This is a genomic window from Mycobacterium sp. DBP42, assembly GCF_005924235.1.
GTDB classification, from domain to species: Bacteria; Actinomycetota; Actinomycetes; order Mycobacteriales; family Mycobacteriaceae; genus Mycobacterium; species Mycobacterium syngnathidarum.
Map to the genome: position 1 here is coordinate 1 of NZ_VCMY01000047.1, position 42,389 is coordinate 42,389.

Here is a 42,389-nt window from a genome sequence, read left to right on the forward strand (position 1 = left end):
GCACCGCGGCGGCCTTCTCCTCCGGGCTGTAACGACGCGCCGTGGGCTTCCCGGCACACTGTTCCTTCGGCATACCTGCATCCTCGTTTCCAAGGTCAGGAGCCTCCGGGATTTCCAGGGCGATTCATACCTGGCGCGCCGCAACCGTTAGGCGGCATGCGCCTGATGAAATGAGCCCCCGACTGTTCCCGGGGGAGAGTACGCCGTGGCATCAATGGGCTTCACGCCGCTCAGCGACGCTGAGGTACGCTGACTACCAGCGTTTTGGCCGGTTGGGGGATTGGCATGGCAAACGAACTACATGTGGATGCGGCCGGCCTTCGGTCAGCCTCGGCCTGCAGCGATAACGTCGCGGCGAGCCTGACTAGCTTCTCCTTAGCGGACGCCGTGTCCTCACAGCCCAGTGGTGCCGGCGTCGCCACGGTCAACGCTGCGCTCACCTCTGTGAAGAATCGCCAGTCGGAGCGCCTGACCGGCCAGGCCGATGCACTCTCGGCGAGCAGCGCCCGCTACGACACCACAGACACCGACGGTCACGACGCCATCACCACGGTGTCCGTGTGACTCCCGCAGCCGCGTGCGCTCCTCTCCCCACACGATCCGAGATCGAGGAATGGAGCACCTCGCACCTCTCCGACGCCGCCAGCGGTTGGCGGAGCGAGGCCACCGCGAGCGAGGACGCCTTCGACCAACACCGGCAGAACGTCTCCGCACCGGGCGGGACCACCTGGGAGGGCGGCGCCAAAGACGCCGCACTTGACCGGGTAACCGCAGACACCGCGGTGGTCGGTCGTCAGAGCAGCGTCCTACGTCAGGCTGCGGACCTGGCCGAGAACGGTAGCCACGACGTCGCGGCCGCCAAGGGCGCAGCCGTGGAGGCGATCAGCGCAGCCGAGAACGACGGCTTCCGCGTCTGTGAGGACCTCACGGTGACCGATGCGCGCAAGTACGACATCACCACGATCGTTGCGCGGAATAAGGCATTGAAGGAGCACGCCGAAGATATCCGCTGGGCCGCTGAGCAGCTTGTGCAGGCCGACAAGCTCGTCGGTGATCGCTTGCAGGCGAAGGCAACTGAGCTGGGTTCGATCCGGTTCGACGGCGAGGGCGAGCGTATGTCGGTCCAGGCGGCGAGTTTCGGCTCGGTGCCGGAGTCTCCCCGGTTCCCGCTGCCGGAGAAGCCCTGGGAGTACAACTTGGACCTGACCACCGATCTCAAAGTGTCCGGCGGCAAGAGCGCGGGCGAGGGGATTACGGTTGATGATGTGTGGAATGAGCTGCACCGGTGCTTTAACTGCAACTTCCCAATGGGAGGAGCACCCAAGGAGTTCCCGAAGGTGGGCGACAAACTTCCGCTTGAGATCAAGATGGCCGGTGTGAAGATGGCGAACTTCCCTGTGGAGGTCACCCAGGCAGAGAAATCCGGGTCCGAGATCAACATCGAGTTCGTTACGCTTCCCGGCCACGTGGACGGTCCAGGCAGCACGATCCATTTCCGCTTTTTCGAACAAGGCGGAGAAATACACCTTGGTGTCAACGCGCACATCACCGACCCTGGCCCCGGTACTCAGCCTCCGCCTGTGGGTCCAGTACTGAGGGGTATGTATACGGGCGTAGCGCATCTGAACTGGCAGCCTTACATTGATCGACTGGCAGACAACATCCAGCAGTCGCACGGGGTCGTACCGAACACGGGGCCACCTGTAGCCCCGCCAGGGCTGCCACCAATCGCCGTGCCGAATACGGGGCAAAGATGAAGCGAGCGTTGACGATTGCAGGTTGGCTAGTCCTCGGCGTTCTGGCCGGCCTCGCTCTATACGCAGTATTCGCCGTCATCCTTGGTGCCGCCCTCTACTCGTTAGGTGTGAGCACAGCGTTTGTCGTCGCTTTCATTTTTGCCGCAGGCGGCGCGGTCGTAGCGTTGCGCCGTCGGCGAAGTCCCAGCCTCTATGCGTTTTGGGCCGGCGTGCTTCTGTTTCTTGGGATTTCATCTGTGCAGATATTGGTGCTCAGCCCTCGGACAGTCTGGCCGCTCAATCTTTGGGCCTAACCACCTTGCCCCGGTGCACAACGTGGGAGAGCTGGGGGCACCGACCTCGACCAACACCTAGACTCCGGAAATGCGCGTCCCTCGACAAGTCGCACGCTTCAACAAGCGAGTCACGAATCCGACGGCTCGCGCGATCACACCGTGGCTTCCGAACCTCGGAACGCTCGAGCATGTCGGGCGGAAGTCGGGCAAGGGGTATCGAACGCCCCTTTTGGTGTTCAAGACCCACGACGGCTACGCCATCCTCGTCGGCTACGGCGAGCAGACGGATTGGTTGAAGAATGTGCTGGCCGGGGGGCCGACGGTACTGCACAAGCAGGGACGGGCCATACCGCTCACCAACCCAACGGTCGTGAGCAAGGCCGAGGCCGCGACCCTTGTCACGCCGTGTTCCCGCTTGTTCTACCGAGCGTTTCCGTACAACGAGGCAGCTCTGCTGCTGACGCATGCGCGCTGAGCCCCTGGCTTCGCGATGAATTTTGGACCTCGGTGAGGTCAACTCTGCATGGGCAAGCTCATCTATGGCTTCAACGTGTCGGTGGACGGGTACATCGCCGACGCACAAGGCAACATCGACTGGTCTGAGCCGAGCGAAGAACTGCACCAGTACTGGAACGACTTCGAGCGGGAGACGGCCCTTTCGTTCTATGGGCGGCGGCTCTACGAACTGATGTCCGCGTACTGGCCGACCGCCGACCAGGCCCCGGACGCCACCCCGATGATCGTCGACTACGCCCGGATCTGGCGCAAGATGCCCAAGGTCGTGTTCTCGCGCACGTGCAAGTCCGTCGACTGGAACTCCCGCCTGGAACGCGGTGACCCGGTCGAGGTGGTGACGAAGATGAAAGCCGAAACCGCCGGCAACCTGGAGGTGGCCGGTGCGACGCTGGCCGCACCGATCGTGCAGGCCGGTCTGGTGGATGAGTTCCGGCTCGTGGTCGCGCCCACCGCGGTGGGCGGCGGCACCCCGTTCTTCCCGACGCTGCCGTCGTGGATATCGCTGCGACTGTTGGAGAACCGCACCTTTCCGGGCGGCACGGTCCTGCTGCGCTACGAGGCGAAACACGACTGATGGGCACGCAGCCGGCGGATTCCGGCTGCAGGTTCGCTGTGCGCTGGTGAGAGTGCGCCTGAATTCCGTCGACCGCGGGTATGCCACCTCAATGATCCGGTTCGGGGCCGTGGTGGCATTGACGGTGTTGGCGATGATCCTGGTTGTGGCGGCAGTCATCGGGTCGTGGGGTTGGTGGGTTGTGGCCGCGGTGACGATGCTGCTCGCGGCGGTGGGTTGGTATGACCTGATCCAGCGGCGGCACTCCGTGCTGCGCAACTATCCAGTCGTGGGGCATATGCGCTACCTGCTGGAGGCGCTGCGGCCCGAGCTGCAGCAGTACTTCATCGAGCGTAACTTCGACGGGCGCCCGTTCGATCGCGACGTGCGGTCGCTGATATACGAGCGGGCCAAGGGCACTGCCGCGGAGCTGTCCTACGGCACTGAACGTGACATCAACATCGAGGGCTACGAGTATCTCGTGCACTCGACGGCGCCGCTCGACGAGCCACTGGAACCGTTCCGGGCCCGCATTGGCGGTCCGGACTGCCGGCACCCTTACGACATGGCGTTGATGAACATCTCGTCGATGAGCTTCGGTGCCCTGTCGGGTCACGCATTACGCGCATTGAACAACGGCGCCAAGCTCGGCGGTTTCGCTCACGACACCGGTGAAGGCGGGCTGACGCCGTATCACCTGGGCGGCGCCGACGTGGTGTGGGAGATCGGTTCTGGCTACTTCGGCACTCGCACGCGGGACGGCGCGTTCGATCCGGATCAGTTCGCGGACAAGGCCGCCCACGACGCGGTCAAGTGCATCTCGATCAAGTTGAGTCAGGGCGCCAAACCGGGCGTGGGCGGAGTATTGCCGGCTGCCAAGGTCAGCGAGGAGATCGCCCGCTACCGCGGCGTGCCAGCGGGGCAGAAGTGCGTCAGTCCGGCAGCGCATTCGACATTTCACACCCCAAGGGAACTGATCGGGTTCATCGCCCGCCTGCGTGAACTGACAGACGGAAAACCTGTGGGGTTCAAGCTGTGCGTCGGCTCGCGAGTCGACATCCTGGCGATCTGTAAGGCGATGCTCGCCGAGGGCATCACCCCGGACTTCATCATCGTCGACGGCGCCGAGGGTGGGACGGCGGCCGCGCCCCTGGAATACGAAGACCATGTTGGCCTGCCGCTCACGGACGGCCTGATGACGGTGCACAACGCTCTCGTCGGCACCGGGCTGCGGGACGTCATCCGGGTGGGCGCCAGCGGCAAGGTGGCCACCGGCACCGACATCGTCAAGCGTTTGATCCAAGGGGCCGACTACACCAATGCCGCCCGGCCGATGATGATGGCCACCGGCTGTATCCAGTCCCAGCGCTGCCACACCAACCACTGCCCGGTCGGGGTGGCCACCCAGGATCCGCGGCGGGCACGTGCTCTCGACGTCGCCGACAAGAGCCAACGGGTCTACCGGTATCAGCGTGCGACGGTGGCGCAGGCGATGCGCTTGATGGCGTCGATGGGCATCACCGACCCGGCGCAGCTTTCGCCGCACCTGCTGCGGAAACGGCTGTCCGTCACCGAACAGCGGTCCTACGCCGAGCTGTTCGAATGGCTGCCGGTCAACGCGCTCCTGAGCGAACCGCCGGAGAGCTGGCAGGCGGACTGGGAATCCGCAACGCCGGACTCGTTCAGCCCTATTTGAACACGACGCATTTGACACCTTGGGAAAGACTTCCATGCCTGACTGGGGGCCGGCGGAGCTGGGCGTAGTCGAGGCGAAACCCTTGTCTGCTGGTCAGGCCATGAATCGCCGGACTCGTGCGTCCACCGATCGGCGTACGGCCCTACGATCGGGCGGTATGACCCGCAAGCCTGTATTGATCTTGGCGTTCGCGGCATTCGCCGCTGCCACTCCGGTCATCACGCCCGCACCGGCCCAAGCCGCACCGTGTCCCGATGTCGAGGTGGTCTTCGCCCGCGGCACCAATGAGCCGCCGGGCCTGGGCAGTGTCGGCGGTCCGTTCGTCGACGATCTGCGGTCCCGGGTGGCGCCCCGCACGGTCGACGCGGCGGCCGTCGACTACCCGGCCACCAATGACTTCAACACCAGCACTCCGGCCGGGACCGCCGCGGCGCGGTCCCTCATCGAGTCCGTCGCGGCCAGCTGTCCGAACACCAAGATGGTGCTCGGTGGCTATTCGCAGGGCGCGGCGGTCATCGAACAGGCCACCAATCAGGCGGCTCCGCAGGTCGCTGATCATGTGGCGGCCAGTGCGCTGTTCGGTACGCCGCGCACCAGTTTCTCCGGTCTGCTTGCCGCCGGCCAACCTTTGCCGACGCTGGCTCCGCGGTACGCCGCCGACTCCATCGATCAATGCAACGAGGGCGATCCGATCTGTTGGGAAGGCGGCTGGGACATGGGCGCTCATGTGTCCTATGTGCAGTCCGGAAAGGTCGCGCAGGCAGCTGATTTCGCTGCCGGCAAGCTGTAGGAGGTTCCCCGCAACCGGGTCGCTATCGGCCGCTGAAGAATTCCCGCGCCTACTCTCGTTGCCCGGCCATGCTCCAGTTGTCATGGTCCTCGCCGTAGCCGGTGATGCCGTTCCATGACCATTCGGTGAGACAGTTCCAGGTCCAAAGATTCGGGTTGATTGCGAACCCCAGTCGGTTGAGGGTGGCGCCGACCGCTTCGATGGTGCGTCCGTGCTCATCGGTCGCCGTGATCTGCACGCGCGTCGGTGCGCCGGTTCCCTGATCGCGTTCCAGGACGTCCGCGGCGCTCCTGAGTCAACTTGCCCCACTTTCCCTCGGCGATGACGTAGCCGTGGATGGCGTGCGCGGTGCCGTCTCCGAAGTCCATGGTGATCGCGTGGAACCCGTCGCCGTCACCAGCGGTCGCGTAGCTGTAGCCGCCACGCTCGCTCGGTGTGGCGTGGATGCCCTGGCGGTGCTGAGTTCGGCGCCCCCAGGACCGATCCCGGAACCCGAAGGCGTCGACCGGGATCCGCTCCCCACGAAGAACGATCTCGCCGCGATATCGACCCGGCTGGTCGAGGTGGCTGTCGCCGAGCAGATGAGGTTCGGCGACGGCGGTGAAGGTCAGGTCGACGTGGATCTCGTCGCCGTCGTCGGGAATCGGCAGGCAGATCGGCCTGCAGGCGGCCGCGTCCGGCGCGGCATCGATGACGTGGGCGCGCGAAAGTCGGCTTGTGCGCCGGGTTTTGCGCTATTTTCGGGACCCTGGCCAACAGTGCGGCGCGGACCCGTTCCTGGCCGCGATCGGCCGGCTCGGCGAATTCTGCCCGCGCCACCGGGCTGCCCGCTAACGTGACACAGGTCGAGTTCGATGTAACGGGGGGCGAATAATGACGCGTGTCGCGGCGTGGGTTGGTGCTGGACTGTTCACGGCGGGTATGTCGGCAGCGGTGCTGGCCGGGGCTGGAACCGCCAACGCCGACGAGGGCGGCCCGTCAAAGCACGACACGAAGTCGTCGGCCACCCGCAACGACACCGCGCAGAAACCCCAGCACCGCAAGAAGGCGCGGTCGGTGAAACCGCAGCCGAAATCCGAGGCCTCGGAAGCCACCTCGGCCGCCGCGAAAGTCGAGACCAAGCAGCGTCACACGCAGATCGAAAAGTCCGAGCGCCCCGCCCGGCACTTCGCCGATGCAGTTCGGACCAAGGCGCGCAGCACATTCCGTGACGCCGTGCGCGACGTCGACACCGCAGTGCGCGACGTCGACACCGCAGTGCGCGACATCGACACCGCAGTGCGCGACGTCGACACCGCAATGCGCGACACCACCCACGATGTCGTGGAGGGCGCAGCCGGCAGCCTCACCGAGGAGGCGCCGCCCACCGCCGAGATCCGGGTTCGGCCGCCGATAAAAATTCGGCCGGCCATCGCCGCGCCCAAGCCCGACAACGCTGTGGAGCCTGTCGCCCGCCCCCAGGCAGCCGCGGTCCCGAACGACCCGCTCGAGGCGATCCACGACGTGATCCGCAGCCTCGGCGAGCTGGCACTCAACCCGGAACCGCAGAACTATCCCAAGCCGGTGTCGGTGATCACCGGCGTCGTGTTCGACACCCTGGCGACCCTGGAGCGCGTTGTCGGTGGCGATCCGGTGGTGCCGCCGGAACTGCGCGATTCGGTCGAGGTCAGCACCTCTACGCTGGTGATCTCCGAAGGCCATGAGGTCGAATCGAACTGGTACTTCCCGACATCCGAGAACGGCGAGCCACCCACCCGGATGATTTACCTGCAGCATGGCTTCCTGGCCAACGGTCCGCTCTACAGCTATACCGCATCCTATCTGGCGCATTCGACCAACAGCATCGTGGTCACTACCACGTTCTCGTCGAACCCGTTCGAAGAGGACGGCATGTGGCTGGGTGGTGACAACCTGCACGAGGCGGTCGCGCAGTTGTTCCTCGACCCTGACCGTACGGCGCTCAACGCCAGTATGGACACCGCGGAGCTCAAGGCGGGGCATGCCGAGAACCTCGACGTGCCTATGCAATTCGTCCTCGTCGGGCATTCGCTGGGCGGTGGATTCGCCCCCGGGGTCGCCGGGTACTACGCCGAGGGGCTGACCCGCCGTCGTGAGCAGGGCCTCGATGCCCCGAATGAGCTTGCCGGCGTGGTGATTTACGACGCGGTGCCGATGGGTTCGATCGTTCCCGATGCGATGGAACGGCTCAACGAACTCGAGACGAACGGGACTCCGGACCTCAGCGACGACGACCCGAACGATTACATCCCGATCTACGAGATCGGCGCGCCGCTGAATTTCCTCAACGTGTTCAGCGACGTCAACGACCAACTTTCGCAGGCACGGCCGGGGCAGTTCACCGGCGTCGTACTCGAAGACGGCGTGCACATGGATCCCATGCAGGGCGGCAATCCGTTGATCCAGGCCGCGGCGTACCTCATCGCCGGATTCCCGCAGCCGCAGAATCCGCTGGCTGTTCGCGAGCTGTCCGCCGGGTGGATCAACGACATGTTCGACGAGAAGATCGACCCCGCGACCGGGGCCTGCCAAACCGACTGCGCAGGGCAGTACGGCGATGGCGACGAGTCGTTCACGATCACCACCGACAAGGGCGAAGCCGTGGCGGTGCTGATCGGCACCCAGCAGGCAACGGACCTCACGTCGTTGCACGCCATCAGCGCCACCGACTTCGTCACCGCTATCCCGGGCGGCGTCCTCAACGGCCTGCGCACCACGTGCGATCTGTTTACCGGGGGCAAATGCTCGGTGTAGTGCCGTGCCCCGGACGTAGTGTTCAACCATGACCGAGGAACTACCCGAGACCGCGTTGGAATTGCGGTCGTTGGTGACGCCGGAGGGCACGCTTGAGCTGTCGCTGCATGAAGTCGCCGTGCCCAAACCGGGCGCCGACGACGTCGTCGTCCGGGTCGAGGCATCGCCGATCAACCCGTCCGATCTGGGCCTGTTGATCCCGGCCGCCGCTGACATGACGGCCGCGACGGTGACGGGCACCCCGGAGCGTCCCGTTGTCACCGCACCGCTGCGCGACGGCGCCCTGGCTGGGCTGGCGGCGCGCGTCGGCGACTCGCTTCCGGTGGGCAACGAAGGAGCGGGCACGGTGGTGGCCGCGGGAGCCTCGCCGGACGCACAAGCCCTGCTGGGCAAGACCGTGGGCCTCGCCGGCGGTGCGATGTACGCGCAGTACCGGGTGGTCAACGCCGCGGCGTGCCTGGTGCTGCCCGACGGCGCGTCGGCCAAGGACGGCGCCTCGTCTTTCGTCAACCCCCTCACCGCACTGGGAATGCTGGAAACCATGCGCCGGGAAGGACATTCGGCCCTGGTGCACACGGCCGCGGCGTCGAATCTCGGCCAGATGCTGGTCAAGGCGTGCCTGGCCGACGGGGTGCCGCTGGTCAACATCGTCCGCAAGGCCGAGCAGGAGGAGCTGCTGCGTGGTCTGGGTGCGGCCTACGTCTGCAATTCGGCGTCCTCGTCGTTCGAGGCGGATCTCTTCGAGGCACTCAAGGCGACGTCGGCGACGCTGGCGTTCGACGCCACCGGTGGTGGCACGCTGGCCAGCCAGATCCTCAACGGCATGGAGCGGGCCGCCAACGCGACCGCCGCGCAGTACTCCCGTTACGGGTCGGCCGTCCACAAGCAGGTGTACATCTACGGCAGCCTGGACACCGGCCCCACGGTGCTCACCAGAAACTTCGGAATGGCCTGGGGTGTGGGCGGCTGGCTGCTCACCCCCTTTCTGGCCAGTACCGGGCCGGAGACCATCGCCAGGTTGCGCGCCCGCGTCGCTTCGGAGCTCACCACGACGTTCGCGAGCGCCTACACCCAGGAGGTCTCATTGGCGGGCATGCTCACACCCGAGGCGTTCAACGGCTACCTGCAGAAGGCCACCGGCGAGAAGTATCTGGTGACCCCTCAAGCCTGAATGCCGAGCTGTTCGTCGAGCCAGTCGAACATGACCTGGTTTGCGCGGGACGCGGCACCCATATGGCAGTGCTCGCCCGCGCCGTCGGCTTCATAGAGCGTCACCAGAGTGGTCTTCGCATTGACCATCGCCTGGGCCGCCCGCGCGGGCTCGCCTTTGAAGAACTGGTCGTTCTCGGCGTCGAGCACCAGCACCGGGGAGGTGATCCGGTCGGCCACGTCGGCGATCGTGTAGGCCTTGAACGCGCGGGCCAGCGCCGCGGCTGAGTCGATTCCCAAGGCCCACAGTCCGTTGCGCACCGCCCAGCGGGTTTGGGTGTTCACCGCCATCAGCAGTCCGAGTACCGCATTGGCGGCATCGTCGTTGCCATCTTCGATCCAGGCCGCGAGGAATGGCGGCATCATGGTGGCCAACGCCGCGTGAAAGTCGTGGACGCCGTCGTTGAGAATCACTGCGGCGACGCGTTTCTCGAACGCGGCGGCGCGGGCCACGAGATATCCGCCCAGGCTGTAGCCGAAAATGGCGATGGCGTGGGGTGAGACCTCGGGGCGGGTGAGGGCGAAGTCGATCACCGCAGTCAGCACCGCCTCCCAGTCGGACCGGAAGGTCAGCCCCTGCTCGCGTAGGGCAGCACCCTGGCCGGGTCCGTCGAACGCCAGCACGTTGTACCCGCGCGCCAGCGCCCCGGCCGCAAGGGCGACGTAGGACTCTTCGAGCGTGGAGTCGTATCCACCGTTGAAGGTGACGGTGGGGCGGGGGATTCCGGAATCATCCACCAGATAGAGATAGCCGGGCAGCGTGGTGTCCTGGTAGGGGATGGCGATGCGGTCAAAACCGAAGTCGAACAACGCCATTGATTCCAGAAACGTCTCGCGCGAGCGGTTGAACAGTTCTTTGGCTTCGGGGTCGCCGGCCGGATCCTCTCGAAGGTAGAACTCGGCCGTGCGGTAGTAGTTCGACGCCCGCAGCAATGCCTCGCGTGCGCTGACGGGGTGAGCGGCCGCCAACGATTGACGGCCGAGGGCTTCGACCCGCTGCGCGGTTGCCTTCCATTCGCGATGCCAGGCGACCTCGTCGCCCTCGGGGATGGCCCGCGCGGTCACCAGGATCTCGCCCAGATCGGCGCCGCCGGCGTTGGCGTACCCGGCCGCGCGGAGCGTTTCGAACGAGAACGACTCGTCGTCGAACAGGAACTTCATGGATCCCTCCTTAACGAAACGGAACTGCATCGTCTCGATTAGGGTAGGCCGTGCGTGAACGGAACGCAACCGTTCCGTCTCGTAGAATCGTGCCGTGGCCACAGCAGCGCGCCGAACATCGGGCGGCCCCGTCCTCCTCGACGACGTGACCGTCGCGATCGAATCCGCGTTCTTCGAGGAGCTGGCCGCCGTCGGCTACGGCAGGCTGTCCGTCGACGCCGTCGCCAGGCGAGCCGGGGTCGGCAAGGCCGCCATCTACCGCCGCTGGAAATCGAAGCAGGACTTGGCCGTGGACCTGGTGACCAAGGTGGCCGTCGCGGCGATCGACGTTCCCGACACCGGCACCCTTCGCGGAGACGTCCGGGCATACCTGCAGAACGGACGCGAGGCGCTCACCCACCGGCTGGCCCGCACCATCATCCCCGACCTGCTCGCCGAGGCCGCCCGCGATCCCGACTACGCAGCCGTGATCGCCGGCCAGATCCGAGAACCGCGGCGGCTCAAGGCGGCTCAGCTGTTCGAACGCGCCCGGCAGCGCGGTGAGATCACCGATGATGCCGACATCGATGTCGCGCTCGACATGATCGGGGGAGCGCTGTACTGGCGCCAATCGGTCATGCAGCTCGATGCCGACGACAAATATCTCGATCGGCTGACCGACGCCATCCTCACCCTCGTCGCCGCCGACTCACGGCCTGCGCAGTGCTGAGCCAGGGTGCTCTCACCGGTCGGTGATGTCGGCATACTCCGGATGTTTGTCGATGTACTCGGCCACCATCCAGCACGTCGGCACGATGCGCAGGCCCGCGGCGCGCGTCGAACGCAAGGCTTCGGCGATGAGGATCGTCGCCAGCCCCCGGCCGCGGTATTGCGGCTGAACCTCGGTGTGCGGAAAGATCCGGCGACCGTCACGGTCGTGGTAGTCGGCGAGCCCGACGGTCCTGCCCTCGACGTCGATCGTGAACCGGTCGGGGTGTTCGGTAACGCTGGTAGCAGCACCGGTGCGGTCGAGTTGAGTCCCGGAACTCATGCGTCCTCCATTCGCCGTTACTTCACGATAGCCGCGGTCGGGGTTTGCTCCGGGATCCCGATATTTGCTGACGAGGCCTTCTCGGCCTTGTTACGTTCGGAAAATGGATCAAAAGCTGATGAAACGCGCAGGCGCGCTGGCTGCAGCTTTCGCCATCACGGGGGCGGCGGCCGTTGCATGTTCGGAGGAATCAAAAGACCAGACCAGGGACGCTTTGTCCAGCGCGACGAGTGCCGCGTCGTCGGCCGTCGATGCCGGCACGAGCAAGGCCAAGGAGGGGGCCAGCTCCGCTTCGAGCGCGGTCTCGTCCGTCGTCGAAGGCGCACCCAGCACGGTGAACGCGCCAGGCGTCGGCGAGGTGGTGCTCGAACCTCAGATTGCCGAGGAGTACTCCGACGCCGGCGGTGAAGCCAAACTGGGCGCTCCGACCGCGCAGCCGGAGAAGGTCGGGGATGGCACGGTGCAGGCGTTCGCCAACGGCACCATCTACTCTTCGCCGTCGGCCGGCGCGCACGTCGTGCAGGGCGAGATCCTGCGGGTCTACACCGCCAACGGCGGTCCTGCGGGCACCCTGGGCTTCCCCACCGAAGATGAGGATGAGACGGGCGGCGGTCCCGATGTCGCCAATGGTGGGTGGATCTCCGAATTCGAGCACGGCACCATCACCTGGCTGAACAAGGGTGACGGCACGTTCGCGGAGACCGTCACGCCGAAGTAGCCCGTACGCGTTGCCGCAGCCGACTACCAGACGCGCACGTAGTCGACGAGCATGTCGGCCGGGTAGGTACCCCCGCTCGGGTCCTCACCGCCCGAGCCCGCGACCGCGAGGTTCAACACCACGAACATCGTGTAGCCCGGCTGGTTGAACGGCCAGTCGGGCAACTGGCTCGCCGAAACCTCGAAGTAGGGTTTCGCGCCTTCGGTGTAGTCCTGCCAGAACCGGGCACCGTTGGCGTCCCACTGGGTGCGCCAGGTGTGCCACGCGGTATCGACGGCGATGTTGTGGGTCTCCCATTCTCCGCCGTTGGACTTGGCGTGCACCGTGGTGGCCGACGGCCACTTGCCGTTGCCGTACCACTCGACGATGTCGAGTTCGCCTTCGCCCAGGGTGCCGAGCCAGAAGGCCGGCCAGGCGCCCGCCGTCAGGCAGTTGAACTTGATCCGTGCCTCCCAGGTGTGCCCGGCGCCGCCCTCCCACACGCTGGCCAGCTTGGCCCCGTAGTAGGTGTCACCTTCCTTGGTGGCCCGGATGACGAGATTCCCCTTGCCGTCGAGGAAGGCGTTCTTGCGGTCGTCACGGTACTGGCCGATACGGCCGGGCTGCTCCCAGTAGGTGGGGTCCTCGAAAGTCTCGCGGGCCTTGGCGATGGTCCACTTCGACGTATTCGGTGACGAGCCCGCGGGCCCGTCGAATTCGTCGGCGAACACGTAGCTCGTAGCGGCTTGTGGCGCTGCCGGGGCCGGAACCCGCGGTGCCTGGGGCTTGGCTGGGAGAGCACTGGCGAGCGGGGCAGGCATCGCTGCCGCCATCACGCCCAGACCTGACAGCATCATCATTTTTCGGCGGTCCAAGTTGGCCATGGTGGATCACCTTAGCCGTGCAGCGTGCGCGCGTAGGGATTGAACGGGTTTGCCGGCCGGGCCCGGCTGGTTCAGAACATTTCCATAGGAAACGCTTCATACCTGCTCAGCCAGCGCGGGCACAGTGGGTTACATGAGCACGCCGATCGAATATTTGCGCCGCGCCATCCGGCGGCCCTCAGCGCTGACCGCCGCGTTGGTGGTCGTCGGGACGGTCGTCGCCATCCTGCTCGGCGTCGCCGCCGACGGCCCGTGGGCCACCGTGCTGGCCTCGCTGGCCGGCTTCGCGACCGCCATCACGGTGATCGCTGCCGTGGCGACCAGTTGGGAACACGTCGTCGTCGACGCCCGCAGCGCCGGGTTGGTCGAGTCCGAGGTCGAATGAGTCACCGACCACTGCGCGAGTGGTCGCCGTCAGGTCATTGGCGAACTTCTCGGCCTGCTCTGCAAGTGACTCCGTCACTTGTTGGAGGCGGCCCGCTCAAGCAGGAACTCGAGACCTCGGATATCTGCGAGAACACCGCGTGCGGGTGCATCCAGCTCCCAAGCGTCGCCACGGCGTTCGAGTTCGTCGCGAGTAATTCCGATGCGGGCATGCATTCGGTCAATTTTCAGTCGCGCCTCATCGGGGGTCACCATATGGACGTGCGCATTGCGTTGGCCAGTTGATGCAGTCATTCGTGACCTCCTCCGGATGGCTCTATGTACGGATGGCACGCCACGCCGTCAACTTTGTGTGTACGCCGAGGGTGCGACGCTCAGAGCGTCGTGACCTGCGACAAACTGGCCGCTGATGCTTCGCGCCTGCAGCAGTCGTGCGGAAAGCCTTGCTGTGACGCCCCTGACCTACGATGCGGAAGTGGGAGCAGGATCTTGGCCGGCGCACATTCCGGTGGCAACTGTCGGGCGATCGGTCACCGCACCGGCCGGCGTTCCCCGCCTGGGAATCACCCGTGTGCTGCAGGACCGCAGCGGCCTGGTGGTGGTAGCCGCGCCCGCAGGCTATGGCAAGACCACCGCGGTGGCGCAGTGGGACGACGCCGACGACCGTCCGTTTGCCTGGGCCCGGCTCGACAACCTCGACAACGACCCCGCGCACCTTCTGCTACACCTCGCCACCGCGCTGAACCAGACCCGGCGCATCGACCCAGCGGTGCTGGGGTACCTGCAGGGCGCGGGCCGAGCCCAAAGCCAATTGGTGTCGGCGTTCATCCAGGTGCTCGAAAGCTGCGGGCCCGTGGTGCTAGTGCTCGACGATGTTCATGCACTGTCGGCGAGCGCAGCGATCGACGCCCTGCGGGCGGTGGTGGACCTGGCCCCGAATTCGACGACGCTGGTGCTGGTCAGCCGGCAGATCCCGGCACTCGATCTGGCCCGTCGCCGATTGCGGGGCGGTGTTGTCGAGATCGGAATCGCGGAGCTGAAGCTGTCAGGGTCCGAGGGAACGGCCGCCTTCGCAGCGCTCGGTGCGGAGACGGATCGGGCCACGATCGCACGGGTTCTCGAGAAATGCGAAGGCTGGGCCGCGGGTGTGGTGATGGCGGCCTTGGCGCTGCGCGACGGCACACCCGCCGAGGTGGTGACCGGGCGGCACCGGCTGGTGGCCGACTATCTGGTGGAGGAAGTGCTCAGTCAACTCGAACCCGACACCGCCCTGTTTCTGACGGAATCGGCCATCCTGGACCGCTTTTGCGCTGACGAGCTCGACGCGCTGCTGGGGCGCAGCGATTCCGCGGCGATGCTCGACGCAATCACCCGATCGGGCAACATGTTTTTGGTTTCCCTTGATGCCCAAGGTATCTGGTTCCGGTATCACCAGCTGTTCGGGGATCTGTTGCGTGCGCGCCTACGCGACCGGGACCCGGACCGGTTCCGGGAGTTGGCGGCACGGGCGGCCGATCGGCTGGCGAATGCCGGTGACATCGACGGTGCGCTGGCCCAAGCGCTCGCTGCCGACGACCGTGCCAAGGCCGCCGCCCTGGTGGGCATCGACGCCGTGCGGTTGGGTTTCGACGGCCGGGCCGGCGTCCTGGCCCGGCGGCTCAGCTTGATCGATGAGCAGACGTTCACCGACTATCCCGACGCCGCGATCGCGCGAGCCTGGCTGGGTGTGATGACCGGTGACGCCGAGTTGATCCAGCGTTCGCTGTTGACCGCGAGCGCAGCCGACTCCGGCCAGCCGCTGGCCGACGGCACACCATCGGTCGAGGTGGCTGCGGCACTGATCGGCTCACTGCTCGGCGTCGGGGGAGTGGGCGAGGTGATCCGCCATGCCGAAACAGTCCGTGGCGCAGGCGATCACCTGGTCAACCCGTGGTGGGGTGCGGCCACCACGATGAAGGGCGCCGCGTTGTCCATGCTTGGTGAACCGGAACGGGCACGAGTCACGCTCGAGTCGGCGCTGCCGGTGCTCGATGACCTTCCCGGATTCCAGGCGGCCGTGCTGGCGCACCTTGCCGCATTGGACCTCGGCGACGGCGACCTGCCTGCCGCCGTCACACACACCAACGCCGCACGCGCGATCGTCGACTCGCGCGACTTGTCCGACATGGTGCCGATCGTGGTGGTCTACGCGGTCGACGCGTTGGTGCGGGCCCGACGCGGGGACGTGGCCGGCGCGCGTTCGGCGGTCCGCGCCACCGAGCGGCTCCTCGAGCGGCTGGGCAATCTGTCCGCTCGGACCGCCTTGACGGCCCATGTGCTGGTCGCGGCCGCCGCCGTCGAGATCGACGACACGAAACTGTGCGACCGGCACCTGGGTGAGGCGCAACGCGCGTATCGGCGTGAACCCGAGGCGGTCGGCATCGGTCAGTGGCTGGACCGGATCCGGGATTTGTCTTCCGCCCGCGCCGCCCGGGGCACTCGGCCGTCGCTGACGACGGCCGAGCTCAGGCTCCTCCGTCATCTGGCCACGCATCTGTCCCTGCAGCGCATCGCCGATGAACTCATCCTCGGCCGCGAAACCGTGAAGAGCCAGGCTAAGTCGATCTACCGCAAGCTGGGAGTCTCCTCCCGCGCCGCCGCGGTGGCCGAGGCCGACAACCTCGGGCTGCTCAGCGAGAGCGGGCGAGCCGCCGTGCGAACGGCAACAGCATCAGAAACTCGACGATCAACACAACGGTGATCATCACCACCACCTTCGGATCGTCGAAGTTCTGGCCGGCGACCACGAACGCCGCCGCGGCGTTGCGCTGGGCGGTTCCCAGTGCCAGCACCTTTCGGGTCCTGGAACCGCCCATGAGCCAACCGATCCCGGCGCATATCGCGGTGTACACGACGGCGGCCAGGATGGCGAACGTGCCGAACACCGACCGGACGCTGTTGAAATGGGCGGCGATGGTGAACACGATCACCAGAATCATGCTGACGGTGGACACCTTCGCGACCGCGGGCCGCAGGCGGGCGGCCAGCCCGGGACCGCGGGCCCGCAGCAGCAGGCCCGCGGCCAGCGGGATGAGCATCAGCACCACGAGAGACACCGCGATTTGGACGGGGTTGACCGCGGTGCCTGCCACGAAGATCGGCAGCACCAGCGGCACATAGCCCACCGTGACCACCATCAACAACACCATCAGGCCTACCGCGAAGGCCATGTCGGCCTTGGCGAACTCAGCGAGCTTGATCAAGAACGGTGCGCCGGCGGCCAGTCCGCACAACAGCAGCCCGATCCCCAGCGGCTCGTCGAGATCGAACACCCGCCACAGCCCGAACGCGGCCAGTGGTGCCAGCACGAAGTTGGCCGCGAGGGCGAGTGCGACGACACGTATGTTCTTGAGCGGGGCCAGAATCTGGCCGACGGTCAAGCTCAGGCCGACGGCCAGAGTGCTCGAGACGACGAAGAAGACAACGGCGACATTCGAACCCTTCAAGAGGAGATCGTTCATGCCGGCCCTGTCAACCCATCGTCACAAGGTTGCGCCAGAAGGACTTCAGGCTGTCACTGGCGCCGAACAGCGTCGTGAAGTGAGTGGAATCGACCAGCACGATGTCGCCGGCGCGGTCACCGGACGGCGGCATGTGGACCATGGCGTTGAACTCGGTGTTACCCGCCAGGGTGAACGGGTGCGGCCGGGTCATGTCGATCGGCTGCCGGCCCAGCACCCGCAGGTCCGGGCCCTCGGGTGCGGTCAGCTCATAGTGCGGCAGGTGCGGATGCAAGGCGAGCGTGCTGACGTCCCGCAGCAGTCCCGCCGAATCCAGATCGCGAAAAGCGGTCAGCGGCACAATCTGTTTGGTGTCCTCGACCGTGGCAGGCCGCAGACCCCAGGTGTTGCGCACCGGGATCTTCAGTCCGTTCAGCAGCGACCGGGCGTAGCCGCTGAAGCGCTGGATCCGCGGTGTCAGTGGATCCCCGTGGTGCAGGTACTCCATCTGCTGCTGCTCTTTGTCGTCGGTGAACCCGACGTCGTGGTGCGGCGCCAGCATCAGGCAGGTGCCCTCGCGGCGCAGCCACTGTTGGATCGCGGCGACTTCTTCTTCGGTCGCGGCCTCGTCGCCGAGCAGGTGGTCCAGGCCGAAGATCATCAGGGTGTCGGTGTCGTTGAGGATCCGTTCATCGATCGGCAGCCGGTACCCGGCCTGATCGACCCGCTGGAACACCGCCACCGGATGTCCGGTTGCTTCGCCGGCGACGTCCTGGAACAACAATGAGGAGCGGTGGAACAGTTCCAGCGTTCCGTCGACGCCCTGCAGGAAGTTTCGCGGGCTGTACTCGGGTCCTTCGTATGCCGGCCACGTGGCTGCGCGAACCTCGGTCATGGTGGAGAACCGGTTGTACAGCAGCGCCGGGTCGCGCTGGGCCTCCCACGGGTAGCTCCACGACCAGTAGATGCTGACGCGGCGTTTGCCGTTGCGCGGGCGGGCGATGTGGCTCTGGTTGTAGGTGCGGGCGTAGGGCTGTGTTGCCATGATGTCCTAATCCTTCAGAGTCGAGAGATAGCGCAGCGCGTTCAGGCCGGGTAGGAAGAAGTACGCTCCGCCGCGCAGCGTGGTGAATGCGGGTAACCCTTTGTGTACCCTCCGTATTGGCCGCTTCGGGATGGTGAATTCCAATGTGCCGTCCTGGGTGCCGCAGATGGGGTCGTGTTCGTTGCCGAGCTCCTGGAACGCCGTGTCGTTGATCCAGACGTTCTGGGCGAACTCGAACTGACGCACCAGGCTGGCGCAGATCAGGAACATCCCGACCCCGCGCTCGACCCCGTCGTCGGCGACGCCCTCCGGTAGTGCCGGTCCGTAGGTGCCGCTGCGCCGGATCAGCCTGCGCCGGTTCGGATTCGGTTCGGTATCGCGTGGGTTGAGCCGTCGGGCGTGGGAGCCGAGCGGACAGGCATAGCCGTGCGGATCCATCTCGCCGTAGTCGAAATCGTTGTTGCGCATCTGGTCCGCACCCAGCTCCGGATCGTCATGTTCAGGCGCTAGCACCAAAGGTGCGCCGCTGCGCCAGCGGCCCATGAACTTGGCGGCCAGCAGCTCCTCGCCCTCGGCGCTCTCGCCGTTCTGCTTCAGGTAGTCGCGGAAGACCCCGACATGTTCCTCCAGCCGGCGGTAGGCCAGGTAGCTCCCGTTGCGCGAAAGCGCCTCAGGGGCAGGATGGTTCGATACCAGCCCCTCCTCGTCCGGATAGCCGAGGATGAACTCGCCCGGTGCCAGGTACCCGCCGGCGCCGGGTATCAACGCCTCACCCGAACCTTCGATCTGCGGCTGGGACACCGGATCGCGGTACCCGAAATGGTCGTGGTCGTACTCGAACGGTGCGGTGGCGGCCAGATCGAGATGCGACAGCGACCGCACCCCGGGACAACGGGTCAGCAGCGCGTCGTGTTCACCGACGCACCGCACGCGTTCCTGCTCATCCCGGGCGAACAGGATGACGATCGCATGCAGATCGTCGCCCGCGAGCCCACCCACCCAGTGCTCGGGCGCGGCCGCACCGGTATCACCGAGGATGTCGGCCCGCGATGCCATGCCCTCGCGGAACTCATCCGGGAAACTCGCCAGCGACGCCTCGTCCAGGCCCAGTGCGCGCAGACCGCTCCACGTGAATGCCAGGTTGACCCAGCGATTGAACACGTTGACCGTCTCGCGGACATCGGTGGCCGACTGGACCAGCGGAACCATCTCGGCCAGCCAGCCTCGCCCCGCCTCCGGTGTGGCGAAGGACAGGAACTCATACCGACCGGTCAGGTGGGGCGTCCCGGTCAGCATGATGTGCTGGATGTCGTCGAATTCGAGTGCTGTCACTGCATCTGGTCCAGCATGTCGGAGAACGCGGCCTTCAGTCGCAGGGCCTTCTTGATCTCGACGGAGGTGACATAGGGATACTCGCCATACTCCAGGAAGCTGGGCACCTGGTGATCACGGACGTACATGATGAACGCCTCCGGGTTGGTCTTCCAGTCCTCTGGGAACCCCTCCAGATGGGTGAATGCCGTGGTGATACCGGTCGAACTGAACAGCTTGACGGCGTCCTCGGTGTACTTGTCGAAGTCGGTGTCGAAGATGCCCATGTATTGGAAGTGCAGACCGGAGCCGACGTCGAACAGATTCCACCGCAGATAATGAAGTTTCAACGGGGCCAGAACGTCGGGTTGCGCGGCGACGGCTGCCTCGATGCTCTTGCCGTGGGCGCGGATGGCCTCTTCGTGTTCGGGACCTTCCTTCACCTTGGCGATGATGTTGAAGCCGTAGCACGCGGGGGTTCGGGGGAAGACCGGGCCGTACCGCCCGCGGGTCAGTTCGAAGTAGCCCTCCTTGGGAATGGCGAGAGCTGCCGGTTGGGTCCAGTCGTTGATTTCGTTGTGCGCCATGAAAACGAGATTATGAGCGCGGCGGCCCCACGTCGTCCCCCGATTCGGGGGAAGTTTTCCCATCGGGGAGACCGGCATGGCGTGATCGAGACGGCCGTTACACCTCGGGCTTCGCCGGCTCGACCTCCCAACTGCAATGGCTAGGCGGAGGTGTCCACGGCGAACGCCCGATCATGCTCATCGACCGGGGCGGCGGTCCCGCGCAAGTGCTGAAAACAGCTATGCCTGCCCCCGACATAGCGGGGCAGGTAATACAACAGCGTCAATGCGGCTGCCGCATAGGCGATTGAAATGGTGAACATCGGGATGGGTCGGATATCCGCGATGTTCCCGGTGGCTACGAGGTCACCGAGATCGGCGGTATGCACCAGCCATTTGCCGGCGTCGGTCTGATAGACCGCCGTCCACGCTGCGGCGCCGAGAAGGCCGCCCGGCAGCGCTGCCAGAACGTCTTGGCGCCCCTCTCCGAGCGCAATCATCTCGGTGCCGGGGAAGTAGCCGCTGACCGCCGCCCCGGCGCCGAACAAGATCCCGCCGAGGGTGACGCCGACCAGATACGTGGGCCGTGGTGAGAAGTGCATCGAGAATCCCAGCGCGTACAGGCCGTACAGCAGGACAGCGCCAATCGCGGTGACGAACAGAAAGCAGCCGAGGAGGAGCCGATCGACGAGCCTGGCAGTTCGAATGATGGTCTCGGGGTTGCCTATTCCCCATATCGAGGCAGGCACACTGAATGCGGCACCGATCAGCAGTCCTAGCCATAACGGGGCAGTGACGCTGACCATGTGTGCCTCCCGCGTCGGTCGACCTTGGGTTCTGGTGATCCGGTAGCGCCTCGACGTCAGGTGAGGCGCTCCACCTCCACGAAGACGATCGGGTTGAGGTCACCGCGATTCTCGACGGTGTGTTCAGAGCCCGCGGGGCGGGAATAGCTCTGGCCGGCCACGAGCTCCGCGACGATCTCGATACCGTCAGCGGTGACCACATGCATGGTGTCGGTGACCAGCGGGACGACCACGTACTCGTGATCGTGCCGGTGCATCGGTATCGCACCGCCGGGGTCGATCGTCCACCGAGTCACACGGAACCAGTCGTTTTCGAGCTGGATCTCACCTTGGGATCCGGTCGTCATGTTCGTCGTGCCATCAGAAGTCCGGCGTGCTCACGTCTTCGAGTTCCTGCTCGGGGCCGGTCGGCGCGACCGGGGCGGTGGGCGTGGCCTGGCCTTCTGCCGAGCCGCACTCGGTGCCGCTGACCCCGGGCGGGCACAGCGTGTTGCCGCTCGGTGAGTTCGGGATCAGGTAGGGGACGCAGTTGCCGGTGTAGGTGTCGTTGTCCTCGCCATTCGGGCAGGCCGCCAGCACGGTCGCCGGAGCGGGCAGGGCGGCGACCGTGGTCGCCGCCGCTGCCACCACCGCGACCGCGGAGCAGGCGGTGACGATCAGGTGTCGGGTAGTGATCAGGGGTTTCATGTCGTTCACTTTCAGTCGATGACCGCGGTCGCCTTGTGCACGGTAATCGGCGCGGCCAACTCTTGCTCGTCGCAGACCCGTTGCAGTTTCTGCAGCGTTTCGGCCAGGCCCGGACCGGTCCGGCGACCAGGGGTGAAGGTCGCGGGCAGGTGCTGCATGCCCTGGATGACGCCGATGGTCTCGTAGTGCACGGTGCCGTCAGGGTCACAACGGTAATCCGGCATCCGGTCGAGCACGCCGGTGAGCATCGACTTGAACACCATGCGTGCCACGTTCGAACCGATGCAGCGGTGCACCCCGAGCCCGAAACTGAAGTGCCGGTTGCCCGTTCGGTCCATCATCAGCTCGTTCGGGTTCTCGAAGACGCGTGGGTCGCGGTTGGCCATCGCCCAGGACAGCCAGAGCCGCTCACCTTCCTTGAGTGGCACGCCACCTACCTCGATGTCCCCGGCGACGGTGCGGCCATCACCGGGTGCCGGGGTGAAGAACCGTAGAAACTCCTCGGTTGCCGAGTGCAGCAGCGCGTTGCGGTCCCGGCTCAACCGCTCACGCTGATCAGGGTGCTGCGAGAGCCACTCGAGCGAGTGCGCGGTCAGCGCCGTCGTGGTGTCGAAACCGCCGCCGATCAAGAGCATGAGCATGCCCAGGATCTCCGAGTCGGGTGCCGGCTCGCCATCGATACGCATGCGGACCATGGCGTCGATCAACCCCGGCCGCGGATCGTCGCGAATCACAGCCACGTGGCCCATCATGTGTACCGCCGACGCCACGGACAGGTCGAAGACGCGTTTGGCGTCGGGGGAGTCGGCGCGCGTGTAGACCGAGGCGTGCGCGGGTTCGCAGTAGATTTCCCATTCGGCGAGCGGGACACCGAGCAGGCCCAGCGTCAGCACCGCCGGGACGATGTTCGCCAGATCGTCGACGAAATCGATACTGCCGTCTTCGATCTTCTCGTCCAGACACGCCCGGACGAGTTCGTCGACCACCGGCTTCCACCGCGCGACCGCGGCCGGTGAGAGATACCCGTTCAGCGGTGTCCGGTACGCCCGGTGTTCGGGATCGTCCATCTCCAACATGCCGCCACGGAACTGGGTGCTGGCCTCGACGCGCGGAATATTGATGCCCCGGTAGCCTTTTCGCTCACCCACGATGTCGTTGTCGTTCGAGATGTGTGGGCAGCGGGCAAGTTCGAAGACTTCGCTGCTGCCTGCGGCCACCCAGTGCCCGCCGTAGGTGTCGGTCCAGGCCAGCGGACAGGAGTCCAGCATCTCCGAAGTGATCGGCTCGAACTGGTCGCGGTATTGCGGGGTGTGCCGGTCGAAGTGGTAGCTGTGCTGGGCATGTCGGGCTTCCACCATGGCACTGTCAGACATCTGCGCCCCCAACGTTGTTGCCGGTCTGCAGGTCTGAGGATAGGAACTAGACGCCGTGGTGGGGGCGATTCCGGCGGATCATGGCGTGAGATTCACAATTGCCTTGCCGTACTCCAGGTCCGCCGGTACCGAGACGTGGTCGTGGAATACCAGCCAGATGCCGTCGACGCACCGCAGGCAGGCTGTCCATCGCAACCACATGTCGGTGGCGCGGCCACTGGCCAGGGTGCCGCGGACGTGGTTGAGGCTGTGCACGAACGCGATGTCGCCCTCGGTGGTGACGGTCAACTCGTGTACGTCGTAGCCGATCGGTCCGGTGTACGCACTGAAGACCTCCTGCCAGGCCCTTCGCTTGTTGTCGTCGCCGGCGTATCGCAGCGGCGCGCCCAGGTCGAATGAGACGACGTCGGGTGCATAAAGGGCGGTCAGCGTGTCGAGGTCGCGCGCACGGATCGCGTTCACGCCCTCGGCGATGCGCTGGCGGATGGCGGCATCGGTCATGGTGGTCACGGTAGGCGACCACCGCCTCAGGTCACCGGAAAATCAGCCGGGCCGGCGTCCGGTGAGAGCTAGACGCAATCGACGCAGAGCTGCTGGTCGCCCTTTTGCAGGGCCATCCGGTTGCGGTGCTGCACGAGGAAACAGCTCGAGCAGGTGAATTCGTCGTCCTGCTTCGGGACGACCCGCACGCTCAATTCCTCACCGGAGATGTCGGCGTCGGGCAGATCGAACGAGTCCACCACCTCGTCCTCGTCGATGACCGCGGTATTCGCCGAGGTGCGCCGCTGGGCGGCCAGTTCCTCGAGAGACTCGTCAGTGGCCTCGTCGGTGTCTTTGACGCGAGGTGCGTCGTAATCGGTTGCCATAGATGATCCTCCTAATAACCAGACCAATGCTTGGCCAACGCCACAGCGGGACTCGTTGTTCCCCGGGCGAACAGCCTGTAAACGTCGGATGCACGTTAGCGGTTCAACGCCCGGGGGTCTTCATCGGAAGACGTGATCCTCGGTACAGTCGTCGGCGTGCATGACGATGTCAGGGGTTCGGACGCCGAGATCTTCGACGCTGAGCTTGATGAGTACCTCGATGATGACGATGCGGACCTGGAGGACCTGGATTCCAATGGTCAGCTGATCTCGATCCGCCGCGCCAATGGCGAGGAGATCCTCACCATCGTCGCCCAGGACGACGAGTGGAACGTCGATCTGCAGCCCGGGGGTTCGGTGCAGAGCGCGTTCCTCGGCTCACGTCGCGACACCCCGGTGTGGATCAACGCCCTCGACGGCCAGATCGAGCGCGACGACGACGGCACCTACGTCATCCGGATCGACTGACCTTCCAAGACCATTGCGCTCGCGGTGAGCGCAACCGTGGTGTTCCGGCGCCCTGCCGCCGATGGTGTCGGGGTGTCCTTTCTACGTGTAGTGAAGCTCGGCGCCCACATCGGGGCCCGCATCGACGGAATCGACGTCAACGGCGACCTCCAGCCGTCCGCGGTGTCGTCGATCAACGACGCTCTTCTTGAGCACAAGGTCGTCTTCTTCCGTGGGCAACACCACCTCGACGACCACGGACAGCTGGCATTCGCCCGGTTGCTCGGTACCCCGACGAAAGCGCACCCGACAGTCACCTCGCGCGGCGACCGGATCCTGCCCATCGACTCTCGCTATGACAAAGCGAACAGTTGGCACACCGATGTGACGTTCATCGACCGCGTCCCGAAAGCCTCACTGCTGAGGGCGGTCACGTTGCCGAACTACGGTGGCACCACGACGTGGGCATCGACCGAGGCGGCCTATGACCGGCTGCCCGAGCCGCTGCGCGCCCTGGTCGAGAACCTGTGGGCCGTGCACACCAACCAGTACGACTATGCGGCCGATTACGACGGGCGCCACAAGGAACCGGTCGAGGGCCACCGTCAGTACCGCGAAGAATTCGAGTCCGAATACTTCGAGACCGAACACCCGGTGGTGCGGGTCCATCCCGAAACAGGCAAGAAAGTTCTGCTGCTCGGGCACTTCGTCAAGCAGTTCGTCGGCCTCGGTGCCGCCGAATCTGCCACCTTGTTCCAGCTGCTCCAGAACCGGGTCATCAAGCTGGAGAACACGATTCGATGGAACTGGGAACCAGGCGACCTGGCGATCTGGGACAACCGGGCGACCCAGCACTATGCAGTGGCCGATTACGACGACCAGTTTCGTCGGTTGAGCCGCATAACCTTGGCCGGAGACGTGCCGGTCGACGTGCACGGTCGGCGCAGCCGGACTGTCGCCGGCGACGCGTCTCGATACTCTGAGGTGGTCGCGCCGGTAGCGTTGGCGGGCTGACCGGGCGTTCGTTCAGAGTCGATCCATTTCGCGCGCCATCAGGCTGTTCTCCAGATAGCTGCACCGCGGCGGGTAGTAGGTGGCGCGCCGCCGGTCGGCGAGGGCGTGCCAGTGTTCGGCGACCGATGCCACCGCCTGCGACATCATCGCGACGAGGTTGTGGTGCGCGGGTGCGCCCGCTGCGGCGGCGGTGCTGAACAGCACCTGCTGTTCGGTGATGAGCACCGGCTCGTGCGAGTGCCGGACCGATGCGGAACTTCGTGCGGTTTCGCGCTTGACCGTGGAAACCGGGTGGAAAACGCTCATGTCGAAACTTCCTTCGAACCAAGCGCCGTACTGTCAGGCGCTCCGATGCACAGAACGTACGGCCGGTTGTGGCCACCCCTCACGCGTAGTGCACTACCTCTTTATGCGACGTATCGAACCGAACGTCCTTTTACAGTCCGGGTTCGGGAGACGGAAAAATGGACACCGGGATCGATTTGTAAACCCGGACACTCACTTTGCCATTGGTCGATGGCGGGCATCGGAGGATCTTTCCTGTGCAAGGAAACATCCTCCCGTACACCGCAATTGGATGGCCGACTGTGTGCTCGGCGCACCCGCTGTACTCGCTCGACAACATCTTGGACGTCAGATCCGCTCTGGTGCAAGCAAAATGGGGTGCGGCGCGCGCCGACCACCGAGTGGAGCTCCTACCCGATCACCGCATAGCCGCCACGATCGTCGACGATCAGGATCCGGCGCGCACCGTCGGTATAGAAAGCGGTGCAGCCCTCCGGCTTCATCGACCTTCGGAAGCGAGTCCCCGATACCTGCAGGGCTTCGGCGCCGCGGGTCCAGGTACAGAGCGCGAACGGTTCACCTTTCTTGCTCAGTGACTTGCCGAGCAGGATCAGGAACTGGCCGGAACGCTCGTCGTAAGAGATGTCGCGGATGCCCTGCAGCGCGTCCGAATGAGGAACGCGCACCGTTCGGGCGACCGGCTCGCCCAGGCAGGCCGTGGTCCATCCGGGCCTGTCAGTGTGCACGGGCACCTCGATGATCGTCACCTGCCCGGGCTGCGCAGGCCCCCGCACACCGAACAGCAGTGCGCGTGCGCCGGGATCCCACGCCAAACCTTCGATGTTGAGCCCGCCGTCGTCGGGTTTGGAAGCGGCCGCCGCGGCCAAGGCGGGCTGATGCGCCAGTAGCCAGGACCGGAAGCCTGTCATCGGTTCGGCCGGCAGGTCACCGGAGTCGGCGTAGCTGATCCGGACCAGTCCGTCATTGGGGTGGGAACCGGATGCAGACAGCGAGGAGGCTGCGATGAGGTGGATCCGGCCGTCGGTATCCATCCGGGCCAGCCCCTCGGGATCACCGAGCTGGCGCTTCGTCACACCCGTCAATTCACGCCGCTGGATCCGCCGCAGCTTGTCGTCGTCCCGATCCAGGATGAGATCGAAAACTGCTGTGCTGTCGTGATTGTCGATGAAGACGAACCGGTCGGGCGCCACCTGTACGACGCCGGAAGCGTTGAGCGCCTCCCCGTCATTGCGCTCACCGAAGGAATGCGACTTGATCTTTGCGTTGCTTTCGAACGGCTCCCGCGGCGTCTTGACGTGCTCGGCCATCAGTTGATGCTAAGCCGGAGCGGCCTGTCGGACCCCGGAAATCCCGGCCTAATCGTCGTCGCGGCGATAGCGTGAGGACTCGTCGTTTCATACCTGGATAGGAGACTGGACGATGAGAGCCGAATCCACGTCGGGTGAGGGCATCACCGGAGTCGTCCGGTCCCCGCAACGGCTGATGGCCGCCGCCGTGGCGTTGCTGGTCGGGCTGTTCGGGGCCGCGATGCTGGCCCCGGCCAGCGCTGCCGCCGAGGGCGAGACCTACGTCGTCGCCACCGACATCACCTTTGCGCCGTTCGAATTCCAGGATGCGGACGGGAAATTCGTCGGCATCGACATTGACCTCATCAACGAGATCGCGGCGAATCAGAATTTCAACATCACCATCAAGCCGCTGGGCTTCGACGCCGCGCTGCAGGCCGTCCAGGCCAACCAGGCCGACGGCGTGATCGCCGGAATGTCGATTACCGACGAGCGCAAGAAAGTCTTCGACTTCTCCGACCCGTACTTCGAATCCGGCGTGCAGATGGCCGTGCTGGACATCAACGAGGACATCAAGTCCTACGCCGACCTCAAGGGCAAGCGGGTCGCGGTCAAGAACGGCACCGAGGGCGCCGAGTTCGCCGAGTCGATCAAGGACAAGTACGGCTTCCGGATCGTCTCGTTCGCCGATTCGGCGTCGATGTTCGAGGAAGTCAAGACGGGTAATTCCGTGGCGATCTTCGAGGACTACCCGGTGCTGAACTACGGCATCCAGCAGGGCAACGGGTTCAAGACCGTGACACCGAAGGAGAAGGGTTCCAGCTACGGCTTCGCGGTCAACAAGGGGCGCAACGCCGAGTTGTTGGAGAAGTTCAACGCGGGTCTGAAAGAACTCAGGGATTCCGGCCGCTACGACGAGATCATCGAGAAGTACCTCGGCGAGGGGGCATCGGACGCGGACAACTCGTTCTTCGGCTTGCTTGAGAGCACTTTCCCGTTCCTGATGGCCGGCCTGAAGATGACGATCATCCTGACGGTGGTGTCGATCGCCATCGCGCTGGTACTCGGCATCGTGTTCGGGCTCTTCCGGGTGTCGCGGTCGATCATCTTGCGGGCGATCGGCACCACCTACGTCGACATCTTCCGCGGCACACCGCTTCTGGTGCAGGCCTTCTTCATCTACTTCGGCATCCCGACCGCGCTCGGATTCCAGATGACGGCGCTGACCGCGGGCATCATCACGCTCTCGCTCAACGCCGGTGCCTACATGACCGAGATCGTCCGCGGCGGAATTCAGTCGGTGGACAAGGGGCAGATGGAGGCGGCCCGCAGCCTCGGTATCGGGTATCTGCCGACGATGCGCAAAGTCGTTCTGCCGCAGGCGGTCCGCACCATGATTCCGTCGTACGTCAACCAGTTCGTGATCACCCTCAAGGACACCTCGATCCTGTCGGTGATCGGTATCGCTGAGCTGACCCAGACCGGACGGCTGATCATCGCCCGCAACTACCAGTCGTTCACCATGTGGCTGATCATCGGCATCATCTACTTCATCGTCATCATGGCGCTTACGAAGCTCTCCGACCGGCTCGAGAAACGGATGGTGAAATGACCCAGTTGGTACCGGAAGCCGCGGCCGCCGAGCCTGAGGGCACCGTCAAGATCCGCATCGAGGGCCTGAAGAAATCGTTCGGCGATCTGGTGGTGCTGGACGGCATCGACACCACGGTCAGCAAGGGCGAGGTGGTCTGTGTCATCGGACCGTCGGGCTCGGGCAAGTCCACTTTCCTGCGGTGCCTGAACAAGCTCGAGGACATCACCGCTGGCAAGGTCACCGTCGACGGATTCGACCTCACCGACCGAAAAGTGGACCTGGACAAGGTGCGTCAGCACATCGGCATGGTGTTCCAGCACTTCAACCTGTTTCCGCACATGACGGTGATCGACAACGTGACGTTGGCGCCGCTGCTGACCAAGAAGATGGACAAGGGCGCTGCCGAGAAGCGGGCCATGGAATTGCTGACTCAGGTGGGCCTGGCAGAGAAGGCCAAGGTCAAACCGGCCACCTTGTCCGGTGGCCAGAAGCAGCGCGTCGCGATCGCCAGGGCCTTGGCGATGAATCCGTCGATCATGTTGTTCGACGAGGCCACCAGCGCACTGGATCCGGAGATGGTCGGTGATGTGCTGCAGGTACTGCGCGACCTGGCCGAGGGCGGCATGACGATGGTGGTGGTCACCCACGAGATGGGGTTTGCGCGTGAGGTCGCCTCGCGAGTGATTTTCATGGCCGACGGCAACATCGTCGAAGACGACACTCCGGCCGAGGTGTTCGACAATCCCAAACACCCTCGGCTGCAAGAGTTTCTGTCGAAGGTGCTGTAGCTCAGCCCGTGAAGAGTCCGGCCACGATGGCCTGGGCCACCCGGCCGGCGTCGCGCCGGGCGGTTTTGGCGTCGTCGGCGGTCGCGATCAGCAGGGCCGCCTCGTCCAGCGCCCCGAGGATCATCGACGCGAGGGTGTCGACCGGAAGGCCGGGCAGCTCACCGGCATCGACCGCGCTGCGGATGCCGTCGCGTAGGGCGCCGAGATAGTTGCGGTTGTCGATTTCGCGCATCTGGGCGAAACCGAGCGCGGCCGGTGCCTGCAGCACGCTGATCCGGGCCACCGTGGGATCCAAGCAGCCGTCCAGGAACTCCTCGATCCCGGCTTCCAGCTGTGCCCTGCTGGTGTCGTGTGCCAGCGCAGCCGGCAGGACGCGCGCGGCCAGCTCGCCTTCCACGTTCTCGTAGACCGCGCGGAAGACCGCCTCCTTGGTGGGGAAGTGGTAATACAGCGCGTTGCGCGTGACGGCCGCCACGCGGGCGATGTCCCCCGTGGAAACGGCTGCGTAGCCGCGTTCGACGAACAATGCGCGGGCCGCGGCGACCAGCGCCGCGCGGGTGGCTTCACTGCGCTGTTCTCGGCCGTCGCGTGCGTCTTCACTCACGATGAAATTTTAACAAGCTGTATGTATTGATGTTCGGCGCTCGGTGTGTTTGCATACAGTCTGTATTAATTGTGTCCCGGTGCTCGTGGCGAGAGGACGAAACGATGCACGCACTCAGCTCCCGGAGCTTGGTCCAGCTGCCCTGCGGCCAGGTGGGCGTACGTGAACACGGCAACGGCCGGCCGGTTGTGTTGTTACACGGCCTGGCGGCCAACGGACTGGTCTGGCGGCACGTGGTGGACGGCCTTGCCGCGCAGTTCGGTGACCAGATCCGTTGCCTCGCTCCTGACCTGGCGCTGGGATCGCACAGCCCGGCGGTGCCGGGCGCTGACCTCACCCTGCCCGGCCTGGCCCGGACGGTCGTCGATCTGCTCGACGTGCTCGACATCGAGCAGGCCGTGTTGATCGGCAACGGTTACGGCGGCGACATCGCCCAGGTGGTCGCCGCGCGCTATCCGCAGCGGGTCGAGGCACTGGTGCTCGTGGCGACCAACGCATTCGACTCCGACCCATGGCCGGTCAAGGTGCTGGCCCGGCTCACCTCGCTACCAGGAGCCAATGTGGTGCAGTCGAAGGCCATCGGACTGAAACCCGTACAACGGCTCCGGATCACCTACGGCGGCGCGACCAAACGACCCATCCCGGCCGACATCATGGCGGAGTACCTGCGGCCACTGCGTTGTGATCCGTGGGTGCGAAATGATTTCCGGCGGTTCCTGGGCGGGCTGTCACCGGCGTACCTGGCCGAATACTCACCACAGCTGGCCGACTACGACAGGCCCGCACTGGTGGTCTGGCCGCGGGAGGAGCGCTACTTTCCGGCCGAGGGCGCACGCCGACTGGCCCAGACGCTGCCGCGGGCCACCCTGAAGCACATTGACGACTCCTATGCCTGGGTGCCCGAAGACAACCCGGCACCGCTGGTCGCGCTGCTCTGCGAATTCCTCGGGTCCCCGCGGCCGGCCTCCGATTCGGGTCAGCCTCGCTCGACCACGTTGGACTGACCCGATTTACTCACGTCCGGTTCACCCGTGCGGTAGGTGACCCGGTTGTCGAATCCGGATACCCCGATGGTGTCGACGGATTCGACGGTGATGACGTTCTCGACGCCGGACACCGTGATCGCAGCGCAGTGGCCCGTGATGTCCAACTCGTTCTCGATGCCGCTGACGATCACCGTGTTGTCCCGGCACTCGACAGTTCGGTGCTCGTTGATCCCCGAGACGATCAGGGTCTCTCCCGCCGGAACCTGGGTCGGCGCAGCGGATCCCGGGAGCGGCACGCCGCTGATGGTGGTCTGCCCGATGGTGGTCGACTGGCTGTCGCTGACCGTGCCGGAGGCCGAGTCTCCGGTGTCGGTCTGGTTGAACGCCAGGTAGGCCGTCACAATGCCGCCGACCACCAGCGCGGCCGCGAGTCCGCCGAACACCAGGAACAGGTGCATGCTGCCGGCGCTGCGCTGCGGGGCAGGCGGCGCCGGATACGGCTGGTAACCCGGCCAAGGCGCCGGAGGCCCGGGAGGTGGCGGCGGAAAGGTGTTCGCCTGTGTCCAGGGCTGGGTCGGGGGCGGGGCGGCCGGGCCCCCGGTCCCGAGTTCCGAGGTGCGAGCGGCATCGGCTAGTGGGCGCTCGAGTTCCCGGATGCGGGCCTCGGGGTCGTCCTTCGGGTCCATGCGCAGATGCTCGCACATCCGGCCCTCGATGGGGTGGAAAGAGCATTTGCCCGCCGCGCCGGGTTCTTTGCTATCTCATGTGGTCGCGAACCGCCGAGGGCTGCCGGTTGCAGGTGGGGTGCTGGCGAGCAAAGTAGTTGATGCATAACCGGTCTGACCGCTCTGCGCCATGCGGCGTGGTGTCGGTCGCTGCGCGTAGCCTGGTCTTCTCAGGTAGTTGCTGCACAGGAATGCAAAGGAGCGGAATCTCAGTGCCTCAGACGGGACGATGGACCGGCGACCCGGTCTGGCTGGCCGACGTACTGCGGGCCGAAGGTATCGACCTGGTCGAGTATCCGGGCTGGCGCACGCGGGGGCATGGAGACTTCAAGGACATCCGCGGGGTCATGGTGCATCACACCGGGTCGGATACCGCGACGGCGGCCTCGATCGCCAACGGCCGCCCGGATCTGTCCGGCCCGCTGTCGCAGCTGCACATCGCGCGCGACGGCACGGTGACGGTGGTGGCACTCGGCGTGGCCTGGCATGCCGGCGTCGGCATGTACCCGTGGTTGCCGACGAACATGGGCAACTGGCACATGATCGGTATCGAATGCGCCAACAGCGGCACCAGTCCCACCGCGCCGCACCGTAAGAACTGGCCTGACGCACAGTATTTCGCGCTGGTGCGGTGTTGCGCTGCGATCAATCGGCGGCTGGCGCAGACCTCTGAACGCACCATCGGGCACAAGGAGTACGCGGGCCGAGCACAAGGTAAATGGGATCCGGGCGCCATCGACATGGACCTCCTGCGTGCCGACATCCAGGCGCAGATCGGCGACATCGCGCGTCCGGCGCCGACGCCGAGGCCCCCGGCTCCGGTCGGGCAGTACGCCAACGTGCTGATGTTCCGGCCGATGGAAGGACCCGAGGTCGCCCACTTGCAGCGCCGCCTCAAACACGCCTATGCCGCGTATGCGGGGGATCTCGAGGTGGACGGTGTGTTCGGCCCGAAGACCGAGGCCGCCGTCAAGGCGTTCCAGCGCCGTACCCGAGGGCTCAAGGTCGACGGCATCGTCGGTCCGGCCACCGCGGCCGCGCTGCGGCTCTGAGAGCACCGTCGGGCCAACTCACGCATTCGGGGTTCCGAGGCGAAGGTGTTGCCTTAGGCTAACCAAACTTCTAGGGTTAACCGCATACTTCTCCTCTAAATTAAGGAACCGCTGATGAACGGCCTCGTTGCTCTGGTCGCCGGCGCCGCAGCCGTAGTGGGGTCTACGCCACCGGGCAGGGCATCGTCCTGAATCCGCCGCGGCCCAACTTCGCCCTGGCGTACACGTGCGCCCTGTTTTCCGTTGTCCTGCTGTGCAGTACGTCGTGCACAGCCCGTAGGGAGAGGTCCCGAAATGACAGCAAAGAACGATCTGCCGCTCGCGCGCCGATCCGACGGTGACCTGCCTGGGCACTGGCTGCTGGCCCGGCTGGGCAAGCGGGTGCTCCGGCCGGGCGGACTGGAGCTGACGACACGGTTGCTGGCCGCAGCCGGGATCAACGGAGCCGCCGTCGTCGAGTTCGGGCCCGGGCTCGGCCGCACCGCGACCGACATCGCGGCGCAGCAGCCCCGCTCCTACGTCGGTGTCGACGACAGCGCGACCACCTCCGCGCTGCTGAGGAAAGCGGTAGCCGCCACCGGCGGCCAGCTGATCGCTGCCGGTGCCGCCGACACTGGTCTGCACGCCGGCTCAGCCGACGTCGTCGTCGGCGAGGCAATGCTGACCATGCAAGGGGACAAGGCCAAGCGGGCCATCGTCTGCGAAGCGTTTCGGGTTCTGCGCCCCGGGGGGCGCTATGCGATTCACGAGTTGGGGCTGACACCCGACGGCTTGGACGAGGCGGTCAAGGACGACATACGGCATGAGATGGCCAGGGCCATCAAGGTCAACGCCCGGCCGTTGACCGTGGCCGAGTGGACCGAGCTGCTGACCAGCGCGGGCTTCGAGGTGTCGAGCGTCGATCGCGCGCCCATGGCGCTGCTACAACCGCGACGCGTGATCGCCGACGAAGGAGTGTTCGGCGCACTGCGGATCGTCGTGAACGTGCTGTCTCATCCGGCCGCCCGGAAACGCGTGCTGCACATGCGCAAAACCTTCAACCGCTACCGCGAGCAGCTCACTGCCGTGGCGATCGTTGCGGTGGTGCCCGACGCGGCCTAAGTGTCTCGAAATGGCAGCTGCGCCAGGGGGAGACGGCCCGCGCGTGCATGATGTGTACATGCCCCGGCATGGTGAACGCGTCGAATCGGACCGGGCGGTCGGCCAACAGCGGCAGCGGGTCCTCGACCTGCTACGTGCCGCGGACAACCCCGTGGACGCTCGACAGATCGCCGAGTCGCTACAGATCCACGTCACGACAGCGCGGTTTCACTTGAGCACGCTGGAGAGCCAGGGTGCCATCCGGCGTGGTGACACGGATTCTGGAGCTGGGCGAGTGGGCCGCCCCCGGCTGACATACGAGACCGTGCCGCGACTGGACTACGCCGACGTCGTGGCGCTGTTCGCGGCCCACCTGGGCGGTACCCCTGAGGAACGAGAGGCTCGCGCGCTACGGATCGGTGCAGACCTTGCCCACCGGGTGCGGGTGGCACGACGCCGCGGCGAGACGTCGGTGACAGATCTGGTGATGGCTACCCTGGGTGAGCTGGGATTCGAGGCCCGCTCGGTGCTCACATCGTTCGGCGAGATGTCCGTAGAGATCTGCACCTGTCCGCTGGCCGAGGTGGCGGTCGGCTCTCCGGAGGTGGTCCGAGGAATCCAGCAGGGCCTGATGCAAGAGGTTGTCGACCTGAATGCCGAGGCCATCGGGGGCAGGTACGAAGTGTCGGTCCGGCCCGATGCCCGCCACGGGTCATGCGAGGTCAGCCTCCAGCTACAGCCGGTCGCGAACTAGTTTTTGGTCAGCGAACTGTGGAATCGGCACGGCTCAATTTTCACAGCGGTAACAGTTTTTGGGGATTGCCGCCAGTCGGCCAGGGTTGACGCCGAGGAAAGTTTGCTGTCGTGGCGTGGTGTGATCTACCGCTCACTTTTGCCGGTGATGGTAAGAAATGCTATTGACGGTCACACTGATCGTGAAATGCGACACGTTCGGCGTGGACTGAGAAGTCCCTGGTAACACGCATTTAATCAAATGCGGCCAAAAAGTAACGAGTCGATAACGAAGAATTTCTTAAGCGCATTCTGAGAGAGTGTTGTCGACGGCCGGTTATTCGCTGCGAACTCGTCCAGAGCCTGTCGTATTCGTCGCTAGACTCAACGTAACCGCGCCACTCCCGGCGCAGATCGACCTGGAATCTAGAGCCGGTATAAGCCTTGCCGGCGGAGGTGCCGATAGCGATGGCAAACAACTTCCTGCGCGCGCTGAGTGAAGCGCTGCGCCCCGGCCGCGATGACCGCGCCATCGACCATACGGCCGCCCGCGGCGTCGCATTTGACGGTGCCCTCGACGACATCGACGTGGCCGGCCTGGCCGAGGTCGGGCGCGGGCCCATCGGTGACATCGCCGTAGACCCCGACCGCGAAACCGTCGTCGTCACCAACACCGCGGCCCAGAGCCTGACCGTCATCAACCCCCACACCATGGGCCTGGTTGGTTCGGTCCGACTCGAAGGAGACCCTTTCGCCGTCGTCGTCGCCGATGACCGCGCCTATGTCAGCGTCGCCACGGCCACTCACGACTCGATCGTGACCGTCGACACCATCACCGGTGCGGTGCTCAACGAATACCCGCTGGCCTTCAGCGTCACCGCCCTGGCCATCAGCCCCGACGGCAAGCGTGTGTTCGCCGGCCGCGCCGGTCACGAGCGCGTCGACATCGCCGTCATCGACACCACCGCCGAGCGCGTCGGCGCGATCGACATCGCCACCGGCGAGGGCGTCAACCTGGACGCGCTGGAGATCGACTCGACCGGCAAGCGCCTGTACGTAGCGACCTCCGACTTCCGTGGCAGCCGGCTGGTCGTCGTCAACACCGAAACCGCGCAGGCGCAGGCCACAGTGTGGATCGGTGCCCCGATCCGCAACATCGCCATCGGCGACGGCGTCGCCTACGTGCTGACCTCCGATCTGGAGCATCGCGGTGTGATCCACACCGTCGACCTGACCGCCGGTGCAGTAGCGGATGCCGTCGAGGTCGGCGGTGCGCCCACGCAGCTGGTGCTCAGCCCCGACGCCACCCGCGCCTACCTGGTCGACTACGACCGCGTCATCGTGTGGTGCGCGCTGACCAACCAGATCCAGGGCAGTGTGGATGTGCACGCCCAGCCCGCCGCGGTCACCGTGCGCGACAACGGCACCCGGCTGTACATCGCCGACTACGAGGGCCAGGTCAACGTCTTCGACGTCGCCGAGTCCCTGTACTCGCAGCTGGCCTCGGTGGACGAGGTCGAGATGCAGCAGTTGCCTGCCCTTCAGGCAGCCGGCGCCTGAATCAGCGCCACCGGTAACGCGTGCGCGGCCGCCCGGCCTTGCCATACTCCGTGCTACGGATGACGACGCCGTCGTCGGCCAAACGTTCGAGATAGCGCCACGCCGTCACCCGGGACACCCCGACCTGCTTGGCTGCCTCGTCAGCGGTCAGCCCGGCTGGATCGTCGCGCACCGCGGCAGCGATCTCCTCGGTGGTCTGCGGTGCCGCCCCTTTGGGTGTGGATTTGTCTGTCGCGATCCGCAGTTCGGCCAACGCCCGGTCTACCTCGGCCTGGCTGGCCGCATCCGTTCCCGACGGCAGCGCCTCGCGATAGCGGCGGTAGCGTTCCAGACGATCGCGAAAAGCCGCGAAGGTGAACGGTTTGAGCAGGTAGGCCAGGGCGCCGTGGGACACCGCGGCCCGCACCATCTCCAGGTCGCGTTCGGAGGTGATCGCGATGATGTCAGGCGCCGGCCGCAATCCGGAAAGGCCCGACGCCAACGAGATTCCGCTGGTATCGGGCAATCCGATGTCCAGCAACACCAGATCGACGGGGCGCTCAGCCGCTGCCGCTGCGGCCGCGGCTCGCATCGCGTCCCGCCCGGTGTGTGCCACTGCCGTCACCGAAAACCCTTCCAGGCGACCGAGATAGACCTGGTGAGCCTCGGCGATCAACGGATCGTCTTCGACGATAAGTACATTGATCATGGGCGGTCACCTCGGCTCTTCGCGCAAGCCCTCATCGCGGCACCGTTGCTGTGACGACTGAACCGTAGGTCACGTCGGTGTGCAGCGTCCCGCCGTGCCGCTTGACGGTTTGCGCCACCAGGGCCAGACCCAGGCCGTGGCCGGACGCATCGGACTTCGTCGAATATCCGCGCTGCATGGCCTTTTCGAATGTGGACGCGTCCATACCGGGTCCGCTGTCGGCCACCCGGATCAACAACTCGTGCTCGTCCTGGCTCACCGTGACCTCGACCCACGGATCCTCGCGATCGCAGGCGTCCATCGCATTGTCGATCAGGTTACCCAGCACCGTCACCATCTCCTGCCCGGTGAGCACGGCATCGGCGGACAGCTGGGTGTCCTCCGTGACCGTCAACGCGATCCCGCGTTCGTTCGCCTGGGCGGTCTTGCCGAGCAGCAGGGCCACCAGAGCGGGTTCGCCGACGGCCACCGACAGCCGGTCCACCAACTGTTGCGACAACTCCAACTCACTGGTGGCGAACCGGACGGCGTCCTCGGGCCGACCCATCTCGACCATGGTGACCACGGTGTGCAACGTGTTCGCCGACTCATGCGCCTGCGCCCGCAACGAGTCGGCCAGCACCTGCAGCGAGCTGAGTTCGCCCAGTGCGCCCTGTAACTCAGTGCGATCACGGATCGTGACCACCTCCGAACCAGCACCGGCGACACGAGCCCGGTTGATCACCAGCACGCGGTCGCCGGTGACATGCAACTCGTCGCGAACACCAGGATCAGCGCTGCGCAGAAACTCCGGCAGGTCGCGCAGACGCACTGCTCCGGCCGACAGGCCGAGCAGCCGGCGCGCCTCGTCGTTGACCAGCGCCACGCCGTCACGATCGAGCACGATGAGCCCCTCGGACACCGAATGCAGGATCGCATCGTGGTGGTCGTACATGACCCGAAGTTCATCGGGCCGCAGACCCCGCGTCTGGCGGAGCAGCCGTCGCCGGATGGCCCACCCGCCTGCCAGCGAAATGCCCAGTGCCCCAGCGGTTACCGCGGCGATCACCGGAATCTGCCCGCGCCAGCGCTGCCCCAACGTCTGCTGGGTGATCCCGGCCGACACCAGGCCCACGACGCCTCCATCGCGGCCGCGCACCGGTGCGACCGCGCGCACCGACGGACCCAGTGTCCCCGTGTAGACCTCGCTGAAAGTCTCACCGCGCAACGCGGGCTCAACCGTGCCCAGGTAATGACCGCCGATCTGGCTGGGATCGGTGTGAGTGAATCGGATTCCGTCCGGCGCCATGATGGTGATGAACGCGATATCGGTGCTCGTGCGAACCGCCTCGGTCACCGTCTGCAAAACCTCTGTCGCACTACCGGATTCGATAGCCTCGGCGGTCGACGGGGAATCTGCCAGGGCCGTCGCGATTCCGATCACCTGTTGACGGGCAGCATCCTCGCCGTCGCGACGGGCATCCAACAGAGCCAGCGCCGTCCCGGCCAGCACCACCACCGCGATCACCAGGACCTGCAATGCGATGGCCTGCCCGGCGAGCGAGCGCGGCCAGGCCCCACCTGCCAATCGTCGCCACCAGCGCGTCACTGCACCTCCGGATTGTTCACGTGCTGCACCACCAAAATAATGGCCCGGACCGGCCGGGCTGTCCCGATCATCGATTCAGGGTGCACTCGGCAGTCGCGCCGGTGATTCCCCGGCCGTCGGCACCGCCGCGTCTGAACACAATGAACAAAAACGTGACCCGGCTCACCATATGGTCGAAGGTGCTTGTTACAGCGCATTCGAACTGGAGGTCGTACCGATGAGCGTCACCGCTGAGCCGCAACCAGAGCCGGCGTCCACGCGTCGCGACCGCACGCACTGGCTCTACATCGCGGTCATCGCTGCCGTCGTCATCGGCGTGGTGGTCGGACTGGTGGCGCCAGAGGTCGGCAAGAGCGTCGGCGTGCTCGGCACCATGTTCGTCAACCTGATCAAGATGATGATCTCGCCGATCATCTTCTGCACCATCGTGCTGGGGATCGGCTCGGTGCGTAAGGCCGCCACCGTCGGCAAGGTCGGTGGCCTGGCCTTCGGGTACTTCCTGGCGATGTCGACGATCGCCCTGGCCATCGGTCTCGTGGTCGGCAACCTGATCCACCCCGGCAGCGGCATGCATCTGTCGCAGGGTTCGGCGGGCAAGGGCGCCGAACTCGCGGAGAAGGCACACGAAGCCGGTGGGCTCATGGACTTCGTCCAGGGCATCATCCCCGAGACGCTGTTCTCGGCGCTGACGGCCGGAAGTGTGCTTCAGGCCTTGTTCGTGGCGCTGCTGGTGGGGTTCGCCCTGCAGGGCATGGGCAGCTCCGGTGAACCGATCCTGCGCGGCATCGAGCATCTGCAGAAGCTGGTGTTCAAGGTGCTGATCATGATCCTGTGGCTGGCGCCCATCGGTGCCTTCGGCGCGATCGCCAACGTCGTCGGGCAGACCGGCTGGACCGCCGTCACCCAGCTGCTCACCCTGATGCTGGGCTTCTACGTGACCTGCGTGCTGTTCGTGTTCGGCATCCTCGGCATCCTGCTGCGCGTCGTGTCCGGGGTGTCCATCTTCAAGTTGGTGCGGTACCTGGCCCGCGAGTACCTTCTGATCTTCTCGACGTCCTCGTCGGAGTCGGCGCTGCCGCGGCTGATCGCCAAGATGGAGCATCTGGGCGTCGAGCGCAGCACGGTGGGTGTCGTTGTGCCGACCGGGTATTCGTTCAACCTCGACGGCACCGCGATATACCTGACCATGGCCGCGCTGTTCATCGCCGACGCGCTGCACGCGCCGATGTCCGTCGGGCAGCAGATCGGCCTGCTGGTGTTCATGATCGTCGCGTCCAAGGGAGCCGCAGGCGTGACGGGCGCCGGATTGGCCACACTGGCCGGGGGTCTGCAGGCACACCGCCCCGATCTGCTCGACGGGGTCGGCTTGATCGTCGGGATCGACCGGTTCATGTCCGAAGCCCGCGCGGTGACCAACTTCTCCGGCAATGCGGTGGCCACCCTGCTCGTCGGCTCATGGACGCACACCGTGGACAAGACCAAGGTCGATGCGGTGCTGCGCGGCGACGATCCGTTCGACGAACTCACCATGGTCGACCACCAGGCCACGGCGCCCGCCCACGCCTAGCGGGTAGCTCCAGGCCCGGCCGGGCCTCTTACGTTGAACCCGAAACCGTCCTTACCCGTAACAAGGGGCAGGACATCACCGAAAGAGTGAATGCGGGAAGCACGAAAGAAGACACGGCCATGTACGCATCGATCATCATGATGGCCGCGTCGGGGGCGGCGTTGGGAACCATTTTGGCGCCCGCCGGATCGGCATCTGCCGACTCGGCGGTCGAGACCATCGGGTTGCTGGAAGCCGAGGGCTACTACGTCAACATCGATCGGGTCGGCAGCGCACCACTCGATCAGTGCATCGTCACCAGCGTCCGTAACCCACAGACCCAGACCAAGCTGATCCGGGTCGAGCGGCTCGGTCACAACGGCAAGCGGGAATTCGACCTCGTGCCCGTGGTGGTGCGGAAAACCATCACGGTATCGCTGAACTGTTCGAAATGAGCCTCAGCGCTGGCAGTTGAGCGACACCGACACCGTGCGGCTGACCGACGGCACCAGGATGCGATCACCGCCGAGACCCGGCCCGACGTAGGGCACCAACTGGCCGACCTGTTGCGGGTTTCGCACGCTGGTGACAGTGCAGTGGTCCAGCGGCGCGGTGCCGATCTTGTCGATGGTGACGGTGTAGCCCTCGGACTGCAGGCGGTTGATCGTCTCCTGCGCTGTTTCGGCCGAGGCCACCGCGGACGACGCGCCGATTGCCCCGAACACAGCCACCGAGACTGCCATCAGGGACCATTTCATGCGCATCGGCACGTCCTTCCGTCGCTACCCGTCCATCTTCCCCTACATACATCGTTCGAGGAATTCGAATCGTTCCCGCCGGCGCCGGTCGCCGAACGCATACCATCGCGCCCGTGAAGAGCACGATGCAGAACTGGCCGTTGACGATCACCGCGATCCTGCGACACGCCTGCGGTGTCAACGGAGACCGGACCGTGACCACCGCCTGCGGCCAGGGCCGCTACCGCACGATCAGCTACCGGGAGCTGGGCGGGCAGGCAGCCCAACTGGCGCACGCGTTGCGAGGGCTCGGCGTCGACGGAGACCAGCGCGTCGGCACGTTCATGTGGAACAACACCGAACACCTGGCCGCCTACCTCGCGGTGCCCGCCATGGGCGCGGTGCTGCACACCCTGAACATCCGGCTCTCGCCCGAGCAGATCGCCTACATCGCCAACGAGGCCGCCGACAGCGTCGTGATCGCCGATGCCTCCCTGGTGCCGCTGCTGGCCCCGGTGCTGCCGCTGCTGGAGACCGTGCACACCGTCATCGTGGTCGGCGACGGCGACGTGGGCGCGTTGACAGGCGCGACCGTGCTGCGCTGGGATGAGCTGCTGGCCACCAAGCCCACCGAGTTCGACTGGCCGGAAATCGACGAAAACTCCGCGGCAGCAATGTGTTACACCAGCGGCACGACCGGAAACCCGAAAGGTGTGGTATATAGCCACCGCTCGAGCTACCTGCACGCATTGAACACCTGCACGGCCAACGCGCTCGACGTCAGCTGCAGCGACTCGGTGCTGCCCATAGTGCCGATGTTCCACGCCAACGCGTGGGGGTTGCCGTATGCGGCCTTGATGGCCGGCGCCAACCTGGTGATGCCCGACCGGTTCATGGACGGCGCCTCGCTGATCGAGCTGATCGAATCGCAGCGCCCCACGTTGGCCGGAGCCGTGCCCACCATCTGGAACGACGTCGTACACCGCCTGGAAAAAGAACCGGGACATGATGTTTCGTCGCTGAGACTGGTGGCCTGCGGTGGTTCGGCGGTGCCGTTGTCGCTGATGCAGGAGTTCCAGGAGCGGTACGGTGTGTACATCCAGCAGGCCTGGGGGATGACCGAAACCTCACCGCTGGCCACCGTCGCCAAGCCGCTGCCCGGGGTGTCCGGGGACCGGGCCTGGGAGATGCGGGTCAGCCAGGGCCGGCCGATGTGCGGCGTGGAGGTGCGCATCGTCGACGACGAAGGCGCCCCCCTGCCCGACGACGGCGACGCGGTCGGTGAACTGGAGGTGCGGGGGCCGTGGATCACCGGGTCCTACTACTTGGACCGCGACTCCGAGAAGTTCGACAGCGGGTGGCTGCGCACCGGGGACGTTGGCGTGATCGATCCACAGGGGTACGTGACCCTGACCGACCGGGCCAAGGACGTCATCAAATCCGGCGGGGAATGGATCTCCTCGGTGGAGCTGGAGAACCACCTCATCGCCCACCCCGCGGTGTTGGAGGCCGCCGTTGTCGGGGTGCCCGACGAACGCTGGCAAGAACGCCCACTGGCCGTGGTGGTGCTGAACGAGGGGGCGTCCGCCGAACCCGCTGAACTACGGGAATTCTTGGCGGACAAGGTGGTTCGCTGGTGGCTGCCCGAGCGGTGGACGTTCATCGAGCAAGTGCCACGCACCAGTGTGGGCAAGTACGACAAGAAGACCATCCGAGCTCGTCACGCCGATGGTGACTATGAGGTGGTCACGCTCTAGCTCGACCCCGCCTGCCATCGCCCCGCGCTGCCACCGTCGTCC

The 42,389-nt window shown here is 65.6% G+C and carries 47 protein-coding genes; 25 read left to right on the forward strand and 22 right to left on the reverse strand.

Annotation, left to right across the window (positions count from 1 at the left end):
* The first annotated feature begins 387 nt into the window (after positions 1-387).
* The 6 genes from E0T84_RS32480 to E0T84_RS27200 all read left to right on the forward strand — a co-directional run bounded on the left by E0T84_RS32480 (position 388) and on the right by E0T84_RS27200 (position 5,587).
* Positions 388-564 (forward strand): hypothetical protein, encoded by a 177-nt coding sequence (locus E0T84_RS32480; RefSeq protein WP_234998275.1) that lies wholly within the window; start codon positions 388-390, stop codon positions 562-564.
* On the forward strand, positions 561-1,757 hold the full coding sequence (locus E0T84_RS27175) for a hypothetical protein (RefSeq protein WP_070186203.1): 1,197 nt from the start codon (positions 561-563) through the stop codon (positions 1,755-1,757). Before E0T84_RS32480 ends, E0T84_RS27175 begins: the two co-directional genes overlap by 4 nt.
* Before the next feature lie 363 nt (positions 1,758-2,120).
* Positions 2,121-2,507, forward strand: coding sequence for a nitroreductase family deazaflavin-dependent oxidoreductase (locus tag E0T84_RS27185; RefSeq protein WP_070186205.1), 387 nt, complete (start codon positions 2,121-2,123; stop codon positions 2,505-2,507).
* Between the two features lie 48 nt (positions 2,508-2,555).
* A complete protein-coding gene (locus E0T84_RS27190) occupies positions 2,556-3,122 on the forward strand; it encodes a dihydrofolate reductase family protein (protein ID WP_070186206.1) in 567 nt (188 codons plus the stop codon).
* Between the two features lie 91 nt (positions 3,123-3,213).
* Complete coding sequence (locus E0T84_RS27195) at positions 3,214-4,797, forward strand: FMN-binding glutamate synthase family protein (protein ID WP_070186207.1); 1,584 nt, start codon at positions 3,214-3,216, stop codon at positions 4,795-4,797.
* A 157-nt stretch (positions 4,798-4,954) separates the two neighbouring features.
* Complete coding sequence (locus E0T84_RS27200) at positions 4,955-5,587, forward strand: cutinase family protein (RefSeq protein ID WP_070186208.1); 633 nt, start codon at positions 4,955-4,957, stop codon at positions 5,585-5,587.
* A gap of 49 nt (positions 5,588-5,636) precedes the next feature.
* Here E0T84_RS27200 and E0T84_RS32100 read toward each other — a convergent pair whose 3' ends face one another.
* A complete protein-coding gene (locus E0T84_RS32100; protein WP_070186209.1) occupies positions 5,637-5,825 on the reverse strand; it encodes a hypothetical protein in 189 nt (62 codons plus the stop codon).
* Positions 5,826-5,964: 139 nt separating this feature from the next.
* Between E0T84_RS32100 and E0T84_RS32105 the strand changes: the two genes are divergently transcribed.
* From E0T84_RS32105 to E0T84_RS27215, 3 genes are read left to right on the forward strand one after another with little or no spacing between them, the layout of a single operon-like run.
* On the forward strand, positions 5,965-6,426 hold the full coding sequence (locus tag E0T84_RS32105; protein ID WP_200806107.1) for a hypothetical protein: 462 nt from the start codon (positions 5,965-5,967) through the stop codon (positions 6,424-6,426).
* Positions 6,427-6,460: 34 nt separating this feature from the next.
* Positions 6,461-8,359 (forward strand): hypothetical protein, encoded by a 1,899-nt coding sequence (locus tag E0T84_RS27210; protein WP_070186211.1) that lies wholly within the window; start codon positions 6,461-6,463, stop codon positions 8,357-8,359.
* A 28-nt stretch (positions 8,360-8,387) separates the two neighbouring features.
* A complete protein-coding gene (locus E0T84_RS27215; RefSeq protein ID WP_070186212.1) occupies positions 8,388-9,530 on the forward strand; it encodes a zinc-binding dehydrogenase in 1,143 nt (380 codons plus the stop codon).
* Here E0T84_RS27215 and E0T84_RS27220 read toward each other — a convergent pair.
* Entirely contained in the window at positions 9,521-10,729 is a 1,209-nt protein-coding gene (locus E0T84_RS27220; RefSeq protein ID WP_070186213.1) for a S9 family peptidase, read from the reverse strand. The two genes, E0T84_RS27215 and E0T84_RS27220, sit on opposite strands and share 10 nt — an antisense overlap.
* 94 nt (positions 10,730-10,823) lie before the next feature.
* Here E0T84_RS27220 and E0T84_RS27225 point away from each other — a divergent pair, with 94 nt between their 5' ends.
* Positions 10,824-11,438 carry a TetR/AcrR family transcriptional regulator gene (locus E0T84_RS27225; RefSeq protein WP_070186214.1) on the forward strand — a complete coding sequence of 205 codons (615 nt, stop codon included), beginning with the start codon at positions 10,824-10,826 and terminating at the stop codon, positions 11,436-11,438.
* A gap of 12 nt (positions 11,439-11,450) precedes the next feature.
* On the opposite strand, the gene E0T84_RS27230 is transcribed toward E0T84_RS27225, so the two are convergent.
* Positions 11,451-11,759: a GNAT family N-acetyltransferase gene (locus tag E0T84_RS27230; protein ID WP_070186215.1), complete on the reverse strand. Its 309-nt coding sequence runs from the start codon at positions 11,757-11,759 to the stop codon at positions 11,451-11,453.
* A gap of 103 nt (positions 11,760-11,862) precedes the next feature.
* Between E0T84_RS27230 and E0T84_RS31985 the strand changes: the two genes are divergently transcribed.
* The gene (locus tag E0T84_RS31985) at positions 11,863-12,477 is read left to right on the forward strand and encodes an LGFP repeat-containing protein (protein ID WP_070186216.1); all 615 of its coding nucleotides are present in this window, start codon (positions 11,863-11,865) and stop codon (positions 12,475-12,477) included.
* Positions 12,478-12,500: 23 nt separating this feature from the next.
* Here E0T84_RS31985 and E0T84_RS27240 read toward each other — a convergent pair whose 3' ends face one another.
* Entirely contained in the window at positions 12,501-13,340 is an 840-nt protein-coding gene (locus tag E0T84_RS27240) for a family 16 glycosylhydrolase (protein WP_070186217.1), read from the reverse strand.
* 133 nt (positions 13,341-13,473) lie between these two features.
* Here E0T84_RS27240 and E0T84_RS27245 point away from each other — a divergent pair, with 133 nt between their 5' ends.
* Positions 13,474-13,725, forward strand: coding sequence for a hypothetical protein (locus tag E0T84_RS27245; RefSeq protein ID WP_120764934.1), 252 nt, complete (start codon positions 13,474-13,476; stop codon positions 13,723-13,725).
* Between the two features lie 74 nt (positions 13,726-13,799).
* Here the strand turns inward: E0T84_RS27245 and E0T84_RS27250 are convergent, their stop codons facing one another.
* Entirely contained in the window at positions 13,800-14,018 is a 219-nt protein-coding gene (locus E0T84_RS27250; protein ID WP_131823121.1) for a hypothetical protein, read from the reverse strand.
* 181 nt (positions 14,019-14,199) lie between these two features.
* On the opposite strand from E0T84_RS27250, the gene E0T84_RS27255 reads away from it, so the two are divergent.
* Entirely contained in the window at positions 14,200-16,464 is a 2,265-nt protein-coding gene (locus tag E0T84_RS27255) for an AAA family ATPase (protein ID WP_083284133.1), read from the forward strand.
* On the opposite strand, the gene E0T84_RS27260 is transcribed toward E0T84_RS27255, so the two are convergent.
* From E0T84_RS27260 to E0T84_RS27305, 10 genes are all read right to left on the reverse strand, one after another.
* Complete coding sequence (locus E0T84_RS27260) at positions 16,394-17,224, reverse strand: bile acid:sodium symporter family protein (RefSeq protein WP_070186220.1); 831 nt, start codon at positions 17,222-17,224, stop codon at positions 16,394-16,396. The genes E0T84_RS27255 and E0T84_RS27260 overlap by 71 nt on opposite strands.
* A gap of 10 nt (positions 17,225-17,234) precedes the next feature.
* On the reverse strand, positions 17,235-18,248 hold the full coding sequence (locus E0T84_RS27265; protein ID WP_070186221.1) for a hypothetical protein: 1,014 nt from the start codon (positions 18,246-18,248) through the stop codon (positions 17,235-17,237).
* 6 nt (positions 18,249-18,254) lie between these two features.
* Positions 18,255-19,580 carry a Dyp-type peroxidase gene (locus tag E0T84_RS27270; RefSeq protein ID WP_371726381.1) on the reverse strand — a complete coding sequence of 442 codons (1,326 nt, stop codon included), beginning with the start codon at positions 19,578-19,580 and terminating at the stop codon, positions 18,255-18,257.
* Positions 19,577-20,146, reverse strand: coding sequence for a hypothetical protein (locus E0T84_RS27275; protein WP_070186222.1), 570 nt, complete (start codon positions 20,144-20,146; stop codon positions 19,577-19,579). The genes E0T84_RS27270 and E0T84_RS27275 overlap by 4 nt, the downstream gene beginning before the upstream one ends.
* Before the next feature lie 140 nt (positions 20,147-20,286).
* Positions 20,287-20,931: a YeeE/YedE thiosulfate transporter family protein gene (locus E0T84_RS27280; protein WP_070186223.1), complete on the reverse strand. Its 645-nt coding sequence runs from the start codon at positions 20,929-20,931 to the stop codon at positions 20,287-20,289.
* A 56-nt stretch (positions 20,932-20,987) separates the two neighbouring features.
* The gene (locus tag E0T84_RS27285) at positions 20,988-21,278 is read right to left on the reverse strand and encodes a cupin domain-containing protein (RefSeq protein ID WP_070186224.1); all 291 of its coding nucleotides are present in this window, start codon (positions 21,276-21,278) and stop codon (positions 20,988-20,990) included.
* Positions 21,279-21,291: 13 nt separating this feature from the next.
* Entirely contained in the window at positions 21,292-21,618 is a 327-nt protein-coding gene (locus E0T84_RS27290) for a hypothetical protein (RefSeq protein ID WP_070186262.1), read from the reverse strand.
* An 11-nt stretch (positions 21,619-21,629) separates the two neighbouring features.
* Positions 21,630-22,991, reverse strand: coding sequence for a cytochrome P450 (locus E0T84_RS27295; protein WP_070186225.1), 1,362 nt, complete (start codon positions 22,989-22,991; stop codon positions 21,630-21,632).
* 78 nt (positions 22,992-23,069) lie between these two features.
* A complete protein-coding gene (locus E0T84_RS27300; protein ID WP_070186263.1) occupies positions 23,070-23,492 on the reverse strand; it encodes a nuclear transport factor 2 family protein in 423 nt (140 codons plus the stop codon).
* Positions 23,493-23,560: 68 nt separating this feature from the next.
* The gene (locus tag E0T84_RS27305) at positions 23,561-23,857 is read right to left on the reverse strand and encodes a DUF4193 domain-containing protein (protein WP_070186226.1); all 297 of its coding nucleotides are present in this window, start codon (positions 23,855-23,857) and stop codon (positions 23,561-23,563) included.
* Positions 23,858-24,013: 156 nt separating this feature from the next.
* Here E0T84_RS27305 and E0T84_RS27310 point away from each other — a divergent pair, with 156 nt between their 5' ends.
* Complete coding sequence (locus E0T84_RS27310; RefSeq protein ID WP_234998276.1) at positions 24,014-24,325, forward strand: hypothetical protein; 312 nt, start codon at positions 24,014-24,016, stop codon at positions 24,323-24,325.
* A gap of 72 nt (positions 24,326-24,397) precedes the next feature.
* Positions 24,398-25,318 (forward strand): TauD/TfdA family dioxygenase, encoded by a 921-nt coding sequence (locus E0T84_RS27315; protein ID WP_070186265.1) that lies wholly within the window; start codon positions 24,398-24,400, stop codon positions 25,316-25,318.
* A 12-nt stretch (positions 25,319-25,330) separates the two neighbouring features.
* Here the strand turns inward: E0T84_RS27315 and E0T84_RS27320 are convergent, their stop codons facing one another.
* Positions 25,331-25,624: a hypothetical protein gene (locus tag E0T84_RS27320; protein WP_070186227.1), complete on the reverse strand. Its 294-nt coding sequence runs from the start codon at positions 25,622-25,624 to the stop codon at positions 25,331-25,333.
* Positions 25,625-26,013: 389 nt separating this feature from the next.
* Complete coding sequence (locus E0T84_RS27325; RefSeq protein WP_070186228.1) at positions 26,014-26,931, reverse strand: DUF3616 domain-containing protein; 918 nt, start codon at positions 26,929-26,931, stop codon at positions 26,014-26,016.
* Positions 26,932-27,106: 175 nt separating this feature from the next.
* Here E0T84_RS27325 and E0T84_RS27330 point away from each other — a divergent pair, with 175 nt between their 5' ends.
* Positions 27,107-28,522, forward strand: a complete 1,416-nt coding sequence (locus tag E0T84_RS27330) for an amino acid ABC transporter substrate-binding protein/permease (protein WP_070186266.1) — start codon at positions 27,107-27,109, stop codon at positions 28,520-28,522.
* Complete coding sequence (locus E0T84_RS27335; RefSeq protein ID WP_070186229.1) at positions 28,519-29,292, forward strand: amino acid ABC transporter ATP-binding protein; 774 nt, start codon at positions 28,519-28,521, stop codon at positions 29,290-29,292. The genes E0T84_RS27330 and E0T84_RS27335 overlap by 4 nt, the downstream gene beginning before the upstream one ends.
* Position 29,293: 1 nt before the next feature.
* Here E0T84_RS27335 and E0T84_RS27340 read toward each other — a convergent pair whose 3' ends face one another.
* Entirely contained in the window at positions 29,294-29,896 is a 603-nt protein-coding gene (locus E0T84_RS27340; RefSeq protein WP_070186230.1) for a TetR/AcrR family transcriptional regulator, read from the reverse strand.
* 104 nt (positions 29,897-30,000) lie between these two features.
* Between E0T84_RS27340 and E0T84_RS27345 the strand changes: the two genes are divergently transcribed.
* Positions 30,001-30,900 (forward strand): alpha/beta fold hydrolase, encoded by a 900-nt coding sequence (locus E0T84_RS27345; protein WP_159437523.1) that lies wholly within the window; start codon positions 30,001-30,003, stop codon positions 30,898-30,900.
* Here the strand turns inward: E0T84_RS27345 and E0T84_RS27350 are convergent.
* Entirely contained in the window at positions 30,873-31,568 is a 696-nt protein-coding gene (locus tag E0T84_RS27350) for a DUF3060 domain-containing protein (protein WP_200806108.1), read from the reverse strand. The genes E0T84_RS27345 and E0T84_RS27350 overlap by 28 nt on opposite strands.
* Positions 31,569-31,819: 251 nt before the next feature.
* Between E0T84_RS27350 and E0T84_RS27355 the strand changes: the two genes are divergently transcribed.
* The 4 genes from E0T84_RS27355 (at position 31,820) to E0T84_RS27370 (ending at position 36,031) form a co-directional block, all read left to right on the forward strand.
* Positions 31,820-32,659 (forward strand): N-acetylmuramoyl-L-alanine amidase, encoded by an 840-nt coding sequence (locus E0T84_RS27355; protein WP_070186232.1) that lies wholly within the window; start codon positions 31,820-31,822, stop codon positions 32,657-32,659.
* A 294-nt stretch (positions 32,660-32,953) separates the two neighbouring features.
* The gene (locus tag E0T84_RS27360; RefSeq protein ID WP_070186233.1) at positions 32,954-33,760 is read left to right on the forward strand and encodes a class I SAM-dependent methyltransferase; all 807 of its coding nucleotides are present in this window, start codon (positions 32,954-32,956) and stop codon (positions 33,758-33,760) included.
* Between the two features lie 58 nt (positions 33,761-33,818).
* Positions 33,819-34,493 carry a helix-turn-helix domain-containing protein gene (locus E0T84_RS27365; protein WP_070186268.1) on the forward strand — a complete coding sequence of 225 codons (675 nt, stop codon included), beginning with the start codon at positions 33,819-33,821 and terminating at the stop codon, positions 34,491-34,493.
* Between the two features lie 446 nt (positions 34,494-34,939).
* Entirely contained in the window at positions 34,940-36,031 is a 1,092-nt protein-coding gene (locus tag E0T84_RS27370) for a YncE family protein (protein ID WP_138746050.1), read from the forward strand.
* Between the two features lies 1 nt (position 36,032).
* Here the strand turns inward: E0T84_RS27370 and E0T84_RS27375 are convergent, their stop codons facing one another.
* Both E0T84_RS27375 and E0T84_RS27380 read right to left on the reverse strand, forming a co-directional pair.
* Positions 36,033-36,719, reverse strand: a complete 687-nt coding sequence (locus E0T84_RS27375; RefSeq protein ID WP_138746051.1) for a response regulator — start codon at positions 36,717-36,719, stop codon at positions 36,033-36,035.
* A 31-nt stretch (positions 36,720-36,750) separates the two neighbouring features.
* Positions 36,751-38,307: a sensor histidine kinase gene (locus E0T84_RS27380; RefSeq protein ID WP_138746052.1), complete on the reverse strand. Its 1,557-nt coding sequence runs from the start codon at positions 38,305-38,307 to the stop codon at positions 36,751-36,753.
* A gap of 217 nt (positions 38,308-38,524) precedes the next feature.
* Here E0T84_RS27380 and E0T84_RS27385 point away from each other — a divergent pair, with 217 nt between their 5' ends.
* Both E0T84_RS27385 and E0T84_RS27390 read left to right on the forward strand, forming a co-directional pair.
* Complete coding sequence (locus E0T84_RS27385) at positions 38,525-39,874, forward strand: cation:dicarboxylate symporter family transporter (protein WP_070186269.1); 1,350 nt, start codon at positions 38,525-38,527, stop codon at positions 39,872-39,874.
* Positions 39,875-39,993: 119 nt separating this feature from the next.
* Positions 39,994-40,308 carry a hypothetical protein gene (locus tag E0T84_RS27390; protein ID WP_070186270.1) on the forward strand — a complete coding sequence of 105 codons (315 nt, stop codon included), beginning with the start codon at positions 39,994-39,996 and terminating at the stop codon, positions 40,306-40,308.
* 3 nt (positions 40,309-40,311) lie between these two features.
* Here the strand turns inward: E0T84_RS27390 and E0T84_RS27395 are convergent, their stop codons facing one another.
* Positions 40,312-40,617 (reverse strand): hypothetical protein, encoded by a 306-nt coding sequence (locus E0T84_RS27395; protein WP_070186237.1) that lies wholly within the window; start codon positions 40,615-40,617, stop codon positions 40,312-40,314.
* A 107-nt stretch (positions 40,618-40,724) separates the two neighbouring features.
* Here E0T84_RS27395 and E0T84_RS27400 point away from each other — a divergent pair, with 107 nt between their 5' ends.
* Complete coding sequence (locus E0T84_RS27400) at positions 40,725-42,347, forward strand: fatty acid--CoA ligase (RefSeq protein WP_171055198.1); 1,623 nt, start codon at positions 40,725-40,727, stop codon at positions 42,345-42,347.
* The last annotated feature ends 42 nt before the right edge of the window (positions 42,348-42,389 follow it).

Excerpts from the sequence above, each read along its gene's own strand:
- E0T84_RS27185 (WP_070186205.1), top strand. The coding sequence starts at position 2,121 with ATGCGCGTCCCTCGACAAGTCGCACGCTTCAACAAGCGAGTCACGAAT.
- E0T84_RS27190 (WP_070186206.1), top strand. The coding sequence starts at position 2,556 with ATGGGCAAGCTCATCTATGGCTTCAACGTGTCGGTGGACGGGTACATC.
- E0T84_RS27195 (WP_070186207.1), top strand. The coding sequence starts at position 3,214 with ATGATCCGGTTCGGGGCCGTGGTGGCATTGACGGTGTTGGCGATGATC.
- E0T84_RS27200 (WP_070186208.1), top strand. The coding sequence starts at position 4,955 with ATGACCCGCAAGCCTGTATTGATCTTGGCGTTCGCGGCATTCGCCGCT.
- E0T84_RS27210 (WP_070186211.1), top strand. The coding sequence starts at position 6,461 with ATGACGCGTGTCGCGGCGTGGGTTGGTGCTGGACTGTTCACGGCGGGT.
- E0T84_RS27215 (WP_070186212.1), top strand. The coding sequence starts at position 8,388 with ATGACCGAGGAACTACCCGAGACCGCGTTGGAATTGCGGTCGTTGGTG.
- E0T84_RS27220 (WP_070186213.1), bottom strand. The coding sequence starts at position 10,729 with ATGAAGTTCCTGTTCGACGACGAGTCGTTCTCGTTCGAAACGCTCCGC.
- E0T84_RS27230 (WP_070186215.1), bottom strand. The coding sequence starts at position 11,759 with ATGAGTTCCGGGACTCAACTCGACCGCACCGGTGCTGCTACCAGCGTT.
- E0T84_RS31985 (WP_070186216.1), top strand. The coding sequence starts at position 11,863 with ATGGATCAAAAGCTGATGAAACGCGCAGGCGCGCTGGCTGCAGCTTTC.
- E0T84_RS27240 (WP_070186217.1), bottom strand. The coding sequence starts at position 13,340 with ATGGCCAACTTGGACCGCCGAAAAATGATGATGCTGTCAGGTCTGGGC.
- E0T84_RS27245 (WP_120764934.1), top strand. The coding sequence starts at position 13,474 with ATGAGCACGCCGATCGAATATTTGCGCCGCGCCATCCGGCGGCCCTCA.
- E0T84_RS27250 (WP_131823121.1), bottom strand. The coding sequence starts at position 14,018 with ATGACTGCATCAACTGGCCAACGCAATGCGCACGTCCATATGGTGACC.
- E0T84_RS27260 (WP_070186220.1), bottom strand. The coding sequence starts at position 17,224 with ATGAACGATCTCCTCTTGAAGGGTTCGAATGTCGCCGTTGTCTTCTTC.
- E0T84_RS27265 (WP_070186221.1), bottom strand. The coding sequence starts at position 18,248 with ATGGCAACACAGCCCTACGCCCGCACCTACAACCAGAGCCACATCGCC.
- E0T84_RS27275 (WP_070186222.1), bottom strand. The coding sequence starts at position 20,146 with ATGGCGCACAACGAAATCAACGACTGGACCCAACCGGCAGCTCTCGCC.
- E0T84_RS27280 (WP_070186223.1), bottom strand. The coding sequence starts at position 20,931 with ATGGTCAGCGTCACTGCCCCGTTATGGCTAGGACTGCTGATCGGTGCC.
- E0T84_RS27285 (WP_070186224.1), bottom strand. The coding sequence starts at position 21,278 with ATGACGACCGGATCCCAAGGTGAGATCCAGCTCGAAAACGACTGGTTC.
- E0T84_RS27290 (WP_070186262.1), bottom strand. The coding sequence starts at position 21,618 with ATGAAACCCCTGATCACTACCCGACACCTGATCGTCACCGCCTGCTCC.
- E0T84_RS27295 (WP_070186225.1), bottom strand. The coding sequence starts at position 22,991 with ATGTCTGACAGTGCCATGGTGGAAGCCCGACATGCCCAGCACAGCTAC.
- E0T84_RS27300 (WP_070186263.1), bottom strand. The coding sequence starts at position 23,492 with ATGACCGATGCCGCCATCCGCCAGCGCATCGCCGAGGGCGTGAACGCG.
- E0T84_RS27305 (WP_070186226.1), bottom strand. The coding sequence starts at position 23,857 with ATGGCAACCGATTACGACGCACCTCGCGTCAAAGACACCGACGAGGCC.
- E0T84_RS27320 (WP_070186227.1), bottom strand. The coding sequence starts at position 25,624 with ATGAGCGTTTTCCACCCGGTTTCCACGGTCAAGCGCGAAACCGCACGA.
- E0T84_RS27325 (WP_070186228.1), bottom strand. The coding sequence starts at position 26,931 with ATGGCCGAGCACGTCAAGACGCCGCGGGAGCCGTTCGAAAGCAACGCA.
- E0T84_RS27330 (WP_070186266.1), top strand. The coding sequence starts at position 27,107 with ATGGCCGCCGCCGTGGCGTTGCTGGTCGGGCTGTTCGGGGCCGCGATG.
- E0T84_RS27335 (WP_070186229.1), top strand. The coding sequence starts at position 28,519 with ATGACCCAGTTGGTACCGGAAGCCGCGGCCGCCGAGCCTGAGGGCACC.
- E0T84_RS27345 (WP_159437523.1), top strand. The coding sequence starts at position 30,001 with ATGCACGCACTCAGCTCCCGGAGCTTGGTCCAGCTGCCCTGCGGCCAG.
- E0T84_RS27350 (WP_200806108.1), bottom strand. The coding sequence starts at position 31,568 with ATGGACCCGAAGGACGACCCCGAGGCCCGCATCCGGGAACTCGAGCGC.
- E0T84_RS27360 (WP_070186233.1), top strand. The coding sequence starts at position 32,954 with ATGACAGCAAAGAACGATCTGCCGCTCGCGCGCCGATCCGACGGTGAC.
- E0T84_RS27365 (WP_070186268.1), top strand. The coding sequence starts at position 33,819 with ATGCCCCGGCATGGTGAACGCGTCGAATCGGACCGGGCGGTCGGCCAA.
- E0T84_RS27370 (WP_138746050.1), top strand. The coding sequence starts at position 34,940 with ATGGCAAACAACTTCCTGCGCGCGCTGAGTGAAGCGCTGCGCCCCGGC.
- E0T84_RS27375 (WP_138746051.1), bottom strand. The coding sequence starts at position 36,719 with ATGATCAATGTACTTATCGTCGAAGACGATCCGTTGATCGCCGAGGCT.
- E0T84_RS27385 (WP_070186269.1), top strand. The coding sequence starts at position 38,525 with ATGAGCGTCACCGCTGAGCCGCAACCAGAGCCGGCGTCCACGCGTCGC.
- E0T84_RS27390 (WP_070186270.1), top strand. The coding sequence starts at position 39,994 with ATGTACGCATCGATCATCATGATGGCCGCGTCGGGGGCGGCGTTGGGA.
- E0T84_RS27395 (WP_070186237.1), bottom strand. The coding sequence starts at position 40,617 with ATGCGCATGAAATGGTCCCTGATGGCAGTCTCGGTGGCTGTGTTCGGG.